The sequence below is a fragment of the Xanthomonas sp. DAR33341 genome, from assembly GCF_003992815.1.
In the GTDB taxonomy this organism is placed as follows: Bacteria; Pseudomonadota; Gammaproteobacteria; order Xanthomonadales; family Xanthomonadaceae; genus Xanthomonas; species Xanthomonas cissicola.
Genome location: NZ_QEYV01000030.1, coordinates 1 through 57,671, shown reverse-complemented (window position 1 = coordinate 57,671; position 57,671 = coordinate 1). Strand labels below are relative to the sequence as shown.

Annotated in this window: 51 protein-coding genes, 2 other RNA genes and 1 pseudogene (1 of these 54 running past the window's edge); 30 read left to right on the top strand and 24 right to left on the bottom strand. The window is 64.4% G+C overall.

Annotation, left to right across the window (positions count from 1 at the left end; translation table 11 throughout):
* Positions 1-881, top strand: the 3' portion of a protein-coding gene (locus EO156_RS14915; protein ID WP_016851104.1) for a flavodoxin domain-containing protein. It extends 862 nt beyond the left edge of the window; only the last 881 of its 1,743 coding nucleotides appear in the window; its start codon lies off the left edge, out of view; it ends in the stop codon at positions 879-881.
* Positions 882-1,051: 170 nt separating this feature from the next.
* Here EO156_RS14915 and EO156_RS14910 read toward each other — a convergent pair whose 3' ends face one another.
* The 3 genes from EO156_RS14910 to EO156_RS14900 form a co-directional block, all read right to left on the bottom strand.
* On the bottom strand, positions 1,052-1,726 hold the full coding sequence (locus EO156_RS14910; protein ID WP_016851105.1) for an EF-hand domain-containing protein: 675 nt from the start codon (positions 1,724-1,726) through the stop codon (positions 1,052-1,054).
* A gap of 154 nt (positions 1,727-1,880) precedes the next feature.
* The gene (locus EO156_RS14905) at positions 1,881-2,693 is read right to left on the bottom strand and encodes a HutD family protein (protein ID WP_026007222.1); all 813 of its coding nucleotides are present in this window, start codon (positions 2,691-2,693) and stop codon (positions 1,881-1,883) included.
* A 361-nt stretch (positions 2,694-3,054) separates the two neighbouring features.
* A complete protein-coding gene (locus tag EO156_RS14900) occupies positions 3,055-3,429 on the bottom strand; it encodes a helix-hairpin-helix domain-containing protein (RefSeq protein WP_003487793.1) in 375 nt (124 codons plus the stop codon).
* A gap of 158 nt (positions 3,430-3,587) precedes the next feature.
* On the opposite strand from EO156_RS14900, the gene EO156_RS14895 reads away from it, so the two are divergent.
* The 4 genes from EO156_RS14895 to murU all read left to right on the top strand — a co-directional run bounded on the left by EO156_RS14895 (position 3,588) and on the right by murU (position 7,645).
* Positions 3,588-5,081: a M20 family metallopeptidase gene (locus EO156_RS14895; RefSeq protein ID WP_016851107.1), complete on the top strand. Its 1,494-nt coding sequence runs from the start codon at positions 3,588-3,590 to the stop codon at positions 5,079-5,081.
* Between the two features lie 507 nt (positions 5,082-5,588).
* Positions 5,589-5,861 carry a GlsB/YeaQ/YmgE family stress response membrane protein gene (locus EO156_RS14890; protein ID WP_016851108.1) on the top strand — a complete coding sequence of 91 codons (273 nt, stop codon included), beginning with the start codon at positions 5,589-5,591 and terminating at the stop codon, positions 5,859-5,861.
* Between the two features lie 57 nt (positions 5,862-5,918).
* Positions 5,919-6,938 (top strand): phosphotransferase, encoded by a 1,020-nt coding sequence (locus tag EO156_RS14885; protein WP_003487800.1) that lies wholly within the window; start codon positions 5,919-5,921, stop codon positions 6,936-6,938.
* A complete protein-coding gene (gene murU / locus EO156_RS14880; RefSeq protein ID WP_016851109.1) occupies positions 6,935-7,645 on the top strand; it encodes an N-acetylmuramate alpha-1-phosphate uridylyltransferase MurU in 711 nt (236 codons plus the stop codon). Before EO156_RS14885 ends, murU begins: the two co-directional genes overlap by 4 nt.
* Before the next feature lie 562 nt (positions 7,646-8,207).
* Here the strand turns inward: murU and hda are convergent.
* The 3 genes from hda to EO156_RS14865 are packed head-to-tail and all read right to left on the bottom strand — an operon-like array spanning position 8,208 to position 11,181.
* Entirely contained in the window at positions 8,208-8,909 is a 702-nt protein-coding gene (gene hda / locus EO156_RS14875; RefSeq protein WP_011051942.1) for a DnaA regulatory inactivator Hda, read from the bottom strand.
* Positions 8,906-10,072: an AI-2E family transporter gene (locus tag EO156_RS14870; RefSeq protein ID WP_003487806.1), complete on the bottom strand. Its 1,167-nt coding sequence runs from the start codon at positions 10,070-10,072 to the stop codon at positions 8,906-8,908. Before EO156_RS14870 ends, hda begins: the two co-directional genes overlap by 4 nt.
* Positions 10,069-11,181 carry a DUF2066 domain-containing protein gene (locus tag EO156_RS14865; RefSeq protein WP_016850073.1) on the bottom strand — a complete coding sequence of 371 codons (1,113 nt, stop codon included), beginning with the start codon at positions 11,179-11,181 and terminating at the stop codon, positions 10,069-10,071. The genes EO156_RS14870 and EO156_RS14865 overlap by 4 nt, the downstream gene beginning before the upstream one ends.
* Before the next feature lie 22 nt (positions 11,182-11,203).
* On the opposite strand from EO156_RS14865, the gene purM reads away from it, so the two are divergent.
* The 5 genes from purM (at position 11,204) to EO156_RS14840 (ending at position 15,086) form a co-directional block, all read left to right on the top strand.
* Positions 11,204-12,337 carry a phosphoribosylformylglycinamidine cyclo-ligase gene (purM, locus tag EO156_RS14860; RefSeq protein ID WP_016850074.1) on the top strand — a complete coding sequence of 378 codons (1,134 nt, stop codon included), beginning with the start codon at positions 11,204-11,206 and terminating at the stop codon, positions 12,335-12,337.
* Between the two features lie 17 nt (positions 12,338-12,354).
* Entirely contained in the window at positions 12,355-12,813 is a 459-nt protein-coding gene (locus tag EO156_RS14855) for a hypothetical protein (protein WP_016850075.1), read from the top strand.
* A 23-nt stretch (positions 12,814-12,836) separates the two neighbouring features.
* Complete coding sequence (purN, locus tag EO156_RS14850; RefSeq protein ID WP_016850076.1) at positions 12,837-13,505, top strand: phosphoribosylglycinamide formyltransferase; 669 nt, start codon at positions 12,837-12,839, stop codon at positions 13,503-13,505.
* A 66-nt stretch (positions 13,506-13,571) separates the two neighbouring features.
* Positions 13,572-14,399, top strand: a complete 828-nt coding sequence (locus tag EO156_RS14845; RefSeq protein ID WP_016850077.1) for a DUF3108 domain-containing protein — start codon at positions 13,572-13,574, stop codon at positions 14,397-14,399.
* A 3-nt stretch (positions 14,400-14,402) separates the two neighbouring features.
* Positions 14,403-15,086, top strand: coding sequence for a DUF3108 domain-containing protein (locus EO156_RS14840; protein ID WP_005913364.1), 684 nt, complete (start codon positions 14,403-14,405; stop codon positions 15,084-15,086).
* A 208-nt stretch (positions 15,087-15,294) separates the two neighbouring features.
* Here EO156_RS14840 and EO156_RS14835 read toward each other — a convergent pair whose 3' ends face one another.
* The 3 genes from EO156_RS14835 to EO156_RS14825 form a co-directional block, all read right to left on the bottom strand.
* Positions 15,295-15,624, bottom strand: a complete 330-nt coding sequence (locus tag EO156_RS14835; protein ID WP_005913365.1) for a hypothetical protein — start codon at positions 15,622-15,624, stop codon at positions 15,295-15,297.
* A complete protein-coding gene (gene murA / locus EO156_RS14830; protein ID WP_016850078.1) occupies positions 15,621-16,895 on the bottom strand; it encodes a UDP-N-acetylglucosamine 1-carboxyvinyltransferase in 1,275 nt (424 codons plus the stop codon). The genes EO156_RS14835 and murA overlap by 4 nt, the downstream gene beginning before the upstream one ends.
* 241 nt (positions 16,896-17,136) lie before the next feature.
* Positions 17,137-17,364 (bottom strand): BolA/IbaG family iron-sulfur metabolism protein, encoded by a 228-nt coding sequence (locus tag EO156_RS14825; RefSeq protein WP_005913369.1) that lies wholly within the window; start codon positions 17,362-17,364, stop codon positions 17,137-17,139.
* 53 nt (positions 17,365-17,417) lie between these two features.
* Here EO156_RS14825 and EO156_RS14820 point away from each other — a divergent pair, with 53 nt between their 5' ends.
* The 15 genes from EO156_RS14820 (at position 17,418) to EO156_RS14745 (ending at position 30,686) form a co-directional block, all read left to right on the top strand.
* On the top strand, positions 17,418-18,419 hold the full coding sequence (locus EO156_RS14820; RefSeq protein WP_029829267.1) for a KpsF/GutQ family sugar-phosphate isomerase: 1,002 nt from the start codon (positions 17,418-17,420) through the stop codon (positions 18,417-18,419).
* A 48-nt stretch (positions 18,420-18,467) separates the two neighbouring features.
* The gene (locus tag EO156_RS14815) at positions 18,468-19,016 is read left to right on the top strand and encodes an HAD family hydrolase (RefSeq protein WP_003487831.1); all 549 of its coding nucleotides are present in this window, start codon (positions 18,468-18,470) and stop codon (positions 19,014-19,016) included.
* Positions 19,013-19,588, top strand: coding sequence for an LPS export ABC transporter periplasmic protein LptC (gene lptC, locus EO156_RS14810; RefSeq protein WP_003487834.1), 576 nt, complete (start codon positions 19,013-19,015; stop codon positions 19,586-19,588). The genes EO156_RS14815 and lptC overlap by 4 nt, the downstream gene beginning before the upstream one ends.
* Entirely contained in the window at positions 19,566-20,126 is a 561-nt protein-coding gene (gene lptA / locus EO156_RS14805) for a lipopolysaccharide transport periplasmic protein LptA (protein WP_011051948.1), read from the top strand. The genes lptC and lptA overlap by 23 nt, the downstream gene beginning before the upstream one ends.
* Positions 20,126-20,845 (top strand): LPS export ABC transporter ATP-binding protein, encoded by a 720-nt coding sequence (lptB, locus tag EO156_RS14800; RefSeq protein ID WP_003487836.1) that lies wholly within the window; start codon positions 20,126-20,128, stop codon positions 20,843-20,845. The genes lptA and lptB overlap by 1 nt, the downstream gene beginning before the upstream one ends.
* Before the next feature lie 40 nt (positions 20,846-20,885).
* Positions 20,886-22,325: an RNA polymerase factor sigma-54 gene (locus EO156_RS14795; protein ID WP_033482757.1), complete on the top strand. Its 1,440-nt coding sequence runs from the start codon at positions 20,886-20,888 to the stop codon at positions 22,323-22,325.
* 87 nt (positions 22,326-22,412) lie between these two features.
* A complete protein-coding gene (gene raiA / locus EO156_RS14790) occupies positions 22,413-22,730 on the top strand; it encodes a ribosome-associated translation inhibitor RaiA (protein ID WP_005913379.1) in 318 nt (105 codons plus the stop codon).
* 21 nt (positions 22,731-22,751) lie between these two features.
* Positions 22,752-23,210, top strand: a complete 459-nt coding sequence (locus tag EO156_RS14785; protein WP_003487843.1) for a PTS sugar transporter subunit IIA — start codon at positions 22,752-22,754, stop codon at positions 23,208-23,210.
* Positions 23,207-24,157 carry an HPr(Ser) kinase/phosphatase gene (gene hprK / locus EO156_RS14780; protein WP_003487845.1) on the top strand — a complete coding sequence of 317 codons (951 nt, stop codon included), beginning with the start codon at positions 23,207-23,209 and terminating at the stop codon, positions 24,155-24,157. Before EO156_RS14785 ends, hprK begins: the two co-directional genes overlap by 4 nt.
* A complete protein-coding gene (rapZ, locus tag EO156_RS14775; RefSeq protein ID WP_016850195.1) occupies positions 24,154-25,026 on the top strand; it encodes an RNase adapter RapZ in 873 nt (290 codons plus the stop codon). Before hprK ends, rapZ begins: the two co-directional genes overlap by 4 nt.
* A gap of 504 nt (positions 25,027-25,530) precedes the next feature.
* Positions 25,531-25,923: a PTS fructose IIA component family protein gene (locus EO156_RS14770; protein ID WP_003487850.1), complete on the top strand. Its 393-nt coding sequence runs from the start codon at positions 25,531-25,533 to the stop codon at positions 25,921-25,923.
* On the top strand, positions 25,916-26,185 hold the full coding sequence (locus EO156_RS14765; RefSeq protein WP_005913389.1) for an HPr family phosphocarrier protein: 270 nt from the start codon (positions 25,916-25,918) through the stop codon (positions 26,183-26,185). The genes EO156_RS14770 and EO156_RS14765 overlap by 8 nt, the downstream gene beginning before the upstream one ends.
* Positions 26,186-26,243: 58 nt before the next feature.
* Complete coding sequence (gene ptsP / locus EO156_RS14760) at positions 26,244-27,974, top strand: phosphoenolpyruvate--protein phosphotransferase (protein WP_003487856.1); 1,731 nt, start codon at positions 26,244-26,246, stop codon at positions 27,972-27,974.
* A 412-nt stretch (positions 27,975-28,386) separates the two neighbouring features.
* Positions 28,387-29,748, top strand: a complete 1,362-nt coding sequence (mgtE, locus tag EO156_RS14750) for a magnesium transporter (RefSeq protein WP_003487859.1) — start codon at positions 28,387-28,389, stop codon at positions 29,746-29,748.
* A gap of 200 nt (positions 29,749-29,948) precedes the next feature.
* Positions 29,949-30,686, top strand: a complete 738-nt coding sequence (locus tag EO156_RS14745) for a prolyl oligopeptidase family serine peptidase (RefSeq protein ID WP_080954822.1) — start codon at positions 29,949-29,951, stop codon at positions 30,684-30,686.
* Between the two features lie 67 nt (positions 30,687-30,753).
* On the opposite strand, the gene EO156_RS14740 is transcribed toward EO156_RS14745, so the two are convergent.
* The 9 genes from EO156_RS14740 to EO156_RS14690 all read right to left on the bottom strand — a co-directional run bounded on the left by EO156_RS14740 (position 30,754) and on the right by EO156_RS14690 (position 41,217).
* Positions 30,754-30,828, bottom strand: a non-coding RNA gene (locus tag EO156_RS14740) — sX9 sRNA.
* Between the two features lie 61 nt (positions 30,829-30,889).
* Positions 30,890-31,906 carry a cytochrome d ubiquinol oxidase subunit II gene (gene cydB, locus EO156_RS14735; RefSeq protein ID WP_016850080.1) on the bottom strand — a complete coding sequence of 339 codons (1,017 nt, stop codon included), beginning with the start codon at positions 31,904-31,906 and terminating at the stop codon, positions 30,890-30,892.
* Positions 31,906-33,306 (bottom strand): cytochrome ubiquinol oxidase subunit I, encoded by a 1,401-nt coding sequence (locus EO156_RS14730; RefSeq protein WP_016850081.1) that lies wholly within the window; start codon positions 33,304-33,306, stop codon positions 31,906-31,908. The genes cydB and EO156_RS14730 overlap by 1 nt, the downstream gene beginning before the upstream one ends.
* 341 nt (positions 33,307-33,647) lie before the next feature.
* Complete coding sequence (locus EO156_RS14725; RefSeq protein ID WP_016850082.1) at positions 33,648-34,877, bottom strand: dipeptidase; 1,230 nt, start codon at positions 34,875-34,877, stop codon at positions 33,648-33,650.
* Positions 34,878-35,472: 595 nt separating this feature from the next.
* Positions 35,473-36,861 (bottom strand): amino acid permease, encoded by a 1,389-nt coding sequence (locus EO156_RS14720; RefSeq protein ID WP_003491164.1) that lies wholly within the window; start codon positions 36,859-36,861, stop codon positions 35,473-35,475.
* A gap of 409 nt (positions 36,862-37,270) precedes the next feature.
* A complete protein-coding gene (locus EO156_RS14710; protein WP_016850083.1) occupies positions 37,271-38,332 on the bottom strand; it encodes a pectate lyase in 1,062 nt (353 codons plus the stop codon).
* A gap of 797 nt (positions 38,333-39,129) precedes the next feature.
* Positions 39,130-40,071 (bottom strand): proline iminopeptidase-family hydrolase, encoded by a 942-nt coding sequence (locus tag EO156_RS14700; RefSeq protein WP_016850084.1) that lies wholly within the window; start codon positions 40,069-40,071, stop codon positions 39,130-39,132.
* Between the two features lie 73 nt (positions 40,072-40,144).
* Positions 40,145-40,351: a hypothetical protein gene (locus EO156_RS14695; RefSeq protein ID WP_230577962.1), complete on the bottom strand. Its 207-nt coding sequence runs from the start codon at positions 40,349-40,351 to the stop codon at positions 40,145-40,147.
* A 101-nt stretch (positions 40,352-40,452) separates the two neighbouring features.
* Complete coding sequence (locus EO156_RS14690; protein WP_029829276.1) at positions 40,453-41,217, bottom strand: LuxR family transcriptional regulator; 765 nt, start codon at positions 41,215-41,217, stop codon at positions 40,453-40,455.
* 192 nt (positions 41,218-41,409) lie between these two features.
* On the opposite strand from EO156_RS14690, the gene EO156_RS14685 reads away from it, so the two are divergent.
* On the top strand, positions 41,410-42,792 hold the full coding sequence (locus EO156_RS14685) for an APC family permease (protein ID WP_003491039.1): 1,383 nt from the start codon (positions 41,410-41,412) through the stop codon (positions 42,790-42,792).
* Between the two features lie 352 nt (positions 42,793-43,144).
* On the opposite strand, the gene xopAP is transcribed toward EO156_RS14685, so the two are convergent.
* Positions 43,145-44,326 (bottom strand): XopAP family type III secretion system effector, encoded by a 1,182-nt coding sequence (gene xopAP, locus EO156_RS14675; protein ID WP_313905351.1) that lies wholly within the window; start codon positions 44,324-44,326, stop codon positions 43,145-43,147.
* 575 nt (positions 44,327-44,901) lie between these two features.
* Between xopAP and EO156_RS14665 the strand changes: the two are divergent.
* The 3 genes and pseudogenes from EO156_RS14665 to EO156_RS14655 all read left to right on the top strand — a co-directional run bounded on the left by EO156_RS14665 (position 44,902) and on the right by EO156_RS14655 (position 48,245).
* Positions 44,902-46,299 (top strand): annotated as a pseudogene (locus EO156_RS14665) (trypsin-like peptidase domain-containing protein).
* A gap of 403 nt (positions 46,300-46,702) precedes the next feature.
* Positions 46,703-47,101 carry a hypothetical protein gene (locus EO156_RS14660; RefSeq protein ID WP_016850091.1) on the top strand — a complete coding sequence of 133 codons (399 nt, stop codon included), beginning with the start codon at positions 46,703-46,705 and terminating at the stop codon, positions 47,099-47,101.
* Between the two features lie 136 nt (positions 47,102-47,237).
* Positions 47,238-48,245 carry an MBL fold metallo-hydrolase gene (locus EO156_RS14655; RefSeq protein ID WP_016850092.1) on the top strand — a complete coding sequence of 336 codons (1,008 nt, stop codon included), beginning with the start codon at positions 47,238-47,240 and terminating at the stop codon, positions 48,243-48,245.
* Positions 48,246-48,458: 213 nt separating this feature from the next.
* Here EO156_RS14655 and EO156_RS14650 read toward each other — a convergent pair whose 3' ends face one another.
* The 4 genes from EO156_RS14650 to EO156_RS14635 form a co-directional block, all read right to left on the bottom strand.
* Positions 48,459-49,976, bottom strand: coding sequence for a tryptophan halogenase family protein (locus EO156_RS14650; protein WP_016850093.1), 1,518 nt, complete (start codon positions 49,974-49,976; stop codon positions 48,459-48,461).
* A gap of 40 nt (positions 49,977-50,016) precedes the next feature.
* A complete protein-coding gene (locus tag EO156_RS14645) occupies positions 50,017-51,069 on the bottom strand; it encodes a cupin-like domain-containing protein (protein WP_003489550.1) in 1,053 nt (350 codons plus the stop codon).
* A 4-nt stretch (positions 51,070-51,073) separates the two neighbouring features.
* Positions 51,074-51,832: a SapC family protein gene (locus EO156_RS14640; RefSeq protein ID WP_016850094.1), complete on the bottom strand. Its 759-nt coding sequence runs from the start codon at positions 51,830-51,832 to the stop codon at positions 51,074-51,076.
* A 326-nt stretch (positions 51,833-52,158) separates the two neighbouring features.
* Entirely contained in the window at positions 52,159-55,317 is a 3,159-nt protein-coding gene (locus EO156_RS14635; protein WP_026007022.1) for a TonB-dependent receptor, read from the bottom strand.
* An 896-nt stretch (positions 55,318-56,213) separates the two neighbouring features.
* On the opposite strand from EO156_RS14635, the gene EO156_RS14625 reads away from it, so the two are divergent.
* Positions 56,214-56,290: non-coding RNA, sX9 sRNA (locus tag EO156_RS14625), on the top strand.
* Positions 56,291-56,378: 88 nt separating this feature from the next.
* Here EO156_RS14625 and EO156_RS14620 read toward each other — a convergent pair.
* Positions 56,379-57,461 (bottom strand): YopJ family acetyltransferase, encoded by a 1,083-nt coding sequence (locus EO156_RS14620; protein WP_230577961.1) that lies wholly within the window; start codon positions 57,459-57,461, stop codon positions 56,379-56,381.
* Positions 57,462-57,671: the final 210 nt, after the last annotated feature.

Here is a 57,671-nt window from a genome sequence, read left to right as displayed (position 1 = left end):
GGCTGCGGCGTAACCACTACGATGGCGCGCAGCAGATCGACGGCCGCCCCCTGCGCGACTGGCTCGGCGGCGCGCAACTTCCCGTCGATACCGGTGCCGCTCTCGGTATCGATGTGGGTGCCGGTGCCAGCCCCGATGCAGAAGCGGAAGCAGAAGCCGGAGTCAAAAGCGACCGAGGTGTGGGTACGAATACAGATGCGACTACAGGCGGAGCTAGAACTGCAGGCGACAGTTCCACAATGGACGCAGAAGCAATGGTGCGCCGCCTGGCCCCCCTGCCCCATCGCGACTATTCGCTCGCATCCATTCCCGAGGAAGGCCATGCAGAACTGCTGGTACGCGAGCATCGGCACGCCGACGGCAGCCTGGGGCTGGGTAGCGGCTGGCTCTGCGTCCATGCACCGATCGGCGCAGCCATCGCGCTGCGCTTGCGCAGCAACCCCGGCTTCCACCCGCCCGCACCCGACCAGCCGATGCTGCTGATCGGCAATGGCACCGGCATCGCCGGTCTGCGCGCGCATCTGCGTGCACGCATCGCAGCCGGCGCGCGGCGCAACTGGCTGCTGTTCGGCGAACGCAATGCCGCGCACGACGCGCTGTATGCCGACGAGCTGCAGCAGTGGCATCAGGACGGCTGGATCGAACGCCTGGAGCTTGTCTACTCGCGCGATCAACCACAGCGACCGCATTACGTCCAACACGCGCTGGCGGCCGCCGCCGACCGCCTGCGTCATTGGATCGACCAAGATGCCTGCATCTACGTCTGCGGCAGTCTGCGCGGCATGGCACCCGAACTCGACCGCACGCTGGATTGCATCCTCGGAGCCGATGTCAGACAGGAACTGCTGGGCAGCGGGCGCTATCGCCGCGACGTGTATTGAACCATCGCACGCGGCACCGCCAAAAGCGCTCAATAAAGCGATTACGCAGGTACCCGCAGCGCGTCTGCTGCTGAAATCCGCAACATCCCTGCTTGCGGTGGTTGCGCGCTAGACGCACCGGCTGATCCAGGACCGCACTCCGGCTTCCCCATTCTCTCTCGATCACCGCATTACGCTGCCAGATCGACCAGATTGCTCGTTGTCGCGCTGCCGCCAATGCTGCGGTACTGCCCCACGGCCATCTGCATCAACGCTGCATAGGCCTGCTGCGTACCGTCGCTGCTGGATGCATCGGCCGATGACGGCGGTCGCGGCGGCGGATCGCGTGGCTGCATCGCTTCCTGCAGTTCCTGCAGACTCAATGCCCCGCTCTTGTCGCTGTCGAGCAGGTCCAGCAGCTGCGTGCTCGACGCACTGTCGCCATTGACCAGTGTGCTCAATTCACCGCTGCTGACACTGTCGTCACCATCGCTGTCCAGGCCGGCAAACAAGGACTGCACATCCTGTCCTTGCTCACCCGGCAGTGGCGGTGGCGGCGGCAAGGCCTGCGCCAGTTCGCTCTCGCTGACGGTGCCGCCACCATCCTGATCGAGCATGCTCAGCAGCCCGTCGATGTCGATCTTGCTGTCGTCATCGCTATTGGACGACAGCGCGGTCGATAGCTCGGACGCGGTCAGGCTGCCATCGCTGTCGCTATCGATGGATTTGAACAACTGCGTCAGCGGATTGGTTTTTTCCGCCTGTGCGGCGGATGCGGCGGATGCGGCGTTGCCGATGGTCGCACTGCGGCTTGCATAGGACGGGTAGGCGGCATAGCCGGCTCCGACCGAGCTGATGGTACTCATTGGTTTCCCCCTGGAATTGCCGGAACCACTCCCGGCGCCTGCACTGTTCCCTAGCCAGGTGGCACAGCGATGCCGTCGCTTGTCTGCGTTGACACGAACGCATCCGGGCGCGTGCCAGGAGGCGCGCCCTGCTCGCAGATACGTGAAAAAGGCCCTAGACCGGGCTCACCCGGATCGCCAGCAGCTCGCCGCCGCCGTCGAGCACGTGGCGCGTGCGTGTGGAGGCGCTCAGCCACGCGGTATCGCCGGCAGCCAACGGTGGCAAGCCACTCTCGCGCCCGAAGCTGGCCTGGCCTGCCAGCAGGTGGATCGCCCACGCGCTGCCCGGATCGGCGAAAAACAACATGGTGCCGACCAGCGGCCGGTGCAGCAGTTCGGTCTGCAGCCGATCGCGCCGCCACATCAGGTTGAAATCCTGGGTCGGCCCGTCGAGCAGCGTGGCATGTACCGTTTCCTCGCCTGCAAATCGGACGCGCTGGTGCGGCGGCAGCAACTCGCAGCTGCGATGACTGCTGCCAGGAACGTCGGTACCGGCGCCGGCGGCATGGTCGCCCCGGCCAGCGCCACTGGCCTTATTGCCATTGCCATTGCCATTGCCGCTATCGCTTTTGCTGACGCCACCGCTAGTAGCCGTGCCGATGCCGATGCCAATGCCTGCACCGGTGCGGGTGTCTGTGTCGGTGTCGGTGTCGGTGCCAGTGCTGGTGTCGCTGCCCATACCGCTGGCAGCATTGCCAAACTGCAGCCGCATGCCATTGCCATGCAACAACACCAGCTCGCGATCGATGCCCGGGAACGCTGAAAACACCGCATCCTGCTCGATCTCGGCAATCGACAGGCGTAGCGACCACGCATCGGCGTCGCCGAGGCGCAGGATCTCGCGCGTCCAGCCCAGTTGATTGCGCCACCGCTCACGGCGGTACTCGGTGGCCGGAATCACCCGGCTGCTCAGGTCTGTCAGCTGCATGGGCACATTGTGCCGCAAGCCCGGCGCCAAGCCGTCATGCTGTGACTTAAGCCTGCTGCCGAGCCTCAGGCTTGCTACCTAGCCTCAAACTCGAGGATGTGGCCGACTCCTACAAAACGACTGACGCCTCACGATGTAACCGGCGCTTCATGCTGTGACTGCCTCTTTCCTGCAGTCGCAGACGCTTGCGTGCGCTCGCAACCCACACGGACCCAAAACGAAAAACGCCCGGCTGCACATCCAAGTGCAACACCGGGCGATTCCACGTCCTTGTCGGCTTCCAGCCATCCCCCGGACATCCTGTCCAGTTAGGTTGCGGCCACGCATCCTCGCGTCGAACCGTATCTCGGATCCCTTCCCCTTAACGCCGTCCCACCGGTTTCACCGCCGCCCCCTTGGCAGCCTTCTTGGCTGGAGCCATCGTGGCTCCAACTTCGATCAGGTCGCGATTCCGTTCGACCGTCTTGAGTCCGATGCCCTTGACCAGCGCCAGTTCCTCGGCGCTTTTGAAGGGACCGTTGGCCTGACGGTGCTCGACGATTGCCTCGGCTTTTGATCGCCCGACATTCACCAGCACCTTGTCCAATTCCTCAGCAGACGCGGTGTTGATATCGACCTTATCGAGTGCATACGCATTCGAGGACAACAGCAACGCCAGTAGCAGGGACTTCAGGACTACGGTAAATGACTTCATTGCAACGCTCCTTGTGGCTTGGGTGATGGTCCTAGCCAGCATTCCTGCCAGCGGAGCCAGTGTCCCGCGCCACATGCAGCAATCCTATCGCCAACGAACTTTTCACACAGCCGGTGAACTGCGCGTCGCCTTGTAGGGAAATACCTACCCCCCCGAGGCGGGCGTAGAATGTCCGGCTACGTCACGCATTCGGAGCCTCCATGGACAGCGCCAAGATCGACCAATTCGTCAGCGACACCTGGGACCGCGAGATCGTCCCGCAACTGGTCGATTACATCCGTATTCCCAACAAGTCGCCGATGTTCGATTCCGATTGGGTGGCCCATGGCTATATGGAGCAGGCGGTCGTGTTGATGGAGACCTGGGCGCGCGCGCAGGCCATCGACGGCATGCAGGTGGAGGTGGTGCGCCTGGAAGGCTGCACACCATTGATCTTCATCGAGATTCCGGCCACCGGCCCCGAATCGGGCGACGACACCGTGCTGCTGTACGGTCACCTGGACAAGCAGCCGGAGATGACCGGCTGGGATGCGGACCTCGGGCCCTGGGAGCCGGTGTTGCGCGGCGACAAGTTGTACGGGCGTGGTGGCGCCGACGACGGCTATGCCATCTTCGGGTCGCTGGCCGCGATCCTGGCGCTGCGCAACCAGGACTTGCCGCATGCGCGCTGCGTGGTGTTGATCGAGGCCTGCGAGGAATCCGGCAGCTACGATCTACCGGCCTATGTGGACCATCTGGCCGAGCGCATCGGCAAGCCGTCGCTGGTGGTGTGCCTGGACTCGGGCTGCGGCAATTACGAGCAGCTGTGGTGCACGACTTCGCTGCGCGGGCTGACCGGCGGCAACCTGACGGTCAAGGTGCTGGAAGAAGGCGTGCACTCGGGCGATGCCTCGGGCGTGGTGCCGTCCAGCTTACGCCTGCTGCGCCAGCTTCTGTCGCGCATCGAAGACGAAACCACCGGCCGCATCCTGCTCGATGGCCTGCATGTGGAGGTGCCCGCCGAGCGGCTGACCCAAGCGAAGGCCGCCGCTGCCACTCTGGATACCGCAATTTTCGACAAGTTCCCGATGGTCGATGGCCTGGTGCCGATGCACGAGGACCTCACCGAATTGGTGTTGAACCGCACCTGGCGCCCGGCGCTGTCGATCACCGGTGCGGACGGTATGCCGCCGCTGGCGTCGGCCGGCAACGTGCTGCGTCCGCAGACCGCGGTGAAACTGTCGCTGCGACTGCCGCCAACGGCCGACGGCAAGGCCTGCGGCGAGTTGCTCAAGGCAGCGCTACTGCGCGACCCGCCCAATGGTGCGCAAGTGACGCTCGATCTGGAAAAGGCCTCGTCCGGCTGGAATGCACCAGCGATGGCGCCATGGCTGGCGCAGGCGATCGACGACGCCAGCCGAGCTTTTTTCGACAAGCCGGCGATGTACATGGGCGAAGGCGGCTCGATCCCGTTCATGGGCATGCTTGGCGAGAAGTTTCCCGGCGCGCAGTTCATGATCACCGGCGTGCTCGGCCCGCATTCCAATGCGCATGGCCCCAACGAGTTCCTGCACATCCCGATGGGCAAGCGCGTGACCGCCTGCGTCTCGAAGGTGATTGCCGACCATCACGCCGCCTGCCTGCGCGGCGAAACCAGCGGCTCGCCGGTGGCGGCCGATAGCGGCACCCGTCATGGTGGGCATGGTTGCTGTTGAGTTGTGGCTTCATCGATGCGCGCGGTTGGCGCGCATCGATGTCATGAGAGGTCGGTCTGCGTTTTCAAATGAGGATTGGTGCGGGTGCGCCTTGGTCGGCGGCTAACCCGCTTGGCGGCCAGGCTTGCTGGTGCAACCTGGCCGCCGGGCTTCACGCACTGCCTGGCCCCGCACCCTCCCCCAACCCCGCTCCCGTTGGGAGAGGGGCTAGCCGTTGCTCTTCTTCGGGACGTGCCTGGTGCGCATTGCCCAGCGCAGAACCGGTGTGTTTTGCACGCCTAAATCGTCAAGGTTCTCGCAGGGGTTTCTTTATTGAAAGACGACTTCTCTGTGGGAAGACAACTTCCCGAGAGATAACAGCCCGAGACCATGAGCGCTTGGCAGCAGGAGCCGATGACCATGCCATCCTGAAGGCAGTGCATCCGCTTGCGCGCTCCTGTGCCCGCTGCGTGGGGCAGCGACATCCGAAATGCTAGTCTGCCGATCCCGTCCACCTTCGGTGCCGCGATGAATCATCTGTTTGGTAGCGACAGCTGGCTCTACATTCTGCTGGTCGGTTTTGTGGTTGGGCTGCTGGCGCGTTTCATTACGCCTGGTACGCAACGTCTGGGCTGCCTGCTGACGATCGTGCTGGCTATTGCCGGTGCCGTGGTCGCGACCTGGTTTGGCCGTTACATGGGGTGGTACCGCGCGGGCGAGCCGGCCGGTTTCCTTGGCGCGCTGCTCGGAGCGATTGCCATCCTGGCGTTGTTGCGGTTGTTCAGTGGCAGCAAGCGCTGAGCGTTTCGACGCGTTTCTGCTGCTTCTATCCATCACTTCACCACGCATCTTCTCTCCATGACGTCACTTCATCCGGATCCTGCGCGCGACGCGCTTCGCCTGCACTGGGCACAGCAAGCGCTCGACGATCCACAGGCCTCGCTGCAGCGCGCATCGGTCGATGCGGGGTTTCGCAGTTATTGGCGCACGCGCGGGGGTGGTGTGGATCGCATCTTGATGGATGCGCCGCCGCAACTGGAAAACGTTGCGCCGTGGCTGCGCATGCATGCGCTACTGGGCGCCCATGGGGTACGCGTACCGCAGGTACTTGCCCAGGACCTGGAAAACGGTTTTTTGCTATTGGAGGACCTGGGCGTGCCAACGCTGGCACAGGTTCTCACCGACGCCAATGCCGACGACTTGCTGGATGGCGCGATTGCCCAGCTGCTGCTGCTGCAACAAATCCCCCCACCTGCCGATAGTGGCGTGTTTGGCGAAGCGCTGCTCCAACGCGATGCCGGCTTGTTCGAAGAATGGTTTTTGGGCCGCCACCTGGGCGTGCAGCTGGACTGCGCCCATGCCGAGCAGTTGCAATTGGTGCAGCGCCGCCTGATGGACAACGCGCTGGCGCAGCCGCGCGTTTTCACCCACCGCGATTTCATGCCGCGCAATCTGATGCCGGTGCCCGATGGCCCGGCGGTGCTGGATTTTCAGGACTGCGTGATCGGCCCGATCGCCTACGACCCGATCAGCCTGTTCAAGGACACCTCGGTGAGCTGGCCGATCGCTCGGGTAGACGGCTGGCTGCAGCACTATCATGCACGAGCAACGGCTGCCAGGTTGCCGGTGCCGCCGCTGGCGCACTTCTTGCGCGATGCGGACTGGATGGGCGTGCAGCGCCACCTGAAAAACCTGGGGATTTTCTCGCGCCTGAGTCATCGCGATGGCAAGCATTGGTATCTGGACAATGTGCCGCGTTTCATTGCGTATCTGGACGAAGTACTGCCGCGCTACGCTGAGCTTGCGCCGTTAATCGGCCTGCTTGACGAGGTGATCAAACCCGCGCTGACTGCGCGTGCGCAGCAGGTCCCGACGTGAAGGCGCTGATCTTTGCCGCAGGATTCGGCGAGCGCATGCGCCCGCTGACAGAGCACACGCCCAAGCCGCTGCTGTCCGTCGGTGGTGCGCCGTTGATCGTGTGGCACCTTCGCAAGTTGGCGGCGCTGGGCGTGGGCGAGGCGGTGATCAATACCTCATGGCTAGCCGAGCAATTCCCGCAGCTGTTGGGAGACGGCAGCGCGTACGGTCTACGGCTGACCTATTCCTACGAAGGGACCACACCGCTGGAAACCGGCGGCGGCATGTTGCATGCGCTGCCGCTGTTGGGCGATGCGCCCTTCTTGCTGATCAACGGCGACATCTGGACCGATTTCGATTTTTCCCGGCTGTCGCATGCACCCAAAGGACTTGCAGAGCTGGTATTGGTTGACCGCCCCAGCTACGCAGCGCGCGCAGACTTTGCGCTGGATGCGGATGGCAAGGTACGCGTAGATCTGCCTGCGACGCTCACCTATTCGGGCATTGGCATGTATCGACCGGCGCTGCTGCGCGATTGGCAATCGGTCAATGGCCCGTTGCCGGAGCAGGTCGGCACCGCACCTCGTTTTGCGCTGGCGCCGATCTTGCGCGCAAAGATGGCCCAAGGCCTGATCGATGGCATCCATCACCCTGGACGCTGGACCGATGTCGGTACCCCGCAGCGGCTGGCCGCGCTGGATGCCCAGTTGCTGGGCGACGGCGGCTGATCGCCACGCTTGCTGCTGCAACGTTCGCAAACAAGCGCATCGCCAAAGACAGCTTCGAGCGACGGCTCGATGGTTACAACGTGTTTGCCGCATGCGCCCGATCGACGGGTGACATGCTGTCGGCACCGGCAATAACGTTGTTTGGTTCGAAACAGCTGATCAGACTGCACTTATCGGCCGGCCGCGCCACGTGCACGGCTTACAACCACGCACACCGAAGATCTCAACTGGTCTTCGCAACGAACTTGCATCGTCAAGCGCGCCGGTGCCCTCACCGCGCGCGGGACACCCCGTCACCCGTCCTTACGGGTGAGGGCACCGCAGCAGAACATTGGTCGGCAGTTTAAGGAAGCGGCTCGTGATATGCAGGCGGCGATGTGTAGCGAGCGAACGTCGCCTGTCGGTGCACTGACACCGACCAACTTGACTGGTCCTTGCCCGCCACCGTCGCCGGACCCTTTGGCGGCACAGATGCCCCCACGGAGCTGGATGGACCTACCTGCAGCGTGTCCCGCGACGGTGTGCGGGCAAGGCCCTGCAGAACATCCGCACATCAGCAGCGCTACGAGCCGCGATCCTCAAGCACACGCCGAAGGAACGGCACGGTGATGCGGCGCTTTGCGGCCAACGATTCGCGATCCAGACGATCCAGCAAGGCCACCAGCGCCGCCAATTCACGCTCGCTGTGGGTCAGCAGCCAGTCGATCGCCGCTTCGTCCAGCGCCAGGCCGCGACGCTGCGCGCGGTCGCGCAGCACCGCCGCGCGTGCCGCATCGTCGAGCACGGGCAACCCGATCCGGATGCATTGCGCCAACCGCGAACGCAGGTCCGGCAACACCAACGCCAGTCCATCGGGCATCTGTCGCGCGGTGTACAACAGCGTGATGCCGGCCGCGCGCGCGCGATTGTGGAAATCGAACAACGCCACTTCGTCGTCGCGTTGGCCGGCGATGCTTTCCACGCCATCCAGGGCGACCAGGCTGCGGCCTTCCAGCGCTTCGAGCGCATCGCGCAAGCGGCCGGCGGCCGCCTGCAGCGGCAGATACGCCGGCGTGCGCCCGGCCTGCTCGGCGGCGGCGCACAGCGATAGCGCCAGATGCGTCTTGCCGGTGCCGGCGGGGCCGGAGAGATACAGCCAATCGCTCACCTGCCCCGCAGCCAGCGCCTGCAATTGCGCGAGCAGGCCGTCGGGCGCGGCGATGTAACTGTCGAAACGCTGATCGGGTGGCGCGCGCAACGCCAGCGGCAACTGCGGAACACTCACAACCGATCTGCATCCTTGCTGGGGTCGATGATCACGCTGCGCTCGGGCGTGGACCGCAGCACGATGCCGGCGCGCTCGCCCGCATACAGATCGCTGCGCGTGTACTGCTCATGCGCATAGCGCAACAGCACGTTGGCCACTGCCGCGACCGGCAATGCCAGCAACATGCCGAGGAAGCCGAACAACTGGCCGCCGGCCATCACCGCGAAGATCACCGCCACCGGATGCAGGCCGATCTTGTCGCCGACGATGCGCGGAGTGAGCACGTAGCTTTCCAGCAACTGGCCCACCGTGAACACGACACCTACGCCGATCAGCAATTTCAGATCCAGCCCTTGCGCCTGCACGATGGCCGCCAGCAATGCGAGCACGATGCCGGTAGTCGCGCCCAGGTACGGGATGAAACTGATCAAGCCGGCGATGATGCCGATCAACAAGCCTAGATTGAGCCCGATGATGGACATACCGGTGGCGTAGATCGCACCCAGCGCCAGCATCACCAGGAACTGGCCGCGGATGAAGCCACCGAGCACGTCGTTGGATTCCTGTGCCAGCCGGCTTGCGGTGCCGATGTAAGCACGCGGGATGACGGCAGCCACACGCTCGACCAAACGATCCCAGTCGCGCAGGAAGTAGAACGCCAGGATCGGCAGCAGCGCCAGGTTGATCACCCAGGTCACCATTGCAAAGCCCGAACGCGACACGTAGCCGAAGAGCGTCTTGGCGGCGCCACCGGCCTGTTCCCAGTGGCTGCGGATCCAGTCGATCAAGCGCTCCGGGTCCAGCCAGGCCATCAGCTGCATGCCGGTCTTGGCTTCCAGCCATGGAATGGCGGTGCCGATCGCCCAGTTGCGCATCTGCGGCAGCGCATCGATCAAGGTCATGATCTGGCGCTCGATCATCGGCACCAGAATCATCAGCGCCAGCACGAACAGCAGCGTTGCCAGCACGAACACCAGCACCACTGCGACATTGCGCGAGCGTCCGGCGCGTTCGATGCGGTCCACCAGCGGGTCGCCCAGCCATGCCAGCAACAGCGCCAGCACGAACGGGGTCAAGATCGGCGCCAGCAGCGAGACCACCCACAACACACCGACAATCACCGCCGCCCATTTGAGGCGACGCAGGAACAGGGCAATTTCGGCTTCGGGAGTCAAAGTCATTTCAGGCGGTACTCGGCGTGCTCGTTTTCGAGAATGATCGGGCCCTCGGTCGGTACCGAGACCGAGACCAGCGGGCTGTTGTCGCCGAGCATACGGTTGAGGCCGGAAATGCCCGTGAGCAATTCCAGGTCCACTTCCATGCGGTCGCCATTGGCGCTGACCGGGCGGATGCTGCGTACCACCGAGACGCCCTGCAGCGCGGCCGACACGCGCAGATAATCGTCGGCGCTGCTGATGCCGGTGATCACCACGCGGTAGACACCGGGCACGCCCGAATCCACCCGCTTGGCATAGCGCTTGACCAACGCATCGGCAGCGCCGTCGGCACCGGCCGCCATGGCGCGGCGTGCGTCGCCGTCGCTGCTGGTCCAGCTGGACAGCACATTGCCGTTGTCCACGAACACCCAGTCCGCAGTCCAGCCGGCGGCGTTGCGGTAGAGCTTGCCGATCAACTGCATCGGCGGGCTGTATTTGGCGGAGGCGCGCGACACCGCGGCGGTGTCCTTGCGCCAGATCGCGCCAGCCAGTGCCTGCTCGGCGGCGGCGCCGCTCGGCAGACCGAGACGGTAACCGCGTTCGATCGCACGGTCCAGCACGCTACGCGCGGCATTGGCCTGGGCCACGCCAACCAGACGTGGGCCGCTGCCGTCGTCGATGGCCAGCCACAGCACCGGCTTGGGCCGCGGCAAGGGCCACACCGGCAAACCCAGCGCGGCGATCAGGCCATCCACATCCGATTGCCGGAAACGTGCCACCAGGGTCGTACGGAAGGTCGGCGCGCCGGTGCGCGAGGTACCCTGATCCTGGCGGTAGTCGTAGTGTTCGACGTAGTTGGGCGCATTGCGCAGCGCCTGCGGCACGCCGGGACGGCTCATCACGCCGCGGTCGCCGGAGACCTTGCCCAGCACGGCGCCGAGCGCACGTGCCAGTGCGCCGGGGCGATCGGATTCGCTCTGGCTATTGACCGGCACTTCGGCGTCGTAGGCACTTTGCGCCTTGGCAACGTCGCCTTCGGTGCGCAGATCTGCTTGCGCAAAGGCCGGAGCGACGGGCATTGCGACCACGAGGGCGAGAAAGAAAGCGAGACTGCGGCGCATCGACGGTTCCATGACATAAGCGTATCCGGGTGAATTGTTGCCCGAATGGGGCGCTAGCGCCAACGTGGCTGCTAAAATCGCCGCCTTTACCGCCGAGCCACCCCCGCCCGTGACCAGCCAGACGCCTTCCAGCCCCTCGCCCATGACCTACCGCGACGCGGGGGTCGACATCGACGCCGGCAATGCATTGGTCGAACGCATCAAGCCGCTGGTCAAGCGCAGCTTCCGGCCCGAGGTCATGGGCGGCCTGGGCGGCTTCGGGGCGCTGTTCGACCTGTCCGGCAAGTACAAGGAGCCGGTTCTGGTGTCCGGCACCGACGGCGTGGGCACCAAGCTCAAGCTGGCCCAGCAGTTGGGGCGGCACGACACCATCGGCATCGATCTGGTCGGCATGTGCGTCAACGACGTGCTGGTGCAGGGCGCCGAGCCGTTGTTCTTCCTGGATTACTTCGCCACCGGCAAGCTGGACGTGGATACCGCTGCGGCGGTGGTGGGCGGCATCGCACGCGGCTGCGAGCTTTCCGGTTGCGCGCTGATCGGCGGCGAGACCGCTGAAATGCCCGACATGTATCCGCCGGGCGAATACGACCTGGCCGGCTTCACCGTGGGTGCGGTGGAAAAGTCGCAGCTGCTGGATGGCGCACAGGTGCGCGAAGGCGACGTGCTGATCGGCATCGCCTCCTCCGGCCCGCATTCCAACGGCTATTCGTTGATCCGCAAGATCTACGAGCGCGCCGGCGCGCCGGCCGAACACGTACTGGACGATGGCACCAAGCTGATCGATGCGCTGATGGCGCCAACCGCGCTGTACGTCAAGCCGGTGCTGGCGCTGCTGAAGTCGCACGGTGAAGCGATCCACGCGATGGCGCACATCACCGGTGGCGGCCTCACCGAAAACATCATCCGCGTGATACCCGAAGGCCTGGGTCTGGACATCGACGCCACTGCCTGGACCCTGCCGCCGGTATTCGCCTGGCTGCAGCGCGAAGGTGCGGTGGCCGATGCCGAAATGTGGCGCACCTTCAACTGCGGAATCGGCTTCGTGCTGGTTGCCGCGCCCGCGCAGGCGGCCGCGCTGGAACAGGCGTTGGATGCGCAGTCGCTGGCGCATTGGCGCATCGGCCAGGTGGTGACGGCGCATGGCGACGAGCGCGTGCGCATCGGCTGATCGATCAGGACACCCGCATGGACGCTTTTCCAGTCGCCACGACCGCATCGGCCAGCACCGACGATCTGCAGCATCTCAAGCTGCTGTCGATCTTCCACTACGTGCTGGCCGGCCTGACCGGATTGTTCTCCCTGATTCCGCTGATCCACCTGTTCATGGGGCTGGCCATCGTCACCGGGCGTCTGCCCATGAAGGACAGCACCGGGCAGACGGCGCCACAGGAGATACAGCTGTTCGGCTGGGTCTTCGTGATCATTGCAGCGTTGCTCATCCTGGGTGGACTCACCATGGCCGGCTTCATGGCCTATGCCGGCCGCTGCATCGCCCAGCGCAGGCGCCATCTGTTGTGCCTGATCGTGGCCGGCATTTCCTGTTCCTTCATGCCGTTCGGCACCGTGCTTGGCGTCTTTACGCTGGTGACGCTGCTGCGCCCGCAGGTCAAGGCTCTGTTCGGTGTCGGCAACGCTGCGGCTTGAGATGTTTGTGAGCCTACTCTCCAATGCCCGCACCTGACGCCCCATTACGCCTGGCCGTACTGGCCTCCGGCCGTGGCAGCAATCTGCAGGCCATTGTCGATGCGATCGCCAGTGGGCGTCTGCATGCCGAGGTGGTCGGCGTGTTTTCCGATCGCCCGCAGGCGCCAGCCTTGCAGAAGGTCGAGCCGGCGCGTCGCTGGAGCGCCAGCCCGCGCGATTTCGCCGACCGTGCCGCGTTCGATGCCGCACTTGGCCAGGCGATCGCGGCGGCGCAGCCGGACTGGGTGATCTGCGCCGGCTATATGCGCATCCTGGGCGAGCCGTTGGTGCGCCGTTTCGCCGGGCGCATGCTCAACATCCATCCCTCGCTGCTACCCAAATACCGCGGCCTGCACACGCACGCGCGCGCGCTGGAAGCCGGCGATGCAGAGCATGGTGCCAGCGTGCATCTGGTGGTGCCGGAGTTGGATGCCGGCGCGGTGATCGCGCAGGCGCGCGTCCCGGTCCTGCCCGGCGACAGTGCCGAACAACTGGCGGCGCGGGTGCTGGCGCGCGAGCACCCGCTGCTCCTGGCCACGCTGGAGGTGCTTGCCAGTGGCCGCGTCGCGGTGCGTGGCGACACCGTGCTTATCGACGGTCAGTGCCTGTTTACGCCACTGCGACTAGAGTCCGCAAACACCGCACTCGCCTGAATGCGGAAGACATCTCCCTCATCCCGTCTCGGACATCCTTGCGGCCTCCGTGCCCGCCACCAGCGCATGAACGTCATCCCGATCGCCGCCGCGCTGTTAACTGTTGCCTTGCTTACCGGGGCCGGCCCCGGCCGTGCGCAGCAGGCGCCCGCCACGTCTGAATCAGCGGCGCCCGCTGCGGTCACAACTCCAGGCGCGGCACCGACACCGCCCGCTGCCCTGCCCGCCAGCACCTGGACGCCACCGCCGCTGGAGCCGTTCGTGGCGACCTACCAAGCGTTCTATCGCGGCAAGGAAGCAGGCGATGCCACCATGCAGGTCAGCCACGGCGAGGGTAGCCAGTGGCGCATCGACATGTCGGTGCGTGGCCGCAAGGGCTTCGCCAGCATCCTGGGCCTGAACCTGGAGCAGAGCACGGTGTTCCGCGTGGATGGCGACACCTATGTGCCGCTGAGCCAGAGCACGGTGCGCAAGGCCGTGTTCTTCGGCAAGAAGGTCACCGGCGTCTACAACTGGCAGGCCGGCACAGCGCAATGGAACGGTGATCTGAAGGAAGATCGCCAGCAGCCGATCCCCTTGCAGCATGGCGACCAGAGTGCGTTGTCGCTGAACCTGTCGCTGATGCGCGACGCGCAACCCGGGCGCAGCCTGAGCTATCGCTATGTCGACGTGGGCAAGGTGCGCAAATACGACTACCGCGCTGCCGATGCCACCGAGGTGGTGCAGGTAGGCGATCTGAGCTACGACGCGTTGCGCGTGTACCGCGTCAACGGTGGCGACAACGAAACCATCCTCTGGATCGCCAACGGAGTTCCCACTCCGGTGCGCATCCTCCAACGTGACAAAGGTGAGGATCAGGTCGATCTACGCCTGGTCGAATACCAAGGAGCCTGACCGATGAACACCCTCCCCCGTCCCAGCGCCATCATCGCCGCCGCCGCATTGGCCGTGGCCAGTCTGCCTGCCTTGGCCATGCAGCCATTCCAGGCCGACTACTCGGCCAACTACATGGGCATGCAAGCCAACGGCACCATGACCCTGGCCGCCGCTGGTGCCAATCAGTGGCGGTACACGCTGACCATCCAGAACCAGCTCGCCAACCTGACCCAGAGCACGGTGTTCGAAGAAGCCAATGGCCGGCTACGCCCGGTGAGCAGCAACGACACTTCGTCGATGATGGTCAAGCGCCGTAATGTCACCGCCAACTACGACTGGAAGACCAGCCAGGCGACCTGGGGTGGGGATATCAAGCCGGACCGGCGCGGCCCGGTCAAACTGCAGCCGGGCGACATGGATGCGCTGCTGATCAACCTGGCCATCACGCGCGATCTGGCCGCCGGCAAACCGCTCAACTACCGCATGGTGGACGAAGGCCGCATCAAGCCGATGAGCTACAAGGTGGTCGGCAAGGAAACCATCACCGTCAACGGCAAGCAGGAGCAGGCCACCAAGGTGTCGCGCGTGGACGGCGACAAGGAATTGATCGCGTGGGTGGTCAAGGACCTGCCGGTCCCGGCGCGCCTGCTGCAGAAGGAAAAAGGCCAGGACGCACTGGATCTGACCATCAAGGCGTTGCGCTAAACGCCAGGCGATCTCGGTAGGAGCGTGCCCGCGCGCGACGGGACCTTTATCGGTAACGCCCCGTCGCGTGCAGGCACGCTCCTACCGAAGCATGCGACTCGCCGGGCGGGCGCCCTGCCTGCGGCGGCGACGAAGAGCCCGGCTGCGAGCCGGGCTCTTCGTTTCAATCGGCTTGCAGCGCAATCTCCGCCAGCACGCAGAAACACGCTCAACCCTCAGGCTTGGCCGCTGCCTTGTCATCGCCAGTCGTGAACACCGTGCGGCAATCCACACGAATCTGCTGGTCGTTCTTGCGCCAATAAAACAGGTCGCAATGGCGTTTGCCTTCGACAGTCTTCTTCACTGCCACTGCATAGAACGATTGCGCGATTTCTTCGCGGCTTGCGGTGCCGTCGTTGTTCCAGTCCATGTCCTTGAACTCGACGCCCTGGGTGATGGCCATGCCCACGCTCCAGGCATAGGTCAGCCATGCCAGGATCAGCACGATCACACCCAGCAGGATCTTGCGCCGGGTGGTGAAACGGCCGCGCAGGATCATGCGGTGCGCTGGATGGTCGCGCCCAGCGCCCCCAGCTTCTCCTCGATGTTTTCGTAGCCACGGTCCAGGTGGTAGATGCGATCGATGGTGGTGTCGCCATCGGCGACCAGGCCTGCCAGGATCAGCGACGCCGACGCGCGCAGGTCGGTCGCCATCACCGGCGCGCCGCTCAGGCGTTCGGCACCGCGCACGATGGCGGTATGACCTTCGACCTGGATATCCGCGCCCAGGCGCAGCAGCTCGTTGACGTGCATGAAGCGGTTTTCGAAGATGGTTTCGTTGATCACGCCCACGCCATCGGCCACGCAGTTGAGCGCCATGAATTGCGCCTGCATGTCGGTGGGAAACGCCGGGTACGGCGCGGTGGTCAGGCTGACCGCGCGCGGGCGCTTGCCTTGCATGTCCAACGTGATGCTGTCGGCGGTGGTGGTGATGGTGGCGCCAGCCTCGGTCAGCTTGTCCAGCACTGCGTCCAGCGTTTCCGGGCGCGCGCGGCGCACGGTGACGCTGCCGCCGGTCATCGCCGCAGCGACCAGGAAGGTACCGGTTTCGATGCGGTCCGGCAGCACCGCATGGTGCCCGCCGCCCAGCCGCTCGACGCCTTGCACCACGATGCGCGGGGTGCCGGCGCCTTCGATCCGCGCACCGAGTGCGATCAGGCAGTCGGCCAGGTCGGCGACTTCCGGCTCCATCGCCGCATTTTCCAGCACCGTGGTGCCCTCGGCGAGCACCGCAGCCATCAGCACGTTCTCGGTGCCGGTGACGCTGACCATGTCGAATACGTAGCGGGCACCCTTCAGGCGACCATTGCTGGTGGCCTTGATGTAGCCGTTTTCCACGCTGATGTCGGCGCCCAGTGCCTGCAGGCCCTTGATGTGCTGGTCCACCGGGCGCGAACCGATCGCGCAACCGCCAGGCAGCGAGACTTCTGCAGTGCCGTAGCGCGCCAGCAGCGGGCCCAACACCAGGATCGAGGCACGCATGGTCTTGACCAGCTCATACGGCGCGACCTGATGGGTGACCGAGCGCGGGTCGACCAGGATCGAGCGGCCCTTGGCCAGCGTGCCTTCGTCGATGGTGACCTCGGCGCCCAGCTCGTTGAGCAATTTCACCGTGGTGATCACGTCGTGCAGATGCGGCACGTTGCTGATTTCCACTGGCGCGTCGGCCAGCAGGGTCGCGCACAGGATCGGCAGCACTGCGTTCTTGGCACCGGAAATATGGACTTCGCCATGCAGCGCTTGGCCGCCGGTCACTACGATTTTTGCCATGGGAATCTTAAGAATCCGAAAGTAGAAGGGATGTCGGGGGAATGAAGTGCGGGACGTATCGATCATGGTGCACGCGGCGCGTGGTGGCGCCGGGGATCGAGCCGCGCCGGGTACGGCCCGAGACGCGCTGGACGCAACCACTGCGTGAGCGTGGACGACGCCGGCCGAGGCGATGCGGGTGCTCCCGATTCCCGGCCCCGCCCTGCGCACCGCTCCGGCCCAGCCCGCTCGGCGGCTGCGTTCAGCCTTCTTCGGGCGTCAGCGTCTTCAGCTGCAGCGCGTGGATCGCCCCGCCCATCAGCTCGCCCAGGGTCGCATAGACCATGCGGTGCCGCGCCAGCGGCGCCTTGCCGATAAATGCGGGGCTGACCACGGTGGCCTCGAAGTGCACGCCGTCGTCGCCGTGCACGTCGACGCGGGCTTCGGGCAAGCCGGATTCGATGAGTTTACGGATGGTTTCGGCGTCCAAAGGGCGTTTCCTCATAAAATGAGCGCACATTCTACTCTTCGCCCGAGTCCTGCATGGCTGTCTCGCACCTGCCCTCCGCCACCGTCAGCGACGCCACCCTGGTCGCCAGCGGCCAGCGCGTGCTGGAGATCGAGCGCGAGGCGCTGGCCAGCGTGGGCGCACGCATCGGCAGCGAGTTCGCCGCGGCCTGCCGGCTGGTGCTGACCTCGCGCGGCCGGGTGGTCGCCACCGGCATGGGCAAGTCCGGCCATGTGGCGCGCAAGATCGCCGCCACCCTCGCCTCGACCGGCACTCCGGCGTTCTTCGTGCACCCGGGCGAAGCCGGACACGGCGACCTGGGCATGATCACCGAGGCCGACATCGTGCTGGCGCTGTCGTACTCCGGGGAATCGGACGAAGTGCGGATGCTGCTGCCGGTGCTCAAGCGCCAGGGCAACCCGATCATCGCCATGACAGGCCGCACCAGTTCCACCCTGGCCCAGGCCGCCGACGTGCACCTGGACGTCAGCGTGTCGGCCGAAGCCTGCCCGCTGCATCTGGCCCCCACCTCCAGCACCACCGCCTCGCTGGCGATGGGCGATGCACTGGCGGTTGCGCTGCTGGATGCGCGCGGCTTCACCGCCGACGACTTCGCGCGCTCGCACCCGGCCGGCAGCCTGGGCCGGCGCCTGCTGCTGCACATCACCGATGTGATGCACGCCGGCGAGGACCTGCCGCGTGTGCGCGAAGACGCCAGCCTGAGCGAGGCGTTGATGGAAATGAGCCGCAAGCGGCTGGGCATGACTGCCGTGGTGGACGCCGACGGCCATCTGATCGGGCTGTTCACCGACGGCGACCTGCGCCGCGCGCTGGACAGCGACATCGACGTGCGCAGCGCCGGCATCGCGCAGGTGATGACGCGCAACCCACGCACCATCGGCGCCGACCAGCTGGCCGCCGAGGCCGCGCGGCTCATGGAGGACTACAAGATCAACGGCCTGATCGTGGTGGATGCGCAGCACCGCGCGGTGGGCGCATTGAACATTCACGACCTGTTGCGCGCCAAGGTGGTTTAACAGGTTCAGTTTTCAACCGCCGGACCCCGTTCTCACCGATTCGTGCCGATGCCCTATTCCCCTTTGCAGCACCTTCCCGCCGAGCTGATCGAGCGCGCCGCGCGCGTCCGCCTGGCCTGTTTCGACGTCGACGGCACGCTGACCGATGGCCGCCTGTATTACGACCACGCCGGCCACGAGAGCAAAGCGTTCAATGTGCTCGACGGCCAGGGTCTCAAGCAGCTCGACCACGCCGGCATCCAGGTCGCGCTGATCACTGCGCGCGCCAGCCTGTCGGCGGAAAAGCGCGGGCAGGATCTGGGCCTGCATGTGCAGATCGGGGTCAATAACAAGCGCCTGGCGGTGCTGGCGCTGTGCCAGGAGCACGGCCTGTCGCTGGACCAGGTGCTGTTCATGGGCGATGACCTCCCAGACCTGCCCGCCCTGCTGGCGGTCGGCTTGCCGGTGGCGCCGGCCAACGCGCACCCATGGATCGCCGAGCGCGTGCAGTGGCACACCCGCGCCCGTGGCGGCGAAGGTGCCGCGCGCGAAGTCTGCGATGTGGTGCTGGCTGCACAAGGCCAGGTCGAACGCATCATCGAAAGGTTCTCGGCATGAATTGGAACTGGCGCACCACCCTGGGCGTCGTGCTGTTCGTCGCCGCCGTGATATCCGGCTGGTCGGCCTGGAAGCAGCGCGCGCGTCCGGCCGCCGCGGCCGTGCAGGAGTCCGGCGCGGACTACATCCTGCGCGACTTCGAGCTGATTGCCCTGGACAAGCAGAGCGGCAAGGAGTCGATGACGCTGCGCGCGCCGGAAATGCATCGCAACCGTGCCGACCAGACCGCAGACATCACCACGCCGGTGTTCCTGATGCCCGACAACGCCAATCTGCCGTGGACCCTGCGCTCCAAGACCGGCTGGGTCAACCCGGACGGCACCCAATTGCGCCTGCGCGGCGATGTCGAGGGCGACAGCCCGACCGGCGGCGCCACCCCGCCAACCACGTTCCGCACCCAAAGCCTGGACGTGTTCCCGCAACAGAACATCGCCAAGACCGACGCACCAGTGACCATGACCCGCCCGGGTATCATGCAGAGCGGCGTCGGTTTCGAAGCCGACCTCAAATCACGCCAGTACAAGCTCCTCTCTCAGGTCAAGACCCGCTATGAACCGAATGCTGCCCGCTAAACTGGCGTTTGCCGCACTGCTGCTGCCTGCGTTGGCAATGGCCAAGACCAGCGATCGTAACCAGCCGATGGCGATCGACTCCAATGCCAACGATTGCAACATGCTCGACGACAGCGGCAAGTGCCGTTTCAGCGGCAATGTGGTGATCACCCAGGGCACGCTGGAAATCCACGCCGACACCGCCGATATCTTCCAGAAGAACGGCCAGACCGATCGCGTGGTGCTCAACGGCAAGCAGGCCACGCTCAAGCAGGAGATGGACGACGGCGCCACGATGCACGGCCAGGCCGACAACATCGAATACAAGGTCGCCGATGAGATCATCATCCTGACCGGCAATTACAAGGTCGATTCGCCCAAGGGCACCAACGCCGGCCAGCGCATGGTCTACAACACCAAGACCGGCAACATGCAGAGCGGCGGCGATGGTAGCCGGGTGCGCACCATCATCCAGCCGAAAAATGCGGCGCCTGCCGCTGCAACGCCTGCGGCGACACCGGCCGCCAAGCCCGCTGCCAAGCCGCAGGGGAAGAAGTAATGCTGGTCGCCACCGGTCTGCGCAAGAAGTACAAGCAACGCGAAGTGGTCAAGGAGTTCGGCCTCACGCTCGAGTCCGGCGAAGTGGTCGGTCTGCTCGGCCCCAATGGCGCCGGCAAGACCACCTGCTTCTACATGATCGTGGGTCTGGTCGAAGCCGATGCCGGCCGTATCGAATTGGATGGCCGCGACCTCACTGCCGAACCGATGTACGCACGCGCCAAGCTGGGCGTCGGCTATCTGCCGCAGGAGCCGTCGATCTTCCGCAAGCTCACCGTGGCCGACAACATCCGCCTGGTGCTGGAGCTGCGCGAGGAACTGGACAACGCCGGCCGTGAGAAGGAACTGGTCTCGCTGCTGGAAGAATTGCAGATCACCCACGTGGCCGATCAGCTCGGCGCCAGCCTCTCCGGCGGCGAACGGCGACGTTGCGAGATCGCACGCGCGCTGGCGGCCAAGCCGCGCATGATGCTGCTGGACGAACCGTTCGCCGGCGTGGACCCGATTTCGGTCGGCGAGATCCAGCGCATCATCATCCACCTCAAGGAGCGTGGCATCGGCGTGCTGATCACCGACCACAACGTGCGCGAGACCTTGGGAATCTGCGACCGCGCGTATATCCTCGCCGAGGGAGGCGTACTGGCGCAGGGGGCACCAGACACGTTGCTAGCCAATCCCGACGTCCGTCGCGTGTATCTGGGGGAAACTTTCCGCCTTTGAGCGCGTCGCCGCGCCAACGTTTTTTCCAGTCAGTGCCCGCATGAAAGCCCGGCTCCAGACATCGCTAGGACAGCAGTTGGTCATGACGCCGCAGTTGCGTCAGGCGATCAAGCTATTGCAGATGTCCACCACCGAGCTGGAACTGGAAATCGCCGAGGCCGTGGAAACCAACCCGCTGCTGGAATGGGCCGACGAAGCCGCGCATGCGGCCAGCGACATCGCGGTGGAATCCGCCCCGTCCGCGTCCACCGAAGAACCCCAGCGCGAAGAAGTCGCGCCTGCCGAGCGCGACGACGATTGGTCGCAGGACGAGCTGCAGTGGACCGGCTCGGGCAGCGGCGGCAGCTTCGACGACGACGAGTCCGGCGATGCCGCAGAGCGCGTGGCCGAATCCGAAACATTGGCCGACCACCTCTTGTGGCAGTTGCATCTGTCGCCGCTGTCGCCGCGCGACCGCCAGATCGGCGCGATGCTGATCGACGCCCTCGACGAAGACGGCTACCTGCGCGAACCACTGTCGGCCATTCTCGAAACCCTCGCGCTGGGCGCAGCGGTCGACGAGGCCGACGTGCTCACCGTCCTGCATCAGATCCAGCGCTTCGACCCGGTGGGCGTGGGCGCGCGCACGCTGGGCGAATGCCTGGCGTTGCAGCTGGGGGTGCTCGATGCGGACACGCCTGGCCGCGAGCTGGCGCTGCAGATCGTTGCCGGCCCGCTGGAACGGCTGCCGCGCGCCGGCGTGGCCGGGCTGGCGCACGAGCTCAAGCGCTCCACTGCCGATGTCGAACAGGCGGTGCAGCTGGTGCGCTCGCTGGACCCGCGCCCGGGTAAACAGATCGGCGACCTGTCGCAGGACACCTACGTTGTTCCCGACTGCGTGATCTGGCGCCAGCGCGGGGTCTGGCGGGCTGCGCTGGCCGGCCGCGCGCAGCCCAAGGTCACCATTCACCGCGGCTACGAAAACCTGATCCGCAGCTGCGGCGAATCCGATGCCGGCTATCTGCGCGGCCAGTTGCAGGAGGCGCGCTGGCTGCTCAAGAGCCTGGAGGCGCGTGGCGAAACCCTGCTGCGGGTGGTGCGCTGCCTGCTGGAACATCAGGCCGGGTTCCTGGAGTTCGGTGCGCAGGCCTTGCGCCCGTTGACGCTGCGCGAGATCGCAGGCGAGCTCGGCCTGCACGAGTCCACCATTTCCCGCGCGATCGCCCGCAAGTACGTGCGCACCCCGCGCGGCACCATTGCGCTGCGCGCGTTCTTCGCCTCCGGCATCGACACCGACAGCGGCGGCGAGGCCTCCAGCACTGCCATCCAGGCCATGATCCGGCGCCTGATCGATGCGGAAAACCCGCGCAAGCCGCTCTCCGACGCCAAGCTGGCCGATCTGCTGAAAACATCCGGCGTCCCAGTGGCGCGGCGCACCGTTGCGAAGTATCGTGAGGCCATGAACATTTCCGCCTCCCACGAACGCGTGCGCATCGCCTGACGTTGCAACCACCGCAACGCCGGCCTGCGCCGGGTTTATCGGATCCCCGGAACGGTTCATTGGCCCACCGACCAATGGAGGTATCCGATGCGTATCGAGACGTATGGCCACCAGCTTGAAGTGACCCCCGCCCTGCGGGAGTACGTGGCAAGCAAGCTGCAGCGACTGCAGCGCCATTTCGACCAGCACTGCGAAGTCCGAACGCAGCTGGCCGTCCGCAAGCCGGACCACCACGTGGTCGCCACCGTCAACCTTCCCGGTCGCACCCTGCACGCAGATGCCAGCGGTTCCACCATGTATGCGGCCATCGACCTGCTGGTCGACAAGCTCGACCGCCTGGTCCTCAAGCACAAAGAGAAGAAATGTAACCACCACGCCCGCGAGGTGCGCGACAATCCCGCATGACGCTTCCCGCCTGATGCCCCCATGCCTTTAACCGATCTGATGGCGGCCGTGCGCACCCTGGTGTCGCCGGCCGCCGATCGCGACACCGTCCTGCATGCCGCCGCCGATCTGCTCTCCTGTCGTCAGGCCGGCGCCGACGAGCTCTACGCCAACCTGTGCGAGCGCGAGGCCCTGGGCAGTACCGCCATTGGCCATGGCATCGCCATTCCGCATGGGCGCTGCCCCAACCTCACCGAGCCACGCGGGGCCTTGCTGCGGCTGGACACGCCGGTGCCCTTCGGCAGCGACGAGCCGGTGGATCTGGTCTTCGCCATGGCCGTGCCGGCGCACTACACCCACCAGCACCTGATGCTGCTGTCCGAGCTGGCCGAACGGTTCTCCGATGCCGACTTCCGTCGGAACTTGCGCGCCGCACCCAACGCCGATGCCCTGATGGCGCTGCTGGCCGACGTGCCGCCCGCGCAGGCGAGCGCGGCATGAATACCAGCATCACCGCACGCGAACTGTTCGACCAGCAGCGCGACAAGCTGGCCCTGCGCTGGGTCGCCGGCCCCAAGGGCGAGCACCGCGAGATCCAGGCCGGCAGCAACAACGCACGGCGCCCGTCGCTGGCCGGCTACCTCAATGTGATCTATCCCAACAAGGTGCAGATCCTGGGCACCGAGGAACTGGCCTGGCTGGACTCGCTGGATGCGCGGCAGCGCTGGGAAACCATCGAAAAGATCATCCAGGTGCAACCGCTGGCGCTGGCGATCAGCAAGAACCAGTCATGCCCGGAAGATCTGCGCGCGGCGGCGGACGAATCCAATACGCCGCTGTGGATCTCGTCCAAGCGCGGCCACGAACTGCTCAACCACCTCTCCTACCATCTGGCGCGCACGCTGGCGCCGCGGGTCACCTTGCATGGCGTGTTCATGGAGATCTACTCGATCGGCGTGCTGATCACCGGCGAAGCCGGCTCGGGCAAGAGCGAGCTGGCGCTGGAACTGCTCAGCCGCGGTCACCGGCTGGTGGCCGACGATGCCCCCGAGTTCACCCAGATCGCGCCCGACGTGCTCGACGGCACCTGCCCCGAATTGCTCCAGGATTTGCTGGAAGTACGCGGCCTGGGCGTCTTGAACGTACGCGACATGTTCGGCGACACCGCGGTGAAGAAGAACAAGTACCTGCGCCTGATCGTGCACCTGACCCGGCCGATGACCGAGCCGACGCCGTCCGGCTACGAGCGTCTGACCGGCGATTCGGGCAGCCGCCATGTGCTGGACCTGGACGTCCCGCTGATCACCCTGCCGGTCATGCCCGGCCGCAATCTGGCCGTGCTGACCGAAGCGGCGACCCGGCTGCATATCCTGCGCACCAAAGGCATCGACCCGGCAGCGATGTTCATCGCCCGCCATAGCAACCTGCTGGAGCGACGCACGCCATGAGTATCGCGCCCTCCACGCTGATGATCGTGAGCGGGCTATCCGGCTCGGGCAAATCGGTCGCGCTGAAGACCTTCGAAGACCTGGACTACTACTGCTCGGACAATCTGCCGGTCGAGCTGCTGCCGGACTTCGTCAAAAGCCGTCTGCGTGGCAACCCGGTCGGCGACCAGCGCCTGGCGGTGGGCATCGATGTGCGCAGCCGCAGCGACCTGACCCAGCTGGCGCAGTGGCGCCAGGCTGCGCAGGAATACGGCATCGAGGCGCGATTGCTGTTTTTCGAAGCCAGCGACGAGGCGTTGATCAAGCGGTATGCCGATACCCGCCGCCGCCACCCGCTCAGCCATCTCGGCCTGGCGCTGCCGGAAGCGATTACCCGCGAGCGCCAGTTGACCGAACCGTTGCGTACGCAGGCCGATGCCGTCATCGACACCAGCACGCTCAACGTGCATCAATTGCGCCGCCGCGTGGTCACCGAGTTCGCGCTTGGTTCCCATGATCGGCTGTCGCTGCTGTTCGAATCGTTCGCCTACAAGCGCGGCGTGCCGGCCGAAGCCGACTTCGTGTTCGATGCGCGCGTGCTGCCCAATCCGCATTGGGATCCGGAGCTGCGCGCACTCACCGGCCGCGATGCCGGCGTGCGCGAGTATCTGGACAACGAGGCCGACGTGCAACGCTACAGCGCGCAGATCGTGGACCTGCTCGACACCTGGCTGCCGCGGCTGCGCAACGACACCCGCAGCTACGTGACCATCGCCTTCGGTTGCACCGGCGGCAAGCACCGCTCGGTGTACATGGCCGAACGCATGGCCCGACATGCGCGCGAACAGGGCTGGCCGGAAGTGGCGACGTTTCATCGCGAGCAGGACTGAGGGGCTGGGATTCGGGATTCGGGATTCGTTACAGCGGCATCCTGCGACGTGAGCGAGCTGCACCTATATTGAGAACAACACGCTCGCTAGCCTTACTTCTTAGGTTGGATTGCTTGCGCGGTGGCTGGCGTGTGGCGACGCTGCGCAGGCCGACGACGCTGTAGCTGATGCGACTGGATCGCCGACGCCCCGAACATCGCTTGGCGTTCTCGTTCGACGCGCCATGCAACGCTGCACGACCAATGCGTCGGAGGTATTCCGCCGCGCACGGCTACGTGCCCATGCTCGCTACAGGGAAAACGGCAGCGCTCGCTTGCCATGCAGGCCGCACTGCTGACGCTGCAAGGCACACATCGGCGCCACGTATGCAGCGCACGGTGCGCACGATGGCGACACATGCTGCCGCCACGTCGCTGCAGCGGTCCTAAACGTCTATTCAGTTCGCAACGCATCTGTGCGGGCAAACGCTATCGCGCAGTCATGCTGACCTGTTAACGTTTCGGCATGGCCTGTGGCATTCTCCTCATTACTCATCCCGGCATCGGCGCAGCGTTGTTGAACGTGGCGACGGGGCTATTGCGGCAGTTGCCGTTGAAGACCGAAGCATTCGATGTGCCGTTCGATGCAGACCTGGACGCGTTACTGCCCCAGGCATCGTCGGCGATGCGCCGGGTCGACAGCGGCGACGGCGTGCTGGTCATGACCGACCTGTACGGCGCCAGCCCCAGCAATCTGGCCAACCGTCTGGCCAAGCTGGGCACCCCGGTTCGGCGGGTGTCCGCGCTGAGCCTGCCGATGCTGCTGCGCGTGATGAACTACCCCGAACAAGGACTGCAGGAGCTGCCCGCCACTGCGGCGGCCGGTACCCGCAACGGAGCGATCATCGACGATGCTTGAACGCGAACTCATAGTTTCCAACCGACTCGGACTGCATGCGCGGGCCACCGCCAAGCTGGTGCAGACGCTGTCGTCGTATCGCAGCAACGCCACCCTGGCGGCCAAGGGGCGCGAGGTGAATGCCAAGAGCATCATGGGCGTGATGTTGCTGGCCGCAGGCCAGGGCACCAGCGTGGTGGTGCGGCTGGACGGCGAAGACGAAGCCGAGGCCTTGCAGGCGCTGGTGGACCTGTTCGAGCGTCGTTTCGACGAGGATAGCTGAGCATGCGCGGCGTCGGGGCCGTTGCGACCGACACGGCGCCGCCGCGCCAGGGACGCGCATGAGCCTGCGCCTGCGCGGACATGGCGCTGCACGCGGCAACGCGCTTGGCCGCGCGCGCGTGCGCCAGAGCCATACCCTGGAAGTGGCCGAACAACGCGTGCCCGCCAATCAGGTGGAAACGCAGCTGCAGCGCCTGCATGCCGCCATCGCGTCGGCACGGGTCGAAATGCAGCAGCTGCGCGACCGCCTGCACGGCGCACTGGCGCGCGAGGTCGGCGAATTTCTCGAGCTGCATGCATTGCTGCTTGACGACCCCGAGCTGCTGCAAGGCCTGGATGAGCTGATCCGCACCCACCGTTACAGCGCCGACTATGCCTTGCGTGTGCAGCGCGACCGCCTGGCGGCGGTGTTCGACGGGATGGAGGATGCGTACCTCAAGAGCCGCATGGACGATCTGGATCACGTGATCGGCCGCATCCATGCGTTCCTGCACAAGCGCGCACCCGACCTCAAGGGGGTGGCCGGCGAGATCCTGGTGTGCGACAACGTGGCACCTTCCGAGCTGGCGCAGCTGCAGGCGCAAGGCGTGGTCGGCATCGTCACCACCGCCGGCAGCACGCTGTCGCACAGCGCGATCCTGGCGCGCAGCCTGCACCTGCCGTTGGTGGTAGGCGTCAGCGACGCGCTGCAGCGCATCGAAGATGGCGATGTGTTGATCGTCGATGCCGGCTCGGGCCAGGTGATCGTCGACCCCAAGCCCGAACATCTGCGCGACTACCGCGAGCGACTGCGCGCGCTGGCCAAGGAACAGCGCGAGCTGGGCCGGCTACGCTCCAAGCCCACGCGCACGCGCGACAACGTCGACATCACCCTGCTGGCCAACGCCGAATCGCTGGAAGACGTGGCCAACGCGCATGCGCTCGGAGCCAGCGGCCTGGGCTTGTACCGCACCGAATTCCTGTTCCTGCAGCGCAACGAGCTGCCGGACGAAGACGAACAGTTCCACACCTACCGCGACACCGTGCTGGGCATGAGCGGCCGCCCGGTCACCATCCGCACCCTGGACCTGGGCGCCGACAAGGCCGACCGCACCGGTCTGACACTCAGCGATGAGGACAACCCGGCGCTGGGTCTGCGCGGCGTGCGCCTGTCGCTGGCGCGGCCGGCGGTGGCGCAGGCGCAATTGCGCGCGATCCTGCGGGCGTCCGGCTACGGGCCGGTGCGCATCCTGGTGCCGATGGTCAGCGGCCGCGAAGAAATCCTGCAGTTGCGCAAGCAGTTGAAGAAGCTCACCGCGCAGCTGCGCGAGGAAGGCCACGAGATCGCCGAGCACATTCCGCTGGGCGCGATGATCGAAGTGCCGGCTGCGGCATTGGCGCTGGACTGCTTCATCGACGATATCGATTTCCTGTCCATCGGCACCAACGACCTGGTGCAGTACCTGCTGGCGGTGGATCGCAACAACGAGGCGTTGGGCGAGCTGTACTCGCCCCTGCATCCCGCCGTCCTCCGACTGATCGCGCAGGTCATCGCCACCGGGCGCACCTACGGCAAGCCGGTCGCGGTGTGCGGCGAAATCGCCGGCGATCCGCGCTTCGTGCCGATGCTGCTGGCGTTGGGGCTCACCGAGTTCAGCCTGCATCCGGCCACCTTGCTGGAAGTGCGCCGCGCGGTGCGCGACACCCATCTGGGCGACTTGCGCGTGCACGGCGAAAAATTGCTGCGCGCCCGCGATCGCAAGGGCATCGAAAAATGGCTGACTGGCCATGCGCAGGGGTTGCTGCGGTAATTGCGGCACGCACCCGGCCCGGCAGCGCGGCCGATGCTTCAAGACCTGCGTTTCCTTCAAAACGGCGTTCGACACGATTTCGCAGCCCTGCAGCTGGCCCAGACGGTGCTGCGAATCGGCATGCACCGCTTGGACAGTACGATTGCTGCGCGCCGGTCACGCCCGCTCGCACCGCTTTGATCGCTTCCTTGGTCGAAAAGCGCATCGACGATGCCGCCTGCATCGTCAATCGCGTACCGCTCCATCCACCTTCAGCAGCCCTCGCGGCTTGGCTGCGTCCACCGCGCACGCCCTGCGCAAGCGCGCGGCAGCGACCCTGTATGTTTCGTCACCATGCGCAAGCGATAATGCCTCGCTGACCCAGCACCGCGTCCTTTACCGATGGCGCGTCCACTCTTCCGGGAAGCCGCGCATGGCCGAAGCCGTCCGCCACGACAAAACCGCGCGCCAGCTACGCCTGCTGTCCGACGCGCTGGATAGCGGACGCCTCGGGCCGGTACGCCGGTTGGTCAATACGCTGGCGCCGGCGGAAATCGGCAACCTGCTCGAATCGCTGCCACCCGGCAAGCGCGAAGTGGTGTGGGGGCTGGTCGATCCGGAAGACGATGGCGAGGTGCTGCTGCACGTCGGCGACGAAGTGCGCGAAAGCCTGCTGGCCGACATGGACCCGGACGAGATCGTGGCTGCGGTCGAAGACCTGGACATCGACGATCTGGCCAACCTGGTCGAAGACCTGCCCGACACCGTCATCGATGAAGTGCTCAAGTCGATGGACCGCGAAAACCGCGAGCGGCTCGAGCAGGTGCTGTCGTATCCGGAAGACACCGCCGGGCGTCTGATGAACCCGGACGTGGTCACCGTGCGCGCCGACGTCAACGTGGACGTGGTGCTGCGCTATCTGCGTCTGCGCGGCGAGCTGCCCGACCACACCGATCACCTGTACGTGGTGAGCCGGCGCCACCAATACCTGGGCCGTGTGCCGCTGGCGGCGCTGGTCACCCACGAAGACAGTACGCCGGTCAACCGGCTGATCGACGACGAGCAACCGGCCATCGATGTCGGCGACGGTTCGGACGAAGTGGCGCGGCGCTTCTCCGACCACGACTGGATCTCCGCGCCGGTGGTGGACGACAACAACATCCTGCTCGGCCGCATCACCATCGACGACGTGGTCGACATCATCCGCGAGCAGGCCGAGCACCAGGCCATGAGCGCGGCCGGCCTGGACGAAGACGAAGACATGTTCAGCCCGGCACGGCGCGCATTCCGGCGCCGCCTGATCTGGCTGAGCATCAATCTGTGCACCGCGTTTCTGGCGTCCAGCGTGGTCAGCAGGTTCGAAGGCACCATCGAAAAACTGGTGGCGCTTGCGGCGCTGATGCCGATCGTTGCCGGCATGGGCGGCAATGCCGGCACCCAGGTGCTGGCACTGATGGTGCGCGGTCTGGCACTGGGCCAGATCGGCTCGTCCAACGTGATGACCCTGCTCAAGAAAGAGCTCACTGTCGCGCTGATCAACGGGCTGTGCCTGGGCATCGGGCTTGGCTTGATCGTGCTGGCCTGGTTCCGGCAACCGATGCTCTCGCTGGTGATCGGCACCGCGTTGACGGTGAACATGCTCACTGCCGCCTTCGGCGGAGTGCTGGTGCCGGTGACGCTGAAACGGTTGGGCTTCGATCCGGCATTGGCCGGTGGCGTGATCCTGACCACATTGACCGACGTGATGGGCTTTTTGAGCTTCCTGGGCCTGGCCACGTTGATACTGCTGCCCTGACCTTGCGGTGCCTGGGCCCAGCGGCAATGCATGCGATGCCGACAAGCAGATGAATATTCGACCGGAATCGCCGCGCATCGACACGCCAGCGCACCGGCATGCGGTAATACTGCACCCATGTGATCGGTCGGGAGAGCTGCGTGATTCGTCGTTGTCTTGTTGTCATTGCCTTTGCGCTATTGCTGGCCGGCTGTTCCAGTATGGCTGAGCGCCACCACGACGAACGCCGCGGCCACTTCGTCACCCGCACGTTGAAACTGGAAGGGCGCCTGTACCGCTATCAAGTGTTCGTGCCCGCGTCCAAGGTGCCGCAGCCGCGGCCCATCGTGCTGTTCCTGCATGGCTCGGGCGAGCGCGGCGATAACGGGCGCGACCAGGCCGAAGTCGGTGTGGGCCCGTACTTGAGCGAACACACCGCCGACTTCCCCGCACTTGTCGTGCTGCCGCAAGTGCCCGAGGACGAGGAGTGGATGGGCATCAATGCGCGCATGGCGATCGCAGCGCTGGACGCGGCCAGCGCCGAGTTCGGTGCCGACCCGCAGCGCACCTACCTCACCGGCATTTCGATGGGTGGCTATGGCGCCTGGGAAATCGGGCTGATGCAGCCGCAGCGGTTTGCGGCGATCGTGCCGATCTGCGGCGCGCTCAAGGCACCGCGCGATGAGCGCCGCACCTTGTACGTGAGCCTGGTGGCGAAGGAAGCGGACCCGTACACCGCGGCAGTGACGCAACTCAAGCACGTGCCGATCTGGATGTTCCATGGCGCCAAGGACGATTCGGTGCCGCCGCACGACGACCGCGCGCTGTACCGCGCCGCGAAGGGCGTCGGTGCCAATGTACGTTACAGCGAATATCCGCAGGGCAATCACAATGCCTGGGACGCAACCTATGCGGACCCGGCGATGTGGGAATGGATGTTCAAGCAGCGCCTGCGCTGACGGTGTGCAGCGCCACGCCGGCACTGCGCCCGCGTGCCGGCATGACACGGCCAATGCGCCTTAGAGCGGCTGACAAAACGTAGCGATCAGTCGTCAGGTGGTGCGGACGGCGCACAGGAACCGAAGTGTTCGCGTGGTACATGCCGATTCCGAGCACCAGCCGCGCCCGCCTGGCGGCTGCGCAGTCGTTTTGTTAGCTGCTCTTAGTGGTGATAGCCGTTGTCAGCGGTGATCTTGCCGCGGAATACGCGATACGACCATACCGTGTAGCCCAGGATCAGGGGCAGCAACATGACCAGCCCCACCATCGCGAACAGCTGCGAAGACGGCGGTGCGGCAGCCTGCCAGAGGCTGTAGACCGGCGGCACCAGATACGGCCACATGCCCAGCACCAGGCCCAAAAAGCCCAGCACGAACAGGCCCATCGCCAGCAGGAATGGCAGCGCATCCGAGCGTGCGGCCTCGCTCGCACGCCACAGCGCCACCGCCACGATGGTCACCAGCAGCGGCATCGGCATCAGCCACAGATAGTGCGTGCCACTGAACCAGCGCTCCATCACATGCGACTGCAGCGAAGGCAACCAGGCGCTGACCAGGCCGATGAAGATCAACACACTGATGGTCAACGGTCGACTCAACTGCCGCGCCAACTGCTGCACATGGCCTTCTGTCTTGAGAATCAGCCAGGTACTGCCGAGCAGCGCATAGCCGAACACCAAGGCGGCGCCCGTCAACATCGCGAACGGGCTGAACCAGCCCCAGATGCCGCCGACATAACGGTCGTTCTCGATCGGCAGACCCTGCACCAGGGCGCCCAGGATCACGCCCTGCGCGAAAGTGGCCAGGATCGAACCGGCGGCAAACGCATTGCTCCACAAGCGCCGCGAGCGATGCGCCTTGAAACGGAATTCGAAGGCCACGCCGCGGAACACCAAGGCCATCACCATCAACAGCACCGGCAGATACAGCGCCGACAAGATCACCGCATACGCCTTGGGAAATGCGGCCAGCAGCCCTGCCCCGCCGAGCACCAGCCAGGTTTCGTTGCCGTCCCAGATCGGCGCGGCGGTGTTCATCATCAGATCCAGCTGCGCTTCGTCCTTGCGGAACGGCGCCAGGATGCCGATGCCGAGCACGAAGCCGTCCAGCACGACGTACATCAGCACCCCGAAGCCGATCACCGCAAACCACGCCACCGGCAAGACGCTCGTCATCCCCATCATGCGGCTCCGTCGATCGATTCGTCGGCTGCCGACAGCGGTCGTGCGGGCGTGTGTTCGCCATGGTCCAGATGCGGCGCGTCGGCATGTGGGGTGGGCCCTTGCTTGCCGATCTTGACCAGGTACCAGATGCCCCAGCCGAACACGAACGCGTAGCCGGCTACATACACCGCCAGCGAGATGGCCGTCATCAGCGCAGACTGCGGGCCCACCGCATCGGCGGTGCGCAACAAGCCGTAGACCGCATAGGGCTGCCGGCCGATTTCGGTGACGAACCAGCCGGAAATCAGCGCGATGAAGCCGCTCGGCAACATCCAGCGCCAAACCGCCAGCAACCAGCGCCAGTGCACCAGCTTGCCGCGCCACAACGCGAACGCAGACACCCAGGCCACCAGCAGCATCAATGAGCCGATCCCTACCATGATGCGGAAGGCGAAGAACACCGGCGTCACCGGCGGACGCTCGCTTGCCGGCACCGACGTCAGCGGTGCGATGCTGCCATCCGGGCGGTGGGTCAGAATCAGGCTGCCCAGGCGCGGAATCGCCACCTCATAGTCGTTACGCTCGGCCTGTGCGTTGGGCACCGCAAACACCACCAGCGGGAATCCCTCGCCCGGTTTTTCGTCATGCCAGTGCGCTTCCATCGCGGCGATCTTCATCGGCTGATGCTTGAGCGTGTTCAAGCCGTGCATGTCGCCGACAACGATCTGCAGCGGTACGGCGATCGCGGCAAACACCACGGCCAGCTTCAGCATGCACAGCCCGGCTTGGCGATGCACGCCACGATGCAGATACCACGCGCCCACTGCACCCACCACGAAGCAGGTGGTGATGAATGAGCCAAGCGCCATGTGCGCAAGCCGGTACGGGAACGAGGGATTGAAGATGATCTTCAACCAGTCGACCGGATGCACGATGCCGCCGATGACATCAAAGCCGGCCGGGGTCTGCAACCAGCTATTGGACGAAAGAATCCAGAACGTGGAAAACAGCGTGCCCAGCGCCACCATGCAGGTGGACAGGAAATGCAGGCGCTCGGAAATACGCCCCCAGCCGAACATCATCACGCCCAGGAAACTGGCTTCCAGAAAGAACGCGGTGAGCACTTCATAGCTCAGCAGTGGCCCGATCACGCCACCGGCCACGCGGCTCAATTCCGGCCAGTTGGCCCCGAACTGGAAGGCCATCACGATGCCGCTGACCACGCCCATGCCGAAGGACACGGCAAAGATCTTCTGCCAGAAAAAATACAGCTCGCGCCAGACCGTCAGACGCGTGCGCAACCAGCGCCATTCCAGAAACGCCAGCAGACTGGAAAGCCCGATGGTGAATGCCGGAAACAATACGTGGAACGCGATGACGAATCCAAACTGGATCCGCGATAACAGCAGTGCGTCCATGGAGAACCCTCCAGGAAAAATGATCGTCGACGTGCAGCTCGCAGGTCGATCACCGGGATGCACTGCATCGGGCGATCGCGCGCACTCTGCTGCGCTAGGCGATCATGATAGGGACGGTCGCGCCCGTTCCCGATGCGACACGGCGTCGCATCCGCGACAAATTGCCGCCCTTGTCCTGCGGTGCGTCGGACCACCTGCCTCCGCTAGGCAGTGCGCCGTGCGCCAGAGGCGACCCAATGGCGCGACCGCTGTCGCTGCGGAGTGCCGGGCGCCAATCAATGCACGTCGACAGACGACGCAGGACCCGCCATGCCATGCCTTCCAACCAAGTCGGCGGAACGCTATGGCCGCACCCGCTCCCAGATCCGCAGAAAGTTGCCGCTATACACATCGACGATGCGTTGCGTCGGCCAGCCGGCATCCAGCATCGCCTGCGTGAGCTTGGGCAGATCCGCACCGCTGCGCATCCCGGTCGGCAGGCTGGAAATGCCGCCATCGAAGTCGCTGCCGAAACTCAAGTGTTTCCATGGATCTTCCACGATCCCCATGGCGGCAATCTGTCGGGCGAACGCTTCGTAATAGCCGACGACGAAGGCAAGATCGGCATCCATGTCCGGCGTGCCATCGGCCAGATAGGAGTGCTGCAAGAAGTACGGCGCCAGGATGACGCTGATGCAGCCACCGGTCTGCACGATGGCACGGATCGCCGCGTCGTCGAGCGCCCGGTCCAGGTGACGCGACGGCCGCGTCTCCACACCGCGCGTGACGCTGCGCGATGCGCCATGCGAAACGAAGGCCGGCACGTTGCGACGGAGGCAGATGCCGCAGGCGTCGCGTATCCCCTGGCTTGAGGTATGCGAAAGATCCACCAGAAGCCCGATATCGATGCAGCGCTCCACCACCTGCCGGCCAAACTCCGTCAGCCCCGCGCCCTGACGTTCGCGCCACGGATTGAGCGATGCATAGCCGGCCTGGGAGATGTCGGTATGGCTGAAATGGTTGAGCGTCAGATAGGCGGCGCCGGCCCTGGCTGCACTTTCCAGACGCGCTAGCCGCAGCGCCTGGCTGCGGCGCCCGCGTGGTCCAAGCATGTGCGCACCTTCCAACGACAGGATGGCGCAGCACAGACCCGCTGCGCGAATCGCGCGTAGCTCGGCGGCGCTGCGTGCCAGCCGCATTCGCCCGCCGCTCGCCGCCACCATCTCCTGGACATAGCGCCGATGCTCCACCCAGTGTTTCCAGGGGTCGAGAAAAGGCGCGCCGACGAGGTTTTCCCAAAGTGCGTGGGCACTGAAACAGGCACCGCCATAGCCGCCGGCGAGAAAGTCCGGGCCGCTCACGTGGTACATCAGCGGTTGATTGCGGCCTCTCGGTGAGGTCTTGGACATCAACCAGAGGATCGGAGAACGCCGATGCGCTTTCCAATCGCCCTTCCAGAAATCGAAGCCGCCTAGGCGCGACAGATACAGCGAATCCAGATGCGTATCGACCGGACACGCCAACGCATGCACTGCTTCCAGCGTGAGCGGCGAAGGCAAATCAGCCAGGTTGTCGGATGAAACTGCATGCATGGGCGAACCCCGGCAATGACGTCTGAAGAAGTGACCCATAACGCGCGTTCCCGCATTGACTATCCGGCCGATATTCTTCGTGCGCCTTGATGGGTCGAGCCTGTGCGTTCGAATGAGAATAACCGAACTGGACAATCAGATCCCCAAGACGAATGCACAGGCCGAGAGGAAAACGCAGGACTGCTGACGCAATTCTCGTTTCGCTGCGCAATCTATCGGTGCGGCGGTTTTTCGTTACTGGACCCGTCGTCGTCTAACCAGGGCGGGACGAGGCCTGGACGCTTTTGGCGACGATGCGGCCGCGCATGCCGGCGGCGGCGCATGCCGCGACGAGGAGCCTGCTGATCGGCCACGGCCTGGGTGTGCACCCGCAGCGGCTCCTGGACAGGTGGGTTAGCGCGCGTGCGCGATTGCGGCCGCACTCCGCTGACGCCGTGATCCGTGGCCAGGCCAAAAACCGGAACACATCAACGTTGTCAGCAACGACGAGGGCAATTCCCCGTTGCCCACGCACATGAGCGGCTGCCCGCTGCTTATAGCTTACAAATCCGTCATCGCACACAACGCATCAGCGCCCAGCCACGCCCACCATCGCTCACATCCGCGCGCGCACGCGTCGCGCGATTTCGCTGACCGCTGCGATGACTGCGGTCAGCGCGACCATCGAGAGGAATTGCGCGCGCGTATCGGCCGAAGAGGCCAACAACACGAAGATCACGGCCAGGATGACCAGCGCCAGCACGGTCAGAAACGGATAGCCGCGCATGCGGAACGGCAGCGCAAGGCCGGCACGGTCCGCGCGGGCGCGCAAGATCAGTTGCGACACCAGCGAGATCGTCCACACCAGCAGGCAGGTGGCGCCGACGATGTTGAGCAGCATTGGCAACACCTTGTTCGGATACAACAACTCCAACGCTGCGGCGGCGAAGCCGAACAACACGCTGGCGATCACCGCCACCAGCGGCACCTGCTCGCCGCTGGTCCTGGCCAGCAACCGCGGCGCTTCGCCGCGCTGGGCCAGCGAGAAGATCATCCGCGAAGCGCCGTACAGATTGGCGTTGAGCGCCGACAGCAGTGCGACCACCGCCACCAGGGTGATCGCCGTGGCGGCACCGGGAATGCGAGCCACCTCCAGCACGGCCGCAAACGGCGAGCTGAGCGCGGCGCTGGTCCACGGCACCACCGCCACGATCACGCTGATCGACCCGATGTAGAACACCAGGATGCGCCAGGCCACGGTGCGGATGGTGCGCGCCAGGCTGCGTCCCGGGTCGGCGGTTTCCGCTGCGGCCACCGCGACGATTTCGGTGCCGCCGAAGGCGAACACCACCACCAGCAACGCCGAGCCGATACCGGCCAGGCCCTTCGGCGCAAAGCCGCCGTTCTGGGTGAAATTGGACAGCCCGGGCGACGCCACCCCAGGCAACCAGCCCGCCAGCAACGCCACGCCGATCAGCAGGAACACCACGATCGCCAGCACTTTCAGGATGGCGAACCAGAACTCGAACTCGCCAAAGTTGCGCACGCCGAGCAGATTGATCGCAGTGAACGTGGCCATGAACAGCAACGAGAGCAACGGCACCGGCAACGCCGGCCAGACCGTGGCCAGCAGCCCGGCTGCGCCTACCGCTTCTGCCGCAATCACCACCACTATCTGAAACCACCACAGCCAGCCCACGGTAGCGCCGGCCGTCGGGCCCATCGCATCGGCGGCATACACCGAGAATGCCCCGCTGGCCGGCTTGGCGGCGGCCATTTCGCCCAGCGCGTTCATCACAATGATGACCAACGCCCCGGCGATCAGATACGAGATCAGCACCGCCGGCCCGGCCGCGTGAATGCCCACGCCGGAACCCAGGAACAACCCGGCGCCGATCGCCGTGCCCAGGCCCATCATCATCAATTGCCGCGGCTTCAGCGCATGGCGCAATGCAGGCGTGGCGGGCGCAGCGGTCTCAGCAACGGAATCGGTCGGAAGCGGCATGGACGGGCTTGCATGGATGGAATCGCGACACGATACCGCGTCGCAGCGCCTGCCGCGCCTCTTGACGCCAGCCCGGGGAAGGAGTGGCGATGTCGCCCGATCGCACCCTTGCGCTCGGCTTTGCAGCAGACAACGCCCGGCAACCCGCCGGCGCACGCTGCCGCCTGTCGGCCCGTGCAGCGCGCGCATGACCTTTCGTCTTCAAGAAACGGGCAAGGCACATCCCCGAACAATCCGGAGATGTGCTTTGATGCGGCCAAGAGCAACGGGCAATCATCTGTGCAAGCCTCAGATGGACGGCCACCCGTCGGATCGTCCTGTAGACCAAAGCGCCGCGCTTCCTGCGCGCCCTCCACGTCCATCTGACCAGTGCTCGCTACCGCGCATTCGCGACTCCGTGCGCGCCCGGTCACTCCGCCAGGTTCTTGCCCGCACCCGCCGTGGCGATCACCTTGGCCTTGACCTGTGCCGCCGGTGTCACGGTGTAGATGTAGCCCAGCGACTCCGGGAACACCTTGGAGCTCACCCAGTTGGTGGCATTGGCGTAGGGCTTGCTGCCGTCCGGCGCGCTCCAGGTGATGCCGCTGCCAACGTAGTTGTTGATCAGGTCCCAGTAGCCGATCTCGCTGCTGTCGCGCGAGGTCACCGGGTTCTTGATGTTCTCGAAGTAGTTCGACTCGATCTTCGCCACCCCACCCATGCGCACGTTGATGCCTGAGGTGAACACATTGTTGAAGTAGTTGTTGTAGACGTGGCTTAAGCCGCGCCGCTGCAATGGCAAGCGCGATTCCACGTTCTCGAAGCGGTTATGGTGATACGTGGTGCGTGCAGCCGAGTTCTTGGTGTCGCTGTCGCTGTAGCCATTGAGCGCGACCTTTTGATAGTTGTAGACATGGTTGTAGGACACGGTGACATGGTGCACGCCCTTCTTCATATCGATGCCGCCATCGAAGGAGGCATCGCCCGCACCGGAACACTTGGTGAGCGAGGCGAAGATGGTGTTGTGGTCGATCCAGATCTTGGACGGCTCGCCGCTGGAGTTGCCTTCCAGCGAAATCGAATCGGCATCTTCACCGCCTTGCAGCAAACCGATGGTCATGTTCTGGACGATCACGTTGTGCGCATCGCCCACCACACGCACGCCGAAGTTCGCCGACGAGCCATGGGCGCCCTTGATCGTGATATCGCTCTTGTTCTTGACTTGCACTGTCTTGGCCGGCAACTTCCATTGCGCGCACACGTCCTTGATGGTGCCGAAGTCGAACTGGCCGGTGTAGTTGAGCACCAGCCCGCCGCTACCGGAATAGTTGTCGATGGCGGCCTGCACCGCTTCGAACGTCGCCACGTTGACCGCTGTCTTGTTGCCGCCGCCGGTGGTGGCGGCACCGTAGCCGACCGGGCCGGCAATCGCGCCCGCGGCGCAAGCGGACAGTGCAAGCGCGAGTGCGCCCTGGAGCGTCTTGATGATCATGTAGCCTCTCCCAAAGAAGTCGACAAGCAATGCAGGCCGTCTGCGCAGTGGCGACGACAACAGCAATGCAGTGCGTGGGGGGCTGCATTCTTCGCGCGATTTAAAACATAAAACAATTATTCATCTTCGAAATTTAGACACACCGCGGCGTTCTCTTTCCGAGACATGCAAAAGGGACAGCGAAGGACAGCCAGGACAGGACACGCCATTGCGGTGCGACTAGCCCTGTCTTGGTCGACGCATGCAGGTGTCGTGTGCCTGCAGATGCCGGCGATACGCACGTGCTCGAACGCGCAGAGCGATCGCGCCTGCAACCGTCACGATCGACATGCCGATCGCAGCGACAGGCATGGACGCAATCAGCGTGCCTGGCGATCGCAGCTGGCCCCTGCATTGCCGTCATGCAATGCAGCATTTGCCTCTACATCGGCACGAACCTGCGGACGCAAGCTGTCGCGCGCGAGCGCCGTCGCAGCGCATCAGAGCGCTTACGCGCCTGGCCGCCAGTAGCCTGCGATGCCTCCCACGCTGCGGCGTGTGCACTGCGACGCCGGCGCATCAACATGGGCCGGCAGCTTGAAGCGGGCCTGCGACCGTGCTCGAACCTCCATCGACACGGATGCGCGGAACGCATGCAGCGCCGCGCTTGCCTCGATGCAAGCAGACGACGCTGCAGGGCATCTATCGCAGGCACGGATTGATGGTGTCCGCCCATCGCCGCATCATCGCAGCAGGCAGGCAGCTAAACGCAGTGCGGTCGATCGGCCCGCTGGCCATCGCACACGCACCCTGCACGCTCAAACAGCGCGATTGGCCAGTGCGGACGAACGCAACATCTGGCCACCGGGCCACGGTGTCTGATCGTCCAGGAAATTGCCGACCAGGCGCATGCACGGCACGCGTTCTTCCACGTGCGGCATGTGGCTGGAGTTGGCGAACACGTGCCAGCGCGCATCCGGAATCAACCGCGCATAGGGCTCGACGGTTTCCGGCGTGGCTTCATCGTACTTGCCAGAGAGCACCAGCGTGGGTGCGGTGATGCGGTGCAGGCGCTCGATGATGCTCCAGTTGCGCAGGCTGCCCACCACGTGGAATTCGGTCGGGCCGTTCATGGCGTGATACACGGTTGGATCGGCGTCGATGGCGGCAAACGTACGCGCGACCTCGGCAGGCCACGGCAGCACGCGACACACGTGCTGCGCGTAGAACACCTGACTGGCGGCGCGGTAGGCCGGATGATCCAGCGTACCGGCGGCTTCGTGCTCGTCCAGTGCTGCCTGGATATCCTCGGGCAGGCGCGCGCGCAGGCGCAGCGCAGCAGCGCGCCACAACCCCATCGAGGCGGGCGAATTGGCGATCACCAGCGCCCGCAGGCCAGCCGGACGGCGCACCGCATGTTCGGCTGCCAGCATTCCGCCCCAGGACTGGCCCAGCAATGCGTATTGCGACAGCCCCAGATGCGCGATCAGCGTCTGCAGCTCGTCCAGGAACAGCCCCACTGTCCAGAAGCCTGGCTCGGCATTGCGCAGATGGGTGGAGTTGCCGTTGCCCAGCTGGTCGTAGTGGATCACCGCGCGGCCGTTGGCCGCCAGGTCCTTGAAGCTGTCCACGTAGTCGTGCGTGCACCCGGGACCGCCGTGCAGCACCAGTAGCGGGCAGGCATCCGCGCACAGGTCGCCGGTAATGCGGTACCAGGTGCGGTAGCCGCGGAATTCGACGTAACCCTCGGTGCACTGCATGACCTGCGCCTGCCTACGGCAATGATGAGGCCCGAGCCTAGCGAGCGCGCCGAGCGGCGTTAACTGGCAAATTTCACAGGTTTGGGCGCGCCCGGATGCGCGGTTGGTGCTGGCCGATAGCCGGTTCGATCGAACGCGGCGCGTCGCCGGCTGCAACGGCGAGCGCGCGACTCAGCACCGCTTTTGGATCGAAATGCCGGCTTCGAATCATCGCATCTATCGCATCTGCGAGCGCCACTGGACTCCATTCGGTCCAAGAACAGATCAGCGTTTCGAACACGGGTGGGTCGCGCCAGCGAAGCGGCATTCCATATGCGCTCTGCCACTGCGAAACCTGCGTCGCCGCGGTACCGCAGCGACGCAGGCACGCTCGAATAATGCTTATGGCTCCAACAACCGATAGTGCATACCACGCACCACTGCTTCCACGCGGTTACGTGCGCCCAGCTTGCGGGCGGCTGAATTCAGATGCAGGTTTACCGTGGCGGTTGAACGGTTAAGTGCCGCGGCGATCCGTTTGGACGTCAGGCCTTTGGCCGAATATTGCAGGCATTCGCGCTCGCGGCGGGTCAGCGCGATGTGGTGGCAGCGGCGTTCCTGTGGATCCAGCAACTCCTGCGCACGCGACTGGAAGGCATGCGCCAGCAACAGGAAGGGCAGCAACTGCGCTTCGGCCAAACGCGGCGCTTGTGCCGCCGCGGCATCGATCGCGCCGCTGAAGGTGGCGAATGCGCCACCAGGCAAATGCAGCGGCACGGTGACACCGGTGCCCATGCCGCTATCGCATAGATACCGGGTCACTTGCCGGTGCTGACCGCCCACATATTCCACACCGGGGCAATGGCCGTCGGTGCGGTACGACCATACGAACGGCGTGGTACGTCGCGTTGCACGTTGCTGAACAGGGTCATGTTGGTAGTACCCGTGCTCGCACCACACATGCTGCATATCGCCCGGCGCATTGCGCTGCATGAACACCGTTGGCGTGATCAGCGCCCCCTCCAGACTCAGGGGCACCGGCGCGTAGTCGTAAACCAGCAACTGGAAACCGAGCGCACAGACATCGCCAAATACCCGGTCCAGGCAGCTATCGAGCGTCCGCAACGCCTGCAGATCGCGGCCCAGGCTGGCCAGAATGTCGAACATGGTGATCCTTCGGTACCGGTGGTTGCCAGCAGATGACATCCAGCATGGAAAACCTAGCACTTTTGCCAATGGATGGGCTTGCCGGCCACATTATCGTCACAATGCCGGTCGTATGGCGGCAGCATGGCACCGGCGTTCAGGTCGTCCAGGCGCTTGCGCTGCGTGCCGGCATTCCTTTCAGCGGACACCTGCATGATCGACACACCACGCCGCGACGATGCGGCCACGCTGGAACGCTTCGGCTACGCACAGGAGCTCAAGCGGCAGCTCACGCTCAAGGATCTGTTGATCTACGGGCTGGTGTGCATGGTGCCCACGGCGCCGTTCTCGATCTTCGGCGGCGTCTTCGACATCAGTGCCGGGATGGTGCCGCTGACCTACCTGGTCGGCTTCGTGGCGATGCTGTTCACCGCACTGAGCTACCAGCAGATGTCGCAGGCATTTCCGGTGGCGGGTTCGGTGTATGCCTATGTCGGGCGCGGGCTGAGCAGCGGCATGGGCTTTCTGGCCGGCTGGGCGATTCTGCTCGACTACCTGCTGGTGCCGACCCTGCTGTATGTGGTCGGCGCCAATGCGATGCATACCGTGTTGCCGGCGGTACCCCAGCCGGCGTGGATTGCGTTCTTCGTGGTGCTCAACACGGTGGTGAACCTGCGTGGCATCGAAACCACCGCACGCGCCAATCGCTTTTTCCTGCTTGCGCAGTTGCTGGTATTGGCGGTGTTCGTGGTGCTGGCGACGCTGGCGATCCAGCGCGGCGTCAATGGGGCGCACTGGAGCTGGCGCCCGCTGTATAACCCACAAGCGTTTTCTCCGCAGTTGATCTTCAGCGCGTTGTCGGTGGCGGTGGTGTCGTTCCTCGGCTTCGATGCAATCTCCACCATGTCCGAGGAAGCGCGCGGCGGCAACCGTGTGGTGGGACGTGCAACCTTGCTGGCATTGCTGATCGTGGCAGGGCTGTTTGTCTTGCAAACCTGGCTGGCGGCATTGCTGCAGCCCACCCTGCAGCGCTACCCAAGCGCGCAGGCATCCAACGATGCGTTCTTCGAGATCGGGCGATTGATCGCCGGGCCATGGCTGCAGATCGTCATTGCGCTCACCGTGGCGATCAGCGCGGCAATCGCCAATTCATTGGTTGCACAGGCGGCCACCTCGCGGCTGTTGTTCGCCATGGCGCGCGACCGGCAGTTGCCGGGCTTTCTGCGCTACATCCACCCACGCACCGGCGTGCCGCAGCGCGCGATCCTGCTGGTGGCGGGCCTGAGTCTGGTACTGGGCGAAGTCTTCGTCGGGCAGATCGCGCTGCTGTCGTCGCTGTGCAACGTCGGCGCACTGACCGCCTTCGTGCTGCTGCATATCGCAGTGCTGTGGCACTTCCGCACCCAGGGCCGGCATGTGCTGCATGGCGCGGTACCCTTGATCGGGATCGTCATCCTGGCCTACGTGCTGCTCAATGCCGATCTGCATGCACAACTGGGCGGCGCTGCGTGGATGGCGGTAGGGCTGGCGGTACTGGCGTTTTTGAAACTCAGCGGACGCTCCACCGAATTCCGCGCCAGCGACGCGCTGGAATAGCCGCCACAGCAGCACCGTCTGTTGTGCCGGCTTACTCCTGGCCCACCGGTGCCGCGGAGCGCGACGGGTCAAATTCGTGCTGGGCAACCTCAAACGCGTCATCAGCGTGGTGCATCACGCCAGCAATGCGGATACGCAGGGCTCTAGTTGCAGAAATGGACGATCGCTCAACCATGAATCCGTTTTCGCGAGATGCTGCCACGACGTGCCACGGGCATGTCGCAGTCCAAGCACTGCCTGGCGCCGGTTTGACGTGCAGCGAGCGATCTTCATGGCCAGGGGTCAGGATTGATAACACTTTAGAAAATCCCTCTTGGCCTAGAAAATTTATTCGCAATTGATTGCCGGCTATTTAATCCGGCCGGCTATTGGCCGGCGGCTCGCGGTACGGCAGCAACGAAGTGAACAGTCGCCTGCGGGGAAGACGCCGGTCTCCGGATGTCCCTTGTGGCACTTCCATGGGAGAAAAGATGCGCTGCAGATCGGCCGGCTCGATCTTGGACAGGAAATAAGGTCGCCACAACGTCAATTCGTGATTGTCCGCCAGGTTGACAGTGCTGGCCGGGCCGTCCGTCACGGTGGTGAACTGAGCGAAGCGATCACCGCTGGTGCTGCCGGCGCGCTCGTCAGCAGCCCCGGGGTGATCCCAGTGAGGGTGATGCATGAAAAAGGGCACCGACTGGATCGGATCCAGAGCGCGCGTAAACTGGCGCAGCGTGAATCGCAGCTCGCTGTACTTCGATCTCAAGCTTTGCATATAGTGTTTGTCGGCGCCGGCTGGCCCGAGCCGCGGCGGATTGAACGAATAAATGCTGATCTTGCCCGGGGCTCCGGCCGCGCGCAGAAAGTGCGTGATATCGAAACCGGCGACCGTGGCCGCTGCTGCGCCCAGACTGTGTCCCGTCAATGACATCGACAATGCCTTGCCGCTCTCCCGCGCGCGATTCGTGTAGCGTTTCAGCACGTCCTTCATGACGGTTCCGTCGGCGCGCGGCAACTGAGCTTCGGACTGCCACCATTCCTGCCAGCCTGCTCCAACCTTGCCCAAGGTCGGAAGGCGCTCGTCGAAGACGTTGACGTGTACCTGCGCGATCTGGCTTTTCATGTCGCATAACAGGTCGTCGGTCGCATCCAGGCATGTACCGGAAAAACCCAGCACCACGACAATCACGTCGTCGGTCTCTCGCTCCCATAGTTTCAACCGCCGCGTGGACATCGGCACATTGAGATGCAACCCATCGATGTCAGCCACCGTCGCCGGATCGCCCTTGTAGGATTCGCCTGCGCATGCGCGCATGCTTTCGAGTACAGTGCGGCAGCGCATTTCCCATTGCGGATCCTGTCCGTGTGGCTGCGCCGATGCATGATCCACTTGGGCAATCGCGCTGACGAGATCGCATACCTGGGTATCTACCTGCGGCAGACACATGCCAGATGACCGCGACGCATCAGCCGCGATTGATTGTGTCACTTTGCGTACGCGTTTGACCGGCGCAGCGCTGAGACCGGGAAACGCACTGGCGCTCTCGCGCACGTGCCAGGGGAAAGCGGTAGCGGAGACAGGCACGCAGCTATCGCTCTCGCGCGATTGCGCGTGCGGCAGACGTGGAAAAGAAGTTGAAGTGGTTCGCATGCGACATGTTCCACGTGAGTGCGCAGAGATTCTGGTGATATCCCCCGCCTGGCAAGCAGCCAGAGATGTCGTCCACCGCCGTGAAAACGAACGAAGGGTTCACTATCGCTGTGCATCCCTCCAGGCCGGGGTGAGGTCTCCCAGGGCCCTAGGAGCGCTGATCGCCACCACGAGGATCACGTGGATTAAAGACACCAAGCTGCCACTGCGCAGCAGGATGCTGGACTTGCACCTGCTGACCAGAACCAACATGACCGCCCTGGGAGCTACCGCGACGTCCGGGCCGACGACACGACGGCCCAATGGTTGGCAGACTCGTGCGAGCTTTGTACTGAGAACGACTTTCCATTCCCGAAAGAGATTTTCAGCACATATTCATCTTTGAACTTCCGCTAGGCTCGTTCGGCGCCAACGATGGCGCCCGCTTGTTGCAGCCCCCGCTGCAGCCTGACGATCCCTGACGAGAAGGACTACCCATGAATCGCAAGAACGCGATGTATCTGGCGTTGTTTTCCGCTATTTCCGGCACCGCAGCGGCCGCTCCACCGACCGAGATGGATGCAGCGCCGGTCACCACCGCGCCGCAGGCGGCCAAGCTTGGTGCGGCAACGTTGCAATCGGCGAGTTTACGCGGCGGCGTTCTGCCCACGCGCGTGGTGCAACTTGCCGCACCCACCAGTGCCGAGATCGGCCGTGTGCGCGAGCGTCGCATTGCGCAGGTCAAGCAGGGGCAGCCGTTGCAGATCGGTTTTTCGCGTGCAGTCGCACAGCCGACGGTGAACCTGTCCAGGCTCGATTGGCAGATGGCTCCCGATGGCTCGCGCGTGGCCAGCCTCAAAGTCAGCTCCGCACAGGCGGCATCGTTGCGTGCATCGCTGATCCTGCGTGGCGCCGGTGCAACGCCTGGCGACCCGTCCAAGGCGACGCTGCGCTTTGCCGGCAACGATGGTCGCGTGTTCGAGCAATCCGGCGCCAGCTTTGCTGCCAGCGGCAACGACATCGGGTGGTCGCCGACGGTGAGTGGCGAGGACCTGCTGGTCGAACTGTCGCTGCCGGCCGGGCTGTATCCGTAGAACTTCAGCCTCAGCATCCCGCAGCTGTCGCATCTGGATATCAGCCCCACTGCCAGCCCGCGCGACATGATGACCATTGCCATCGGCGAAAGCGATTCCTGTCAGAACGATATCGTCTGCCGTGCCAACCCCACGACCGGCTTTACCAGCGCCGCAAAGGCAGTGGCGCGCATGGTGTTCACCACCAGCCAGGGCTCGTTCCTGTGCACCGGCACCCTGCTCAACAATACCAATTCGCCCAAACGCAACCTGTTCTGGACTGCGGCGCATTGCATCAGCACGCAGACCGTGGCCAACACGCTGCAGACATACTGGTTCTACGATGCGGCCAGCTGCAATGGCAGTACGGTCAGCTCGCAGGCAACCACACTGACGGGCGGCGCATTCCTGCGGCATGCCAACACCACGCGCGACACCGCATTGCTGGAGCTGAAGACCGCACCGCCAAGCGGCGCATTCTACGCAGCGTGGAATAGCGCGGCGATCGGTTCTACCGGTACTTCGATTGTCGGCATCCATCACCCATCGGGCGACGTCAAGAAGTATTCGCTGGGTACGGTGAATGCGCTGAGCAGCTCCATCGATGGCAAGAGCCCGCTCTATCGTGTGGTCTGGAACGACGGTGTCACCGAAGGCGGCTCGTCCGGCTCGGGCCTGTTCACCATCGCCAGCGGTGGCGCCTACCAGCTGCGTGGCGGCCTGTATGGCGGCTATTCGTTCTGCAGCGCGCAGACCGATCCGGATTACTACTCGCGCTTCTCGGACGTGTATTCCACCATTTCTACCTACTTCGGCCAGTAAGCGGCCAAGCCGCGTGGCAGGCGATGTTGCGCCTGCCACGCTTGATCGCGCTTGGTCCGGCAATCCGTTTGCCGGGCGAGGCGTCTATGGTTCAGCGATGGGTGCATGCGCTGCCCCTTACGCTGCAATGTCCGCACGCCTTCGAATGACACCACCATCTTCTTGCCACGTACTCATGGCAATGGCGTGATGCGCTCGCGCGAGGCATCGCTCCACAGCTGCTTATTTTGCAGCCTCGCCCAACAAGCGCGTCGGTGCGTTGCCGCCACGGTGCGTGTACAAGACTCACTTCGGCAAATCGGGCAATGCGAGATTGGCTTCGGCTGCACCAACGCTGCGCTACCGGCGGCGAGCGACGCAATGATGCAGACTGATTGGGTCTTTTCCTTCACAACGGCCGCCCATGGTTCGCATACATACCCCACTGTGGGTTATCACCCTTGCTGCCTTGGCGCTGCAAATCCCTGCCCTGGCGGCCGGCAAGCCGGCCGATCGCGAGGACATCAAGGCTTACGCACTGCAGCGATGCCTGGATGACAACTACACGCATAGCGGCAAGTACGCACCCGATCAGCTGCGCGACCGCTCGTATCTGCTGACTACCTACGCGATGGACAACGCCAAGGCCGGCGCAACCGACCGCCTGCAGCGTTTTGTCGATGCCAACACGGCGGGTTTGGACAAGCGCGAAGTCCCGATGAAGGACGAAGCGCGCCGTGGCCCCTTCAATCGCATCTTCGCCCAATGCATGGCGTTCTATCGTTCGCAGGCCTTGGATCAATTCATTGCGCGCGAATTCTGAGATTGGCAGCAGGAGCTGCGAAAAAACAGCGCATGGGCCGCTGTTTCGGACCGCTGCCAGCGACGCCTGCCGTATTGTGTATACAACACGCACAATAGCATCGACACTCAACCCACGCACATCGACACGAGCCGCAATGACCGCATCTCATCCCTCCCGTTCCCGTCGCACGCTGCTACGCACTGCATTAGCTGCGAGTGCGCTGACTGCGGTGGGGCAGCTCGGCGCTGCTGCACGTCCCCCAGCACGACAAACATCTTCCCAGCCCGGCCCCGCGCCGACTGCACCCTTTCCGACCAAGGGCAGCGTGCTGGTGCTGCTGGGCACCAAGGGTGGCCCGACACCCTCGCCATTGCGGGCGGCGGCCGCCAATGCCTTGGTCATCGACGGGCAACCGTATCTCGTCGATTGCGGCAACGGCGTGGCGCAGCAACTAGCCAAGGCTGGCATTGGGCTGCCCATGCTGCGCGATATCTTTCTGACCCACCACCACTCCGACCACAACGCCGATCTGCTCAACGTGGTGTGGCTGGCCTGGGCCAGTGGCCTGCAGACGCCGGTGCATCTGTATGGACCACCCGGCATCGCCAGGATGGTGGATGCCTTCGTCGCGATGAATGCCATCGACATCCAGACACGCATCCGTGAGGAAGGCCGTCCGCCGTTCGAAGCGCTCATTCATGTGCATGAGTTCGACCAGCCCGGCACCGTCCTGACGAACGATCAGGTTACCGTCACTGCCACCTTGGTGGACCATTACACCCTCAAGCCGGCCTTTGCCTACCGGTTCGAGGCGCCCGACCGCAGCGTGGTGTTCTCCGGCGATACGCGCTACCTGCCCGCGCTGGCCGAGTTCGCCAAGAACACCGACGTGCTGGTCCACGAAGTGATGTATCTGCCGGCGCTGCAAACGATGCTGAAAACCAACGACAACGCGCCGACATTGCTTGACCATCTGCTCAAGAGCCACTCCACCAGCGAAGAGGTCGGCATGATTGCGGCTGCGGCCAACGCGAAGATGCTCGTGCTCAATCACTTCGTCCCCGGGGGCGATGCGTCCATCACCGATGCGATGTGGAGCCAAGGCGCGCGCAAGCATTACGCCGGGCCGATCGTGGTGGGCAAGGATCTGATGCGGCTGTAGCACGGGCGCGCACTGCGCCCGCCCGCAGCGATTCAATGCGGCGCCAGAGCGTGTTATGTCCGTTGAGGTGGGTGCGAAGCGTCCTGTGCCGCGTCGCGACAAGGCGTGCGCTGCGGCCCAGGCGGGCCGCCTGGGCAAGCGCGTAACGCGGTATCGGCGCGCCACAGGGCGCTTCCCGGAGGGTTGCATCTCTTCTCAAAAGTGCATGACACGCTAGGCAGGCACAGGGTTGCGCATTCCCCACACCTGTTCGCCGGCCTTGCAGTAGCGTTCGATGAAGTCCTGCTGCGAGGGCATCTGCTGCACGGCGTGCTGGATCGGTTGGGCGATACCGTCGAGCAGGCGGCGCAGGTCGTGGTCGGAAAATGCGCGCGTCAGCGGGTGATGCTGCTCGGGCGCAATGCCCTGCCCCATCAGCACGTGGGTCCAGGAATCGACGCGGAACAGTTCATCGGCACCCTGCCAGGCGTGCGCGCGTTCGCGCCAGGCACGCAGGCGCAGCGCGAGCGATTCGGGCAGTTCCATCTGCCGGCATTGCTGCCATAACGGTTCGTCGCGCTGGGTGGCGTGGTAGTGCAAGGTGACGAAGTCGCGCACGTGCTCCATTTCAGCGCGGCTGACGTCGTTGAACAGCTGCACCTGCGAGGGCGCAATACCTTCGGCCGGAAACAGCGCCAGCAGCCGCACCACCGCAGAGATGGTGAGATGGATGCTGGTCGATTCCAGCGGCTCGATAAAACCGCTGGCCAGGCCGAGCGAGACCACATTCTTGTTCCAGGCCTTGAGCCGGCGGCCGGTGCGGAACGGCACCATCCAGGGCTCCCTGACGGCAGGCGCAGCCACATCGCGCAGCAGCTTGGCGTGCGCTTGGTCATCGGACAGGTGCTTGCTCGAAAACACCAGGCCGTTGCCGACCCGATGCTGCAACGGAATATGCCAGCGCCAGCCGGCTTCGTGCGCGATGGCGCGGGTGTAGGGAACCGGTGGGCCGAGGGCTTCGGTCTGCATCGCCACCGCACGGTCGCACGGCAGCCAATGGCTCCAGTCTTCGTAGCCGGTGTGCAGCGTCTGCTCGATCAGCAGACCACGGAAGCCGCTGCAATCGATGAACAAATCGCCTTCGATCGTTTGCCCGTCTTCCAGCACCAGGCTGGCGACATCGCCGCTGTGCGGCTGCACGGTCACCTGCTGAATCCTGCCTTCGACACGCTTGACGCCGCAGGCCTCGCTGCGCGCGCGCAGGAACTTGGCATATAGCGCCGCATCCAGGTGATAGGCGTAATTGACTGCCGGCTCGCCGTGCAGCGCAAAGCGATCCACCCGCGAGGCCACCGTCTCCAGGCAGTAATCGCCGAAGCTACCCGGCATGCCGCGGCGCTGGCTTTCCAGCCACAGATGGTGAAACGCGCACACCAGGGTGCTCTGGCCGGTGATGCCGAACGGATGGATGTAGCGCTCGCCGTGGCGGCGCCAATGCTCGAACGAGATCGATAGCTTGAAGGTACCCGCCACCGCACGCAGGAATTCCTGCTCGTCGATCTGCAGGAACCGGTGGAAGGTGCGAATGGGCGGCACCGTGGATTCGCCCACACCGACGGTGCCGATCTGCTCGGACTCGATCAGGGTGATGTCCAGCAAATTGCGGAATTGATGCGAAAGCGCACAGGCAGCGATCCAGCCGGCCGTTCCACCACCGGCGATCACCACCTTGCGAATCTGAGCCTGAGTCACTGCGCACTCCTGCGGAATGGGTTGGGGGCGATGCCGCACATCAGCGGTTCAACTTGCCGATCAGCATGGCGCGCAGCTGCCGCGACAGCACGGGGTCGATCGGGCCGAGCGCATGGCGCGCCGGTTCGGGCAGATGCTCGCCGGCCTGCTCGGCAGGGCCGAACACGTAGTAATCGAACAACGCGCGCCATGCCTGCTTCTCCGCTGTGGGGCGGTCGCGAATCGCCCACAGCGCGTGATACAGCGCCGGCATCGCGGCAGGCAGGTGCGCTGGCGCACGGCTCCACCAGTAGTTGATCAGCACGTTGAACGGATGCAGCGATTGGACGTGGTGCCACCACATGCTGGGAATGAACAACGCATCGCCCGGCTCCAGCACCACGCTGCGCGCATGCGGCAAGGCATCGGCAAAACGCGGAAAGCGTTGCAGGTCCGGATGGGCGACATCGACCATGCTCACCACCTGTCCGCCCGGCGTGGGATCGAGCGGACCCGGATACAGATTGGCGACCTGCTCCGGCGGAAACAGCGTAAAGCGCCGTTGCCCGACCGCACAGCACGCCAGGTTATCCAGCGCATCGTAGTGGCACGAGGCGATCACGCGGTTACCGATCCAGATGCTGGGCTGCACTTGACCACCGTTGGCCGCGACATCCAGATCGTTGTGCGCGCGCAACCCTGGCAAATTGGCGTCCACCGGCAACGAGGCCAGGTAATAGGTGGGCGGCTGCGGGTCGTCACGATGTGCCGCAATGGCATCCAGCAAGGTGCTCACGCTGCCGCGCTGCACATGAAAGTTGAGCGCGCTGCAATCGTCGCGATAGAACGGGCGGCTGCCGATCTCCGGGCCGCCATAGGAATACTGCAGGGGGCGACCCGTGTCGTGTGCGCGCAACAGCGCCATGGCCTCATCGGCGCTGCGCAGCCCGGCCTGCACCAGCGACCAGTTGCGCGCAACGCCGCGCAGCACCACCGGCTCGGCGGCGTCGCAAAGTGCGGGCAGCGGCAATCCATCAGGGCCGCAATCGCTGCGCTCGGCAATGGCGATGGCGGCGCCTGCGGCGACAGACGGATCGGTTGCACGTGCGGCCATACGCTCAGGCGTACGCGGCAACGGGGGCGCTGTGCGACTGCTGCAGACGGCGCTGCTTCTCGGCCATCAGCCGGCGCACATTGTGCAGCGATGCCAGCATCAGGAAGGCGCCTTCCAGATAGCCGGCCTGATGCAACTGCTGCAGCGCTTGCGCATCCAGGGCGGCAAGCCGCTCGCGGTCGATGGCGAACAAGCCCTGCAACTGCGTCGCATGGCTGGCATCCAGCGCAACGTCCAGCCGCACCGGCTGGATCAGGCCGAGCGCCTCGAAGGCGGCCGCCATCGCTTGCCCCGCGTCCAGCCCATCGCGGATGCCGCGCAACACGCCGATGATGTGTTCCAGATACGGGCTGTGGCCGCCTTGCGGCAAGAACACCGCCTCGCCCTCGCTGCGGCTGATGCGCGGATGTTCCAGGTCGACATGGATCACCGGCTCCTGCACCAAGGCCCCGTCGACGTGTTGCTCCTGGAAACCGATCAGGAACGGTCCCTTGGCAACGATGCCCGGCAGGTAGCTGGCATTCCAGCGCCCGTCCTGCAGAAACAGGTTTTCATCCTGTGCGAAGCCCAGCAGCGCCACCGGCTGGTAACCACTCCCGGCCGGATCCTTGCGGAAGAATAGCGGGTACTCGCGTTGCAGCTCGGCATATTCGGTCACGAAGGCCGGCACCACGCCCACCGCATCGCCGAATTCCGCACCAAAGCGCAGGATCACGCGCAGGTCGTGATGCGCCACGTTGTTGAGCACTGCGTATCGCGTCATCTAAAGCTCCAGCAGCCGTCCGTCGCGGAGGACTGCAGTCATGGAGGAATTCGGTCGCACGCATTCCCCGCGCGCATATCGATGCTGAGCATTGCCAAAAAAGCGTGCGCCGGCAAGCCGCAGGGCAGCAACATGCTGCGTTACTGCGAAGCCGGCAAGTGACGCATGCGTGCGCACTGCAAGGCCGACGGCCTATACCCCGACGGCGCGGGCGCTGCGGCAATACCCGGCTGCAGACCGCACGCGAGCAACGGCGCAATAGCCGGTTGCGGCCGCCATCACACGATAGCGACCGCAATATTACGGCTAGAACAACGCGTGATGGTTCAGAACGCGTACCGCACGCCCAGGGTGTAACGCGGCTGCTGGTCGATCAGGCGGATGATCTGTTTCTCCGAGCGGCCGTGCCAACGGACGTCCTCACCGGTCAGGTTGATCGCCTCGAAGCCCACCGACAGCTGCTTGTTGAATGCGTAGCTGACGCTGAGGTCGAACTGCTGATACGGCTCGACGTAGTACGGGTTACGGTTGGCATTGTCCTGGTTGGCAGCGATCAGGTATTCGTCACGCCAGTTCCAGGCCAGGCGTGCGCTCCAGCCATACTTTTCGTACATCAGCATGACGTTGGCGGTATCGCTCAGACCGAGCAACGCAAACTGATCGCGATCGATGACCGTGTTATCGAAGGCCACATCCCCTTCCACGATGGTGTAGTTGGCGTAGATGCCGAACCCGGTGCTGCCGAAGAAGTACTGGCCGCCGAGTTCCCAGCCATGGATGTTGGCCTTGTTCTGGTTGATCGGCCGCGACACATCGAACTGATACAGCGGGTCGGAGGCATTGCCGGCGATATCGTAGGCATTCTCCAGCGCAAGGCTCTGCGCCGAACTGCCGTTGTAGGCGCTCAGCCCGCCGGTGGCAGCAGCATTGCGCAGCAGCGCCATGGCCGCAAACAGCGAGGTGTCGTTGGCCGAACACGCACCCGCGACATCGTTGCCGGCCGCGCCCACCTGAGCGGCGCAGGCCCCGCTTTGCAGGAACGCCAGTGCGGCCTGGGCATCCGGCCCCGAGGTGGGGTCGGTCAGTCCGTACAGCGATTCACGCGTGACGGTGTTGCCGATGAAATTGCTCACGCGCTTGTTCCAGAACGTGGCTGAGACGTAGCTGGCGTCGGCGAAATACCACTCCAGTGCCAGATCGAGGTTGTCCGATTCCAACGGATCGAGCGTGGGCGTCTGCGAGTCGCCACCGGCGCGGTTGGACGGGTTGATCAGGATCGAGCCGTTGGGAGTGTTGGGCGTGGGCCCGGCGATGAGATTGTTGTACGGCGCGCGCGCGATGGTCTGGCCGAACGAGGCACGGCCTTTCAGCGAATCGGTGAAATCGATGCTGAAGTCCATGTTGGGGAGGATGTAGTTGTAGCTGGTCTTCTCGCTGAAAGGCTGCTGGTCGGTGGAGCGGATCAACTGGAAGTCGTTGTTGGACAGCCACAGCAGCGCGGTGGGCGTGGCCACCTGCGAGGTGGACTCCACGTCGGTACGCTCGTAGCGCAAACCCAGCCGCGTATTGGTGGTCATCCCCGCGATGGCACCGGCAATTTCCAACTGCACGTAGGCCGCGCGGGTCTTTTCTTCCACCCGGTTGTCTGCGGTGTATTGCGGGTTGTACCGCGTGGTTGCGCCGTATTGGCTTCCGCCCCACAGCGCAAGCTGATCGGCATCGCCACGCCATGCACTGGACGCCGCGCCGCTGGGATTGAAATCCTTGAACATGCCGGTGATGCTCACCGGCTGCAGCAACGCGACCATGCCCGGCTCGTTGCCCGCATTGGCCACGCCCCAATCGCCCAGCGGCGAGTTGGTCTCGCTGACTCGGCGTTGCATGGTGGTGTTGGTCGAACTCACGCCAAACTGGAAGCGCCCGTCGTCGAAGTCGAACTTTCCGTCCAGGCGTCCTTCCTTGGTTTCGGTCACCTGCTTTTGGTAGAAAATGCGCAACACCTGCGAGCCGAGCTCGGCGGGCGTAAAGGCGGGATTGACCACGCCATTGGTGTTTGCCAGCGAATCGGCCGCAGTGGGGTACCAGGTGCGTGCGCCGATCGGCAAGGAATTGTTGAACCACAGTTCCTGCCCCCATTGGCCGCCGCAGTACGGCCCATTGGTGCAGTTGTTGGTGCCGGCGAAACTGAAATAGGTCGCGCTGCCGCCCGTGGTCGGGTCGTTGGGCAAGCTTTGCGTCTTGGAATTGTGCGCATCGAAGCTCAACTGGAAGCGGTCGCTCACCTGCCAATCGGCATTGAAGCCCAGCGAGCCGAGCGTGTATTTCTGCTCGTTGCGCTGTTGTTCCATGCCGAAGTCCTTCGCCCCGTTGGGCACATCGCGCAGATAGACCGGCGTAGCCACGGCCTGGCCGGTATCGAAGGTCAGATCGGTAAAGCTGTTGGCACGTTGCAGCCAGATACCCTGCTCACCGCGCTCTTCGCGAATCTCGTTGGCCGAATACGTGTAATCCAGGGTCAGGGTCAGGCTGTCGGTCGGTGCGAACTGCATCACCGCCTGGCCATTCATACGCTCGCGCTGGAAATCGGCGAATGCATAGCGCAGATCGTTGGGCATGCCGTACAACTGGCCGATCGCCGGGGCATTGGTCACCACCGCGTCCGGGCGCAGCGCCGGGTCGGTACCGGTCCAACGCTGGATGTTCCAGGTATTTTCTGTGGCTTGGACCGAACCGCCATGGCGCTTCTGGTAGCTGGCGCTCAGGCCGATACCGAAGGTCTTGTCCGGGTTGGTATAGCTGAAGATGCCCGACACCTCCGGGGTGAGCGAATCGCCGAAGGGCTCGGAGCGGTCCGACACCATCTTGGCACCGGCATTGGCCACCACGCCGTCGTGATTGAACGGCTTGTCGGTCTGGATGTTGATCGTGGCACCGATGCCGCCACTGGGCGCGGTCGCGCGGCTGGTCTTGAACACCTCGATGCCGGTGATGGCTTCGGAGGCGAGCTGGGCGAAGTTGAACGCGCGCGTGCCGACATCCACGCCGCCGATCGGCGTCTGGCCGGGCGCGCCGAAGGCATCGGCACCGGGGATCAGACGGCCGTTGAGGGTGACGGTGTTGAACTGCGGGCCGAAGCCGCGTGCGGTGACCTGCGCGCCCTCGCCATCGCGGCGTTCGATGGAAATACCGGTGATGCGTTGCAGCGATTCGGCCAGGTTGGTGTCCGGGAACTTGCCGATGTCTTCGGCGCTGATCGCATCCACCACGCCGGCGGCATCGCGCTTGATGCCCATCGATTGGTTGAGGCTGTTGCGGATACCGGTCACGTTGACCGCATCCAGGGTGGTGGCCGAATCGCTGCTGGATTGCGGCACCGGCGCAGGCGGCGGAGCGACATCCTGCGCAAAGGCGGGATTGATGACCAACAGGCCACCAACGAAGGTGAACATGGCCTTCGACTTGAAGCTGTTCAACGTACGACGCATCGATGTGTCCTCGGGAGTGGAGTCCAACCGCCAACGGCCGATATCGCGCCATGCGATACGGCGGAATCGCGGCCACTGCCCGACAGGCCGTGGCCAACGCTGCTGCAACTGCTGAAGCCACCAATCCAACGCCATGCATGTGCCGTGCGGGCGCAGCCGGCGCTTGGATCGACATGCTCTGCCAGCATCTCCGTCCTTTCACCGCGCCACACGCACCACGCAACAACCGCTCGACGTTGTTCAGTTGCCCTCGATCTGTCCCCTAGCACGCAGGCTGCCGATCGCCCCTTCGACCGTCGACCTGCGGTGTGCCTGCGCGTCCCCGCCGCAGCGACGGCGCTGCTCCGCCATTGCTGCGTTTGTTGCAGGTCCTTTGCACGACGTGCCAGCCAGTGATAGCGCTAACATGCCGCGCAGCCTAGTCAGGGCAGAGAGGGCTTGTCACCGTGCGTTGCAGCATAGTGATGGCTATGCACTGTTACAGCCGATACCGCAGTCGCTTGAGCCCGCATGCGGTTTTCAATGCTGGCGGGGCTGTAAGCGTTATCACGGCATTACGCAAAAACCGTCGGATCGAACGGTGAAATTTGCATAATGAACGTGTCGCGCTGAGGTCGAATGCGGCGATTGCGCAAATCTGGATCATGACCAGTGCCGCGCGTCTGGATTGCGCATGTCGAAGTCGGCGCTGCACCGGACGCGGCAACGCACTGCATGCGCCTGCCGATTGCACATCGCCTGTGTGTCAGTGCAGCGACGAGCATTGCGCGAAGAAGAAGGTGCACGCTTCGCGAGTGTCGGCAGGGATTCGTTTAAAACAAGCCAAAAGTTAGCTAAGAGCAGCCGGAAAACTACTGCACAGCTGCCAGGCGGACGCGGCCGGTGCTCGGATCCTCATGTACCACTCGTACGCTGCGGTTCTGGGCGCGCCGTCCGCGTCCGCCTGACGGCCGCTCGCTCCGTTTTGTTAGCCACTTTAAATACTGTAAGTTAAAAGATGTTTGCACGAATCCTGCCGAGCCTCAATTATCTCAGGGACACCTCGTGGGCTCCTGGAGCGCTTAGCTTCCGTACCCGGAGTCGGCGAAAAGCAGCGCATCCCGCAGGTACTTGAGCCTCTCTTGTTGGATGGAGGTGTTGTACGCCCTGCGCTTGCCTCCCGCCTCGATCTCCCGGAAGTTCTGGGCGAAGCTCTCCTCCAATGGTTCCCGGATATGCGCGGGAAGATCGTCGAAAACGTCCTTCGACGTCGTATGCCGGAAGAAGCTCGCATCGAGCACGTCGGAGCCGCGCGCGATCGTGACGTCCACGTCGTTGATGGTATCGCTCGTCCCGACGATCTTCCCTCTAAAATTCTTCTTGTGGAGATCCACAATCAAGTCATGGTTATCCGCCATCGCCTTTGCATTCGCCAGGGCGAAGGTCTTGCAGTTGATGACATCCTTCTGCGTGCCCGTGTTGAGAATGGTCAGCGTCGCGTTCTTCACACCCTTCAACGCGGCGGTCATGACGGACAGCGTGTCGGTGCATCCCCATACGCTGTCGACCGCCAAGACGGACACCTTGCCACGACCTCCCGTCACGTCCACCGCGATGCCATGGCTTGGCGCTCCCTTTCCATGGATCCGCTCCACGTTAACGACGGCGCGCCACCGCTGACCCCGCCTGGTATTGACAATAGCTTGCCGCAAGGCATTCGGCTCGGATGCCGACGCATCGAAGACCTTCACCTCGAGATTGGGGTGGATGTGATTCTGGGCCGCCACCACCTGTTGCTGGAACTTCTGATCGAGTTCGGCCGCCGGATATTGTTTTCCTTGACGCTCGGCGTGCTCCAGCGCGTCAATGAAGTTCTGCAATTGAGCCGCGAGCGTAGGTTCGGACGGCGAATAAGGAAAGGGCACTTGCCCTGCGATGATGCCGCTGCCGGAGGGACCGGCGGATGTCCCCGAGCGGGCCCGCCTCGCTCGGGGAGAGCCGAGTGCCGCCAAGTCATGCAGGCTGGGTGACATGGACGCCTCGGCAGATGAAGGCCTAGAAGGGGTGGTCTGCTCTGTGGCGTTGTTTGGATAATGCTCAGGCGAAGTTGCTATAGGTGAGCCTGCCACCGAGCCTGCCACGCTCTTTGAATTGCATAGTCCCATGGTGATCTCCTGCAGTAACTGTAGGATGCAAGTTTGGTGACTAGTTCTCCGATTCGCTTGGCCTCACCGAAGTCCTGGCTGGGACGACGAAGGCATTGCCGCAGAAGTTGAGTGATACGCCCAGGATTTCCTAGACATCTCAAGGCCATGGAAAATGGCTGATTCGGAGGTGTCCATGAGCAGTAAGCGGTATACGGATGAGTTCAAGAT

Coding starts and splice junctions, on each gene's coding strand:
- EO156_RS14910 (WP_016851105.1), bottom strand. CDS start 1,726: ATGAGTACCATCAGCTCGGTCGGAGCCGGCTATGCCGCCTACCCGTCC.
- EO156_RS14905 (WP_026007222.1), bottom strand. CDS start 2,693: ATGCAGCTGACAGACCTGAGCAGCCGGGTGATTCCGGCCACCGAGTAC.
- EO156_RS14900 (WP_003487793.1), bottom strand. CDS start 3,429: ATGCTGGCTAGGACCATCACCCAAGCCACAAGGAGCGTTGCAATGAAG.
- EO156_RS14895 (WP_016851107.1), top strand. CDS start 3,588: ATGGACAGCGCCAAGATCGACCAATTCGTCAGCGACACCTGGGACCGC.
- EO156_RS14890 (WP_016851108.1), top strand. CDS start 5,589: ATGAATCATCTGTTTGGTAGCGACAGCTGGCTCTACATTCTGCTGGTC.
- EO156_RS14885 (WP_003487800.1), top strand. CDS start 5,919: ATGACGTCACTTCATCCGGATCCTGCGCGCGACGCGCTTCGCCTGCAC.
- EO156_RS14870 (WP_003487806.1), bottom strand. CDS start 10,072: ATGACTTTGACTCCCGAAGCCGAAATTGCCCTGTTCCTGCGTCGCCTC.
- EO156_RS14865 (WP_016850073.1), bottom strand. CDS start 11,181: ATGGAACCGTCGATGCGCCGCAGTCTCGCTTTCTTTCTCGCCCTCGTG.
- EO156_RS14855 (WP_016850075.1), top strand. CDS start 12,355: ATGGACGCTTTTCCAGTCGCCACGACCGCATCGGCCAGCACCGACGAT.
- purN (WP_016850076.1), top strand. CDS start 12,837: ATGCCCGCACCTGACGCCCCATTACGCCTGGCCGTACTGGCCTCCGGC.
- EO156_RS14845 (WP_016850077.1), top strand. CDS start 13,572: ATGAACGTCATCCCGATCGCCGCCGCGCTGTTAACTGTTGCCTTGCTT.
- EO156_RS14840 (WP_005913364.1), top strand. CDS start 14,403: ATGAACACCCTCCCCCGTCCCAGCGCCATCATCGCCGCCGCCGCATTG.
- EO156_RS14835 (WP_005913365.1), bottom strand. CDS start 15,624: ATGATCCTGCGCGGCCGTTTCACCACCCGGCGCAAGATCCTGCTGGGT.
- murA (WP_016850078.1), bottom strand. CDS start 16,895: ATGGCAAAAATCGTAGTGACCGGCGGCCAAGCGCTGCATGGCGAAGTC.
- EO156_RS14820 (WP_029829267.1), top strand. CDS start 17,418: ATGGCTGTCTCGCACCTGCCCTCCGCCACCGTCAGCGACGCCACCCTG.
- EO156_RS14815 (WP_003487831.1), top strand. CDS start 18,468: ATGCCCTATTCCCCTTTGCAGCACCTTCCCGCCGAGCTGATCGAGCGC.
- lptC (WP_003487834.1), top strand. CDS start 19,013: ATGAATTGGAACTGGCGCACCACCCTGGGCGTCGTGCTGTTCGTCGCC.
- lptA (WP_011051948.1), top strand. CDS start 19,566: ATGAACCGAATGCTGCCCGCTAAACTGGCGTTTGCCGCACTGCTGCTG.
- lptB (WP_003487836.1), top strand. CDS start 20,126: ATGCTGGTCGCCACCGGTCTGCGCAAGAAGTACAAGCAACGCGAAGTG.
- EO156_RS14795 (WP_033482757.1), top strand. CDS start 20,886: ATGAAAGCCCGGCTCCAGACATCGCTAGGACAGCAGTTGGTCATGACG.
- raiA (WP_005913379.1), top strand. CDS start 22,413: ATGCGTATCGAGACGTATGGCCACCAGCTTGAAGTGACCCCCGCCCTG.
- EO156_RS14785 (WP_003487843.1), top strand. CDS start 22,752: ATGCCTTTAACCGATCTGATGGCGGCCGTGCGCACCCTGGTGTCGCCG.
- hprK (WP_003487845.1), top strand. CDS start 23,207: ATGAATACCAGCATCACCGCACGCGAACTGTTCGACCAGCAGCGCGAC.
- rapZ (WP_016850195.1), top strand. CDS start 24,154: ATGAGTATCGCGCCCTCCACGCTGATGATCGTGAGCGGGCTATCCGGC.
- EO156_RS14770 (WP_003487850.1), top strand. CDS start 25,531: ATGGCCTGTGGCATTCTCCTCATTACTCATCCCGGCATCGGCGCAGCG.
- EO156_RS14765 (WP_005913389.1), top strand. CDS start 25,916: ATGCTTGAACGCGAACTCATAGTTTCCAACCGACTCGGACTGCATGCG.
- ptsP (WP_003487856.1), top strand. CDS start 26,244: ATGAGCCTGCGCCTGCGCGGACATGGCGCTGCACGCGGCAACGCGCTT.
- mgtE (WP_003487859.1), top strand. CDS start 28,387: ATGGCCGAAGCCGTCCGCCACGACAAAACCGCGCGCCAGCTACGCCTG.
- EO156_RS14745 (WP_080954822.1), top strand. CDS start 29,949: ATGGCTGAGCGCCACCACGACGAACGCCGCGGCCACTTCGTCACCCGC.
- cydB (WP_016850080.1), bottom strand. CDS start 31,906: ATGGGGATGACGAGCGTCTTGCCGGTGGCGTGGTTTGCGGTGATCGGC.
- EO156_RS14730 (WP_016850081.1), bottom strand. CDS start 33,306: ATGGACGCACTGCTGTTATCGCGGATCCAGTTTGGATTCGTCATCGCG.
- EO156_RS14725 (WP_016850082.1), bottom strand. CDS start 34,877: ATGCATGCAGTTTCATCCGACAACCTGGCTGATTTGCCTTCGCCGCTC.
- EO156_RS14720 (WP_003491164.1), bottom strand. CDS start 36,861: ATGCCGCTTCCGACCGATTCCGTTGCTGAGACCGCTGCGCCCGCCACG.
- EO156_RS14710 (WP_016850083.1), bottom strand. CDS start 38,332: ATGATCATCAAGACGCTCCAGGGCGCACTCGCGCTTGCACTGTCCGCT.
- EO156_RS14700 (WP_016850084.1), bottom strand. CDS start 40,071: ATGCAGTGCACCGAGGGTTACGTCGAATTCCGCGGCTACCGCACCTGG.
- EO156_RS14690 (WP_029829276.1), bottom strand. CDS start 41,217: ATGTTCGACATTCTGGCCAGCCTGGGCCGCGATCTGCAGGCGTTGCGG.
- EO156_RS14685 (WP_003491039.1), top strand. CDS start 41,410: ATGATCGACACACCACGCCGCGACGATGCGGCCACGCTGGAACGCTTC.
- EO156_RS14660 (WP_016850091.1), top strand. CDS start 46,703: ATGGTTCGCATACATACCCCACTGTGGGTTATCACCCTTGCTGCCTTG.
- EO156_RS14655 (WP_016850092.1), top strand. CDS start 47,238: ATGACCGCATCTCATCCCTCCCGTTCCCGTCGCACGCTGCTACGCACT.
- EO156_RS14645 (WP_003489550.1), bottom strand. CDS start 51,069: ATGGCCGCACGTGCAACCGATCCGTCTGTCGCCGCAGGCGCCGCCATC.
- EO156_RS14640 (WP_016850094.1), bottom strand. CDS start 51,832: ATGACGCGATACGCAGTGCTCAACAACGTGGCGCATCACGACCTGCGC.
- EO156_RS14635 (WP_026007022.1), bottom strand. CDS start 55,317: ATGCGTCGTACGTTGAACAGCTTCAAGTCGAAGGCCATGTTCACCTTC.
- EO156_RS14620 (WP_230577961.1), bottom strand. CDS start 57,461: ATGGGACTATGCAATTCAAAGAGCGTGGCAGGCTCGGTGGCAGGCTCA.